We start from the raw sequence: 57671 nt of genomic DNA, 5'->3' as shown, positions 1-57671 counted from the left end.
TTCGATAATATTCGCACCATGCACACCGAAGAACCAGAAGAATACTGGTACTAATGCGATAATAACACCTGCACTCCAAGAGTTCGTTAAACTTTGAAATGGTGCTTGTACTGTTGCATAAAATGAAGAAATAATATCTGGCATATCAGCTGTATTTGAAATAACTGTACGCACTAAAGCAAAAAGACCAATTGTTATAATGGCTGGAAACAAAGCTGCAAATGATTTAGATACTGCAGGTGGTACTGAATCTGGCATTTTAATAAGCATTCTAGGATTCCCTAATAATCGCGTGAATATTTCCGTCGAAATTAGCGCGATGATAATGGCTATGAAAATACCACCAGTTCCTGATGTAAGACCAGATATACCGCCTTCACCAAAGGTACCAAATGTCATGTAAGCTGCCAATGAAATAACACCAGCACCTAAAGGATCTTTATCGTAACTTTTCGCTAAATTATAAGCAATTGTAATAGCTAGGAAAATGGACATCATCCCAAATGTCGCATTCCACATATTACCTCCCCATTGCGTCCACGTTTCATGCTTCCAAATACTATCCATGAACGTTTGGTAAAACTTAATCGGTAAATTATTAAACAGTACTGCTAAAGAACCAACGATTGTTAATGGCATCAATGCTAAGAAACCATCGCGTACTGCAACCAGATGTCGCTGGTTACCAATTCGTGCAGCTACAGGCACGAATTTTTCTTCAAAAAACTTGAACATTGTCAACACTCCCCTTTGTCTAAATAAGTGCTACTTCGAAAAATCAACCAATATTTCGAACATTCAAACTATTTATTTTGCATCAATGCGACTATACAGCTCGATAACTTCTTTCGCTAAATCTCTAAATGTGATAGCGTTCATCAAGTGATCTTGTGCATGTATTAACATTAATGTTGGTTGTACGTTCTCACCACGAGCTTCGCTTGTCAATAATGACGTTTGAGCGTGATGCGCTTCGATTAATGCTTCATTTGCAGCATCAATCTTGTCTTGTGCTTCTTGAAGTTCCCCAATTTTTGCATGACCTATTGCAATCATACATTCACTTTTTGCATTCCCCGCATGGATAATTAATCCCATGACTGCTTGCATTAATTGTTCATCTTCCACAAAATTACCTCCTTATTTCGCTAAAGCCAATGCTTGCTTCAAAACGTTCTCGCCATTCATCATGCCATAATCTGACATATTGATAACATCGATTGGGAAATCGCTATTCGCATATTTTTTATCAAAAGAAGATTTTAAATATCTTACTTGTGGACCTAGTAATAATACATCGATATTTTTTGATGCTAGAGTACGATCCACTTCATTTTCTGCAATTGCGAAAATATCAGCATCGACATTTTGACTTTGAGCCGCCTTCTGCATTTTTGTTACGAGTAAACTCGTGCTCATTCCTGCCACACAAACTAACATAATCGTCTTCATAGTTGATCTCTCCTTTAGAATGTAATCGTTTTCTAACTAAAATATAGCATCTATTGGTATATACCACAATAGATTTTTTGTTTTTTTATCCCTATTCTTTTCTATTTTATCTGCGGTATATAATAGAAAACCGTTGAACTATAGTTATTCTTTGAAGTGGTATAGTGCAATTTTTTTAAATTTTTTTAAAAATATTCATTAAAAAAACTGGCTTGTGTTGGAAACGCTTTATCCCACTGATTCGCTGTCTCATCAGTCATTTGAAGTAAATCATAATAACGTAACTGTTGCACACTAGCATAACCACTAACTAGTAATGCGACTGTATTAATCGTTAATTCAACAATTGGTTGTTCTTTTAATGTGGCTTCATCTACAATTGTCACGCCATTTGATGTGACGTGGAAAATACCATTATTCCACTGTGCAAATGGATCGCTAACTGACATATACAATGATAGATCATCTTGCTGCCATAAAAAATCAGTGAAAAATGCCGCTACATCGACAATTCTCAACATTGTTTCCTGTTTAATCTGTTGGGTAAATTGTGGTTCTGGGAGTGTTATACCCACCTTCATAGTAGCATGACAAATACCTGTTATACGATTAATACTAGCTTCATGAGCGACTACAAAACGCCATATAGCTGCTTCTGCTGCGTAATTTGTTGCATAAAAATCTTCAATCGTAAATGTCAATCCAATAATTTCATATCGAATATAGCCAATAACTTCCTGTTCATCATTAAAGACTGCTGCAAAATGAGCATATGGTTGACGTGCTTCAATACGATTCCACCATGCGTGATCACGTATCATAGCTCCAGGATTTTTTGCGACAACCTCATTGTGATAGTTTTTAATGTCTTCAAATAGTTGTACATCTTTATGTTTAAAACTAGTTCTTTTTATCCTATCTACTTTTTTACCCAATCGAGGGAAATTCGCTGGTGATATATCAAAACGAAGCACATCATTAAATAATGACCAGCCAAAATAATGATAAAAAGATACAGAGTAAGGTGCAAGTACTGAGATATTTTGTTTATTTTCACGCATTGTCTCCAAAGCATAGATCATCAGCTTTTTCATAATCCCTTGATTGCGATATTCTGGATAGGTAGCCACAAATCCAATACCACCCATATTAAAATTTTGCCCTCGCATCGTTAGATTCAGAGGTAAAACAAGAATTTGCCCTACTAATTTCCCATCAACGAAACTGCCTAATGTTGCACTATGCTGCATCCAATATTGAAAATCCTTCAATTTTTCAGCGTTATACACACTACTAAAACTATACTCTCTTAACTGTTCTACTTCTTCATATTCCGTTGCTACGACCTGTCTAATATCCATATTGCTTCCCCCTTATATTCGTAAAAAAAGCCTCTCTAAACAACGGTAAATGGATGTGAAAAACAGTCGATGTTTTCAACACGCAATTATTCGTTGTATAGGGAGGACTTATTTATTTATTAAAAATTTTCAGCGACATAGGCTTCTACTTCAGCAGCCGTTGATAAGCTGAGAATGCTATCTGTGTGCTGTGCTAATGCACTTTGAGATAGTTGTGCTAGTTGTGCTCTGGCTGGAAGAATAGAAGAGGCACTCATAGAGAATTCATCTAATCCAAAGGCGTGTAGTATTGGAATCGCAACTGCATCACCCGCCATTTCACCACACATACCTACCCAACGTCCATTTGCGTGACCTGCATCAACAACCATTTTGATAAGACGTAAAACGGCTGGGTGGTAGGGTTGATATAAATAAGAAACTTTCTCATTCATACGATCTGCAGCTAAAGTATATTGAATTAAATCATTCGTGCCAATCGATAAGAAATCAGCTTCTTTGGCAAATAAGTCTGCAATAACCGCTGCTGACGGTATCTCTACCATCATTCCCACTTCAATATGCTCCGCTACTGCTTGCCCTTCTGATAATAACTGCTCTTTTACTTCTAATAAGAAGGCTTTCGCTTCTCGGAATTCATCCAATGTCGCAATCATAGGAAACATTACTTTCAAATTACCAAACACACTCGCACGAAGTAATGCTCTCATTTGAACGCGGAATAATTCTTTATCATCAAGGCAAAGTCGAATTGCTCGATAGCCTAAAAATGGATTCATTTCCTCAGGAAGTTTTAAATAACTTAATTCCTTATCACCGCCGATATCAAGCGTGCGTACGACAGTCGGTTTGTCTCCCATTTTTTCTAAGACCGTTTTATACGATTCATATTGTTCTTCTTCCGTTGGGAAGCTATTTCGGTCCATATACAAAAACTCCGTACGAAATAGCCCAACACCATCTGCTCCATTTGCTACGACAAGCTCCACATCTTCAGGACGACCAATATTACCAGCCAACTCTACATGATGCCCTTCCGCATCGATGCTTTCCTTATCAACGAAAGGTCGTAACGCTTGTTGATGCGCCTCAAATTCAAGCTGTAGCGCCTCATATTTTGCTATTTCTTCTGCGGTTGGAGAAATAATAACAATTCCTTTAGCACCATCCAAAATGACTAGGTCATCCTTGTGAGCCTGTTCTGTAGCGGTCGACGTACCGACAACTGCAGGAATTTGTATATTACGAGCTAATATGGCTGAATGCGATGTACGTCCGCCAATATTCGTCACAAAGCCCTGGACGAATTCCTTATTAAGCTGTGCAGTCATTGAAGGCGTCAAATCATGCGCTACAATAATAACATTCGTATCAATCGTTGTTAAATCCATTGTTTCAACATGTAACAATTTCTCTAAAATGCGTTGAGAAACATCGCGTATATCAGATGCACGCTCTTTCATATAATCATTATCCATCGCTTCAAAAATAGCGACGAAATTGGAAGATATTTCTTCTAATGCTGCCTCTGCATTTACACCTTCATCTATTTTTGCTTCAATAGATGCAGACATTTCTGGATCTTGTAATACAAGTAAATGGGCTTCGAAAATCGCTGAGTGTTCGGCACCAAATTTTTCAGTAGCACGATCTCGAACAATTTCTAAGTCGCCTTTTGCTGATGTTATTGCTGCACGAAAACGTTCTTTCTCTGCAGCAGTATCTGAAATTTGAATTTTTTCAAACGATAAATCTGGTTCCACTAAGCGGTAGGCTGGTGCGATAGCTATACCATTTGAAACGCCAATCCCTCTGATTTCCACCATATTAAGCCTCTTCGCCGATATTTTCGTTTGAAATAACACTCGCTGCTTTTTCAATTGCTGCTTCTGCATCAGCACCTTCTGCAGAAATAGTGATATTTGCACCTGTTGGAATACCAAGAGCCATTACACCCATAATAGATTTTAAGTTGACTGCTCTGTCATTATAAGAAATTTTTACATCTGATGAAAATGGTGTTACTGCCGCTACAAGTAATGTACATGGTCTTGCATGTAGTCCCTCTGGGCTTGTAATTTTGAATTGTTTTTCCATGAATAAAACCTCCGATTAGTTAAAATTAATGCGATGCTTGTATTTTTCTATAAACACTTCATTGGAAGTGCTACTGTTTTCAACATTGCTGCTGCTAAAAACAGGAGTAGAAGAATTTGTTTGTTGCATAAGTGTCACAACGCGTACTAACACTTCATTTAAGATGGCGGCTCCTGCAATAGTAGATACGGGGCCATATTGTAAATTATGCTGTTCAATCAAACCATCACCAACTGGTGCATGTGTGTTCAAGACAAGGTCTACAACTTCCTCTAAACGTTTATTGGAAGCATGCTTAGATGGCTGGTCAATATATTTTAATGATTGAATTGCTATAACTGGTATACCCTGTTTTTTTGCTAATAAAGCAATATCCACAGGTACAGTGTTTCTACCACTAGTAGAAATAACGATTAAGACATCATTTTTTTCCAACTGAATATGTTGAAGATTCGCCTGAATAATCGTTGGATCTTTTTCATTTTTTGAAGAGGTTAATGCCCCTTTATGTAGCATGAGTGCCTCAATAGAAATGGGTTTTGCTGGTACGAGACCACCTGCTCGATAGTAGGCTTCTTGTGCCAATAGCTGCGAATGACCACTGCCAAATAGCTGCAATATACCACCCGCTTCTATGTTATTAAAAATCATATTGGCGGCGGCTGCAATCGCATTTTCTTCTTGTTGTTCAATCGTTGCTAAAATTTCTTGTACCTTACTCAAATACGACATATAATCACCTCTGAATTTCACTAATAAATTTATAACGATCTGCTCGATAAGCGGAACGCACTAATTCAAATGGTTTCCCATCGGATAAAAAACTAGTCCGTTTAATAATGAGGACAACAGCTGTTGGTTCCAACAACAAATATTTGCTATCTTCCTTCGCAACATGGGATGCTTCCATTTGTTGAATCGCATTACCTATTGTCAAACCATATTGTTCTTCAACTAACCGATACAATGATCCACTCAAAAGCTTGGCATTTAAATCCGGGAAAACAGCTACTGGTATGTATGTTCTTTCGATCGCCATTGGCTTATTATCTGCGTTGCGAATACGCACCATAAAATAAACTTTTTCGCCTTCTTCCATCATAAGCTCTCTCGCGACATCAAATGGTGGTATTTGTATTTCAAATTTGATGATTTTACTACTTGGTGTCATGCCACGTGCACGCATATCTTCTGTAAAACTTGTCAAACCATTCAAAGGCTGTTCAAGCTTTGGCGTTGAAACAAAAGTTCCACGCCCTTTCTCTCTAAAAAGCATACCATTCGACACCAGATTCGTGATTGCCTGTCTAACCGTCATTCTACTTACGTTAAAACGGTTAGATAAATCACGCTCCGATGGAATTGCTTCGCCAACCTGGTACTCACCGAGAAAAATACTCTGCTTTAGTGCTTCTTCAATTTGAATATAAATTGGCACATGTGAGTTTTTATTGACCAATTGAATTCACCTATCCTTTTTTTACTCGTTACTATAAATTACTTTACCTTTTTTTATCGTCATTTGTATAGTCAAATCTTGGGACAATATTAGCATATCTGCATCCGCATTCGTTTCTATACGTCCTTTTGATGACATTTTCAACTGATTAGCAGCGTTTGTAGATGACATAGCTACTAAATTTTCCAATGTACACCCTGTCGCTTTTTGCATATTACGCACAGCCAGATCCATCGTTAAAACACTACCAGCTAAGGCACCGTTTGGCAAATGAGCACCCGATTGTGTAACATGAACCATTTGTCCACCTAAATCATAATCCCCAAAAGGTACACCTTTTGCTCGCATCGCATCTGTTATTAAAATAATATTTTCTGGCCCCTTACATTTAAAAGCCAATGCCACTGATTTTTCATGACTATGAATGAAATCGACAATCATTTCAGTTTTAATATCATCCAATACGAGTGAAGCTCCAACAACTCCAGGCTCTCTATGATGAAAAGGACGCATTTGATTGTAAAGATGTGTACCTTGAGACGCACCCAAAATCACTGCTTTTTCAACTTCTTCAAAAGTTGCATCCGAATGGCCAATGGAAACCACTATCCCTGCATCTGCTGCCATTTTTACAAATTCAAATCCATTTTCCACTTCCGGTGCTACTGTAATTTCTTTCAATAAATGACCACTTAATTGCTGCCATCTGCTTAATAATTCACCTGTTGGTGCAATAATATAATCTAATGGCTGTGCACCGGCCCTGTTTTTCGAGATAAATGGACCTTCGACATGTACGCCAACTAATTGTGCTTCATCCTCATTATTTTCAAAGTTAGCAATCGTTTCTAGCGTCGCTTCAATCGCTTCGATTTTCTGTGTCATTGTCGTTGCTAAAAAAGATGTTACGCCCTCTTTCACTAAAGATTTCGACATTTTATGCAGTGCTTCTTGCGTTGCATCCATCACATCTACACCCGCAGAACCATGAATATGCATATCAATAAATCCAGGAAACAGGAGTTGGTTTGTACCATCAATTACTCGATCCGCTTGTTGGTGTATAGTTGGTGCAATGGCAGTGATCTTACCATCTTGTACCATCACATCATGATTTAATAAGCGATTTCTTGCATTAATAATTGTTATATTGTGTATTTTTATTGAATTAGCCATCATCAAACGCCTCCAAAGATGTAAATGATTTAACTGGACGGGCGACTGCTCGCCCAGCAATCATTTAAACAATCATTATTTTACATCAATAATATTTGCAGTACCGGCCTCTTGGTGACCAGTTTTCAATAAAGTAACCTCTTTGCCTTGAGAATTAGTTAATATGATCGGTGTAACTAATGATGGTACATTTGCTGAAACATAGTCCAAGTCAACTTTTATTAATACGTCTCCACGTTGTACAAGTTGATCCGTTTCGACTACTGTTTCAAATCCTTGCCCATCTAATTTTACCGTATCTAAACCGATATGAATTAATACTTCTAAACCACTATCAGAAACTAGCCCAATCGCATGTTTCGAAGGGAAAATCATCACTACTTTACCATCTATTGGTGATGTAATGACACCATCTTCAATTTGAATACCAAAACCGGGACCCATCATTCCTTCAGAGAAGGCTTTATCTGGCACATCTGTTAAAGGAATAATTTCTCCTGTTACTGGCATCGTAAAGTCCGCTGGTATAAATGCACCTGATAATACATCGTCTTCACTTTTAATGTCCTCTGCAGAAACATCTGATTTCAACGGTGGATTGCCATTATCCAGTCGTACTTTCATCGCTTCTGCTAAAAATTCAACAGATGTTCCGATGATTACTTGTGCATTCGTTTTCGAAATTTTCATGACACCACGTGCACCATATTTTTTTAATTTCTTTTCATCAATAATTGTGGAATCTTTAACATCTAAACGCAATCTCGTTGTACAGTAATCAATACGCTTAATATTTTCCTTGCCACCTAAACCTTCAATTATATGATACGCTTTTGCATCTAATACCTCATCTGTTGAACCAGTTAAAGGTGTAGAACCATCCTCATCTTCATCATCATCTTCTCGACCAGGTGTTTTAAGATCGAATTTAATAATCATGAAGTAAAAGATCGCAAAGTAAATTGCACCTACGACTAAACCTAATGGTATGAGCAGTAATGGTTTTGTAGCTATACCAAAATTCAGTACATAATCAATCAAACCTGCCGAGAAGCCAAAGCCGTCATGGATACCAAGCCAATTAGCAGCCATCAACGACAATCCAGTCAATACAGCATGCACGAAAAATAACACCGGAGATAAGAACATAAATGAAAATTCAATTGGTTCTGTTACCCCTGTGATAAACGCTGTTAAAGCGATTGATACAAACATACCACCAACCAACGCTTTTTTCTCTTTTTTAGCAGTCATATACATCGCTAAACATGCTGCCGGAAGACCAAACATCATAATTGGGAAGAAACCTGATAAAAAGGGACCAGCTGTTGGGTCGCCTTTTAAGAAACGGTTAATCTCGCCTTTTACGACTGTGCCATCTGACGTAGTAAATGAACCGAAATCAAACCACACAACGGTATTAATTACATGGTGTAGTCCCACAGGAATGAGTAGTCTATTTAAGAAACCATAAACCCCCACTCCAATTGAGCCATGATCAATCGCCCAGTTACCAGCGTCGTTAATCCAACCCTGAACTGGCGGCCATGCGTAACCAAAGAGCCAACCTACTAACATCATAACGACTGCAGTTATGATTGGCACAAATCGCCTTCCACCAAAGAAAGATAACCATTCTGGAAATTTCACATTGTAAAATTTATTGTATAAGAGTCCAGCAATTACACCGGCGATTACACCGCCAAATACATTCATCTTGATATCCTTATCAATACTTAAAAGAACACCTGTCAAAACAATATGTGCCACTGCACCAGCCAAGGCAGCACCACCGCCACTATCAAAAGCAAATCCCATTGCAATACCAATTGCAAAGATCAATGGTAGATTGCCTAAAATCACATCACCAGCGGCGGCCATTACAGGCCAGTTGAAAAAATCTTCAGCACCCAGGCGCACTAATAAAGCTGCGGCAGGTAAAGTTGCAATTGGAAACATTAATGATTTCCCAATTTTTTGAAGAAAAGCTAACATTCTATCACTCCCTTTCAATACTTTTTGGTATAGTTGTCTATACCAATTATAAAGGGTTCTTTAATTTTTGAAAACCCTTTATTTTAAAACAAATTTCCCTTTTTTTACTATATTAAACAAAAAAACAGATTAATAGCGATTTAACAACATTCGCTACTAACCTGTCTATCTAAAAAAATATTATTTTTTGTCTTTTAATAGCGGAAAAAGGACAAAATGGACAAATTTTGCTTCTCCCGGATCTCCTTTAACACATGTTTTATGTGTCGGATAATCATAGGGTGCGATATCCAACTCCATGTATTTTTGAACAAATGGATTACAGTTTACCGCATCACTATGCAATTGCTCTTCATTGATGTGTTTTTTCATCTTGGCCATAATCCACTTCAACCATGCCATCATGCCATCTTCAACATATTTATTATCAATTATGGATAGCAAATTATCATCAATTTCTTCAAAATAAATACATAATGTCATATAAAAATAGTGTAATTCTTTTGATTGTTGCCTTTTTGTTACAGGTATTTCCTGTAGCAATTGCCATGCACTATCATACTTTTGCTGTGTAAAAAATAATTGTAGCAGCAGTACAATTTTCCGATTTTCCAAGTGACTTACCGATTGATTTCTCACTAACATTTCTAGTAATACATCCAGACGTTGATTTTTTGGTAACACTTCACTTTGGATGATGCATGCATCTTTATTTAAACTGTCAAAGTTGATAGCGAGTTGCGCTAATCGTTGGCGATCATCATCGGCATCAGCTATATAAGCCTCGAAAGCATACTTTTGTGCATTATCTTTATTTGTAATCGGTTTAAATGGTATTCCTTCTAACTTTTTTTCCATCCGTTTACGATCAACATCATTTGTAAAAATCATTTTTTCAAAGTGTTTTTGTAACTGCCATTCCTTGTAATCGTCCATATTCGCATCCGTACCGATTTGATAACTAGGTTGACGCAGTTTTTCAAACACATTATCGTCGAAATCCTGTTCAAAATAGTAAGCGATTTTATTGCTGTATCTTCTAACAGAACTTGTCGAAACATTCATCATTTCAGCCAGTTTTCTTTGCGTAATAATTCTAGGTAAAAAATCGTAACGAATGCCAAAATCGATAATTGCAGCTAATAATCCTTCTTTTTTTCGTAACCGTTGCGAAAGACCATTATCCATTAGATAATTGAAAAAAACAAAAGCTAAACGATCATTTTTTACATCTAAATCTATGAGTAATTCATCCAAACTAACAATGAGATACAACGCTCCGAGATCAAGGTCTCTTACTTCGCTATTGGAAATCGTTTTTAAACCCACTAAATCTGAAAAACAATCTAAAATATGCTCTTTGAAAAATAAGGAGTGTTGTTCAAAGTTTGCTTCTTCAAAGCGTTGTCGCCATTTCGCTATTACTTGACCATGATTTTTTTCTAAAATAATGGCGCTGCTTAACAAATAGTAATAACGTTGATGAATCCCCGGTACGATGTGACAGATAATAAAATCTTCAATAATATCATCCTCTATTTCAACATCTACAATGATGATAACTTCCTTCGTATAATAGTGCTCCGCGATTACAAAACCATCTATAATTTCTAAAACTTTACCGACAAAGAAAAGGGGTTGTTGCCAACTTGATAGAATCTGATGTGTTTTTGGTTGGATGATTTCTTTCATATTCTGGATTAGGAAATAACCCCATTCTTTCGTATGATTTGTAAAGAAGTAGGCGTCTGTCAATAAATGTTGCACAGTGATCGCATCCATGCCTTCTTCAAATTCAGCCAATCTAGAAGTGCCAACCCATTGTTGGAGACTGACCACTTCTTCATCAGTTGGATGCTCAGCAATGAAATTTTGGACAAGTCGTGCTTTTATACTCGCCCAATGATTTTCTTTTGTTACTTTATTTTTTGCGAAGCAGCAATCAAATGCTTTTTTACCACTCATACATGGGCAGGGACGGTCAAATCTTTTCAAGAACCCACACTCCTTTCTATAAAATATAAAAAAACCTCTGATTCAATAAAATCAGAGGTTGGATTATTCAATCATTAACACAAATCCCAATCATGCCGTCATACTTTTAGCGTCAACTAAACCCGCGCTCAGCAGGTGGGTATCCGCACATTTATAAATATCTTCCTTCACGAGGCGTCAAATTCATAAATAAATATTGGATTCCCTATTAAAAAGTGTTCGGTTTAAAAAGACGACTACATAACGAACATATCAGGATTTGTATTACATGAATAATAACATAATGATTTTAATAATTTCAAATATTATGCGGTTTTAATTAAAGTATTTTTTTAAACCTATTTTCAAAACTTTTTTTCAGACTATTTATTGTATTAATATGACATTTTACTAGCTCAAGTGTAACATCATCTTTTATTTTTTAAAAGTGAAACACCCCTTTCTTAACCATCATAAAAAAATATAAAAAAAAGATGCAAAGCACCCTAAATCATGTGCTTTACATCTTCAATATGTCAGATTAGTCTTCGTCAGCCATTGTTTTTACACGGATATGAAGATCATCTAATTGAGCAGTTGTTACTTCGCTTGGTGCTTGTGATAATAGGTCGCTTGCAGACGCTGTTTTAGGGAATGCAATTGTGTCGCGTAAGTTATCGCGACCTGCTAAAATCATGATTAAGCGGTCAAGGCCTAATGCTAAACCACCATGTGGAGGTACGCCAAACTCAAAAGCATCCATCAGGAAACCGAATTGTTCTTGCGCTTCCTCTTTTGTAAAACCAAGAGCCTCAAACATTTTTTCTTGTAAATCTTTTTCATAAATACGCAGTGAACCGCCGCCTAACTCATAACCATTTAATACTAAGTCATATGCTTGTGCGCGTACTTTAGTTGGTTCTGTATCCATTAAAGCAATATCTTCTTCGAAAGGACGTGTGAATGGGTGATGTGCTGCTTTATAGCTATCATTTTCTTCGTCGTATTCGAATAATGGCCAATCAGTAATCCATAAGTAAGCAAATCGTGCTTCATCTATTAGGCCTAAATCTTTTCCTAATTTTTTACGTAATGCGCCAAGTGCATCGGCTACTACTGCTGGTTTATCAGCTACGAATACTAATACGTCGCCTACTTCAGCGCCCATGCGTTCTTGTAATTTAGCACCAAATTCATCTTGGAAGAACTTGCCGATTGGACCAGTAAGACCTTCTTCCGTTACTTTAATCCAAGCTAAGCCTTTCGCACCGTAACGACCTACAAATTTAGTTAATTCATCAAGGTCTTTACGTGAATATTTATCGCTAGCCCCTTTAATATTTAAACCTTTAACTTGTTTGCCATCTGCAACAGTTTGAGCGAATACTTTAAAGTTACAGCCTTCCACAACATCTGAAAGTTCGATTAACTCTAAATCAAAACGGATATCTGGTTTATCTGACCCAAAACGAGCCATCGCTTCTTGGTATTTCATTTGTTGGAATGGACGTGGTATGTCAATTCCTTTTACTTCTTTCATAACGGAGACAATCAAACGCTCATTCAAATCAATAATTTGTTCCTGCGTTAAGAAACTCATCTCCATATCAATTTGAGTGAATTCTGGTTGACGGTCAGCGCGTAAATCCTCATCACGGAAACAACGTGCAATTTGGAAGTATTTTTCGAAGCCAGAAACCATTAACAATTGTTTGAACAACTGTGGTGACTGTGGAAGTGCATAAAATTCACCGTCATGAACACGAGATGGTACTAAATAATCACGTGCACCTTCAGGAGTTGATTTTGTTAAGATTGGTGTTTCTACTTCCAGGAATCCTTCATCTTGTAAGAAGTTGCGGATTACTTTAGTTACATCAGAACGTAATTTGAACGTGTTATACATCGTTGGACGACGTAAATCTAAGTAGCGATATTTCAAACGTAAATCTTCATTTACTTGAATACGATCTTCAATTTGGAATGGTGGTGTTTTTGCTTTATTGATCAAGGTAACTTGGTCAACATAAACTTCAACCATACCCGTGTCTAAATTTGGATTGACCATTTCTGGTGTACGAGCGCGTACTTCTCCCTCGATTTCGATAACAAATTCACTGCGGAATGAGTCAGCTAGATCTAATGCTTGTTGCGAATTTTCTGGTGTGAATACGATTTGTGTTAATCCAGTACGGTCACGTAAATCGATAAAAATTAATCCTCCGAAATCACGACGATATTGTACCCAACCTTTTAATACAACGCGTTCTCCAACGTTTTCTGCACGTAGGATACCACATTCATGTGTTCTTGTAGCCATTTGTAATTCCTCCAATTATTTATGTGATAGTAGATAGTTTACTAAGTCGTGGAAAGGTACTTTTTCTTGCTCGCCAGTTGCCATAAATTTGACATTCGCTGCATCTTCTTGCAATTCAGTGTCACCTAGAACGATTACATATTTAGCATTTAAACGGTCAGCAGCCTTCATTTGGCCTTTCATTTTACGCCCAGCATAATCGATATCTGCTGCGATTCCCTTCGCTCTAAACGAACTGATTAATTCTACCGCTTTCAACTTAGCTGAATCGTCCATTGCTACGATATAAAGATCCAATTCATTATGAATATCTAGCTCAACTTCCTCTGCTTCAAGCGCTAACAAAAGACGTTCAATACTCATTGCGAAGCCGATTCCTGGTGATTCAGGTCCACCGATTTCTTCAACTAATCCATTGTAGCGTCCTCCGCCACAAAGTGTCGTAATGGCCCCAAACCCCTCAGCAGTACTCATAATTTCGAATGTTGTATGGTTATAATAATCTAAGCCCCGCACAAGATTAGCATCTACTACATAATCGACACCTAACACATCTAGATACGCTTTAACTTGTGCAAAATAACTTGCAGATTCTTCATTTAAATAAGCTGTTAACTTCGGAGCTGTCGCAATTAGTTGATTTTCCGCATCTACTTTACAATCTAAAATACGTAATGGATTTTGTTCAAGACGTTTTTGACAATCTCCACAAAATTCAGCAATATGCGGTTGGAAATGCTCAATTAATGCTTCACGGTGAGCATCTCGCACTTCTTTATCACCTAATGAATTGATTACTAATTTCAAGTTTTTCAATCCTGCTTCTTGATAGACACGCATTGCTAATTCAATTACTTCAGCATCAACTGCTGGATCCTTCGAACCAATGGCCTCAACACCAAATTGTACGAATTGACGGAAACGACCTTTTTGTGAACGTTCATAACGGAACATTGGTCCAATATAAGACATTTTCACTGGTTGATCCGGATGTCCAAACATTTTATGTTCAACATATGAACGTGCGATTGAAGCTGTTCCTTCTGGACGTAAAGTTAATGAACGCCCACCTCGATCTTCAAATGTGTACATTTCTTTTTGAACGACATCCGTTGAATCACCCACACCACGTTTGAATAATTCTGTCGATTCGAAAATTGGTGTACGAATTTCAGGGTAACGGTATACATTACATAAGCGGCGCATGATTTCTTCAATCTTTTGCCATTTTTCAGATTGTCCAGGTACAATATCCTGTGTTCCTCTAGGTACTTTGAAGCTCATATAATAAAAACTCCCTTCATTTATCGTTTACTGAATTAATCGGACATACAAAAAAGCCCTCGTCTCCTGCAATAATTGCAAGGGACGAGAGCTGTATTAGCTTCCGCGGTTCCACCCTAGTTGGTTGACATAAAAATAGGTCAACCCTCTCGTGATCGGATAACGGCCGATTCCGTTTCTACCTACTATGCCCGTAGCATTTCGATAGAAAACCTCTCAAGTGTTATTCATATATTCGTTCTACTTAAAAAAGCTTTCAGCCATGGCTTTTTTTCTCTAATGTGTAGACAATAGAATATATTACTTGCTTGGTCAAAGGTGATAAATTAATAATTTCAGATTATCTAATATAATAGTGATTTCCTTGCAATATGTCAACACTTTCTGAAAATCCTAGCTTTTTAGTACTTAAAACATATACAATATAGTAAAGGAGGAGAATCATGGCAAAACTAATTAATTATTCCTACAAATTTTTAATCATCTCAGTATTAGTTTTATCGACTATTTTTACTACTGGCATGACCGGCAAAGCAGCTACAACTACTCAATACAAAACAACAGCTGATCTAAACGTACGTACAGGTGCTTCCACTTCGTATAAAGTAGTGTTCACACTCAAGAAAAATACGGTGGTAACAAAGACTGGTACTAAAGGTACTTGGTTCAAAATTAAATCTGGTTCTAAAACAGGTTACGCTTCATCTAAGTATTTAGCAGCAGTCAAGAAACCAGCTACAACGACTACAACTGCTTCTACAACAGTACCAAGCAAAACAACCTATTTCTATGTAACTGAACCTACGGGGCTTACACTACGCTCTGGCGCAGGTGTAACCTACAAGTCACTTGGTCTTTCTATACCATTTGAAGCAAAATTAAAAATCTTAAAAGAACATAAAAACAAATGGATCCAAGTAAAATACGCAAATAAAACAGGCTGGATTAATGCCAATAGCCTATATGGCTTTAAATCAACTACTAGTTTTAGCACAGCTTCTACTGTAAATAAATCGACAACTTACTTAGTGTTAAACGATAATTATCTTAATGTACGTAAGTTACCAAATGTTGCAGCACCATCTATCGGTAAAGCCGTAAAAGGATATACTGCAAAAATTTTACGTACGTCTAAAAATAATTGGGTAGAAGTTCAATTCTCAGCAACTGAAAAAGGCTGGATTTCTGCAAATACCACAAACACTACAATTGTTAATAAAATCGACCAAGTTGGCAATAATACAAAAGGCACTTTAGTAGGTCTAAAATTTGTCGTTGATGCAGGTCATGGTAACAGTGATTCTGGCGCCGGTGGTTATGATCTTAAAGGGAATAAAGTGTATGAAAAAACATTAAACCTTAAAGCAGCGCAAGCAATCAAATTCGCAATTGAAAATTTAGGTGGCACAGTCTTAATGACACGTAACACCGACACTTTCTTAACATTACCTCAACGTGCAGCTTACGCTAAAAACAATGGGGGTAATGCATTTATCAGCGTGCATCATAACTCAGCAGGCAGCTCTGCCGCTCAAGGTTATGAAACTTACTACTCTGATAAAACAAATAGTAAAGAATTCGCAGAATCAATTCACAATAATGTAATTGATGCCATCCAAGAAGAATATCCAGAAATCAATGATCGTAAACTTAAAGCGACTGATTTCTACGTAATTCGCTATAATTCTGTTTTTGCTACATTATTAGAACTTGGTTTTGTATCGAATCCAACTGAACTATCACGCTTAAACTCAACAAAATTCCGCACAGCTGTTGCGGATGGTGTTGTCAACGGCCTACTAGAATATTACGGTCGTTAATGCACTATTTACACGTGTCAGAAATCAATTGATTTCTGACACGTTTTTTGATTTAATGACTCACTTGTATATGACTGAATTCTTCTTTTTCATGTGATGTATCGATGCACTCTATGGTATATGTATAATTTAAAAGTGACATTTTCATGTTTACAGGTGTTACTTACCGGTTAGCCTCTTTTACTTACCGGTTAGCCCCTTTTACTTACCGGTTAGCCTCTTTTACTTACCGGTTAGCCCCTTTTACTTACCGGTTAGCCTCTTTTACTTACTAGTTAGCCTCTTTTACTTACCGGAGTGCTTACTCCCTCTGTTTGCGGCTGAATTCTTCATTTTCATGTGATGCATTAGCGCATTATGGCGTACACATGATTTTAAAGTAGACAAATATTACTTATCATTTGAGCAATAAGCATGCATATAAAAAGGTTACGCCACAAGGCGTAACCTTTTTATGCTTCTAGTTGGATTGTCGTTGGTCCAATATTGGTAAATTGAACGTCCATCATTGCGCCGAAGATACCTGTTTCAACTTGAAGACCGCATTCAGTTAGACAGTTATTGAAGTACTGCCAAAGCGGCTCAGCAAGATCGGGGTGGGCTGCGTCGGTAAAACTTGGACGGTTCCCTTTTTTCGTATTGGCATAGAGTGTGAATTGTGACACAGAGAGAATGCTACCCGCATGTTCGACAATGGAGTCATTCATTTTGCCTGCTTCATCTTCCCAAATACGCATTTTCACGATTTTATTGGCTAAATTTTTTGCCATTTCTTCTGTATCACCATGTGTAATACCAACAAGTAGTACATAACCTTTATCGATTGAACCGACTACTTTTCCGTCGACTGTTACCGAGGCTGTTTTTGCTTTTTGTAAAACGATTTTCACAGTAAAACACTCCTAATTAATTGTTGACACGTTGAACAGAATATACATCAGGTATAGATTTTATACGATCGACTACTTTTAACATATGAGGAATATCACGAATTTGAAGCGTCAATAATATCGTTGCTAGTTTATCACGATTAGCACGTGCATTTACAGCGTTAATTGAAGTTTTTGTCTCAGCTATAACTGCCATAACTTCCGCGATTAAACCAGAGCGATCATAACCGGTTACTTCAATATCAACAGAATATAGTTTTGTATTCTGTTCCAGATTTTGGCTCCATTCAACATCGATTAAACGTTCTTTTTCCTCGGATGTACTCACATTTGGGCAATCTGCTCTATGAACTGACACGCCTCTTCCTTTCGTAATAAAACCGACGATTTCATCACCTGGAACAGGACGACAGCATCTAGACAAGCGGATTAATAAATTATCAAGTCCTTTTACGACAACGCCTGTTTCCGTTGGTTTTGTATCCGTTGGTGTACTCATTTCTTTCGTGATTTTTTCAAGTTGTTCTTCATGGTCACGCTGTTTGCGAATTTTCTCAGCAAGTCGATTGACAACTTGTAGAGCGGTCATGCCATTAAAACCAACCGCAGCAACTAGATCCTCTTCATTAGCATAATTGAGTTTTTCACAAACGCGTTTGAAATTTTCCGCAGTCAGTACTTCCTTAGCATCAAAGCCCTGTGCTTTAATTTCCTCTTCTATTAAACGGCGACCTTTATCTTCATTATCTTCACGTGATTGTTTTTTGAAAAACTGTTTAATCTTATGTTTTGCTTGTGAAGACTGCGCGATTTTAAGCCAATCATGCGAAGGACCAAAGGATTGTTTGGATGTCATAATTTCCACGATATCACCGGTATTTAATGGCGTATCAAGCGGCACCATTTTCCCATTAACCTTCGCACCAATTGTTTTGTTACCAATTTCCGAATGGACGCGATAGGCAAAATCGATTGGTACGGAGCCAGCGGGAAGTTCTAGGACATCTCCTTTTGGTGAAAATACGTAGACCATATCGGAAAATAAGTCGAATTTTAATGATTCCATGAATTCTTCAGCATCTGAAGATTCATTCTGAAACTCTAAAATCTCTCTGAACCACGAGAGTTTGCTGTCGACATCCGTCGATTCTTTTTGAATGGTTTTGCCTTCTTTATATGCCCAATGTGCCGCGACACCATACTCTGCTATATTGTGCATCTCCATTGTGCGGATTTGAATCTCTAGTGGATCGCCATACGGTCCAATAACTGTAGTATGTAGCGACTGATAAAGATTCTGTTTTGGCATAGCGATATAGTCTTTGAATCTTCCTGGCATCGGTTTCCATAATGTATGGACAATACCAAGCGCAGCATAACAATCTTTAATACTATCAACAATGATTCGTACTGCCAATAAATCATAAATTTCATTAAATTGTTTATTTTGCATTTCCATTTTGCGGTAAATACTATAAATATGCTTGGGTCTGCCATTTAATTCGGCATCGATATGGATATCATCTAGCTGATGATTGATCTCCACCATGACCGAATTTAAATAAGCCTCACGCTCAACTCTTTTCCGCTTCATAAGATTCACGATTCGATAGTATTGTTGCGGATTTAAATAGCGTAACGCTGTATCTTCAAGCTCCCATTTTATCGCTGAAATACCTAGGCGATGGGCTAATGGTGCAAATATTTCTAATGTTTCTTTGGAAATACGTCTTTGTTTTTCGATAGGTAGATGTTTTAATGTACGCATATTATGCAATCTATCCGCTAGTTTAATGAGGATAACACGTATATCTTGAGCCATTGCTACGAACATTTTACGGTGATTTTCCGCCTGTTGCTCTTTTTTTGATTTATATTTAATTTTACCAAGCTTAGTCACGCCATCAACGAGCATCGCCACTTCTTCTCCAAAGTGGTCTACGAGATCTTCACGTGTATAGTCTGTATCTTCTACTACATCATGTAAAAAACCCGCAGAAACAGTTTCAGGGTCCATTTGAAGCTCTGCTAAAATGCCCGCCACTTGAATCGGATGCAAAATATATGGCTCACCAGAACTACGGAATTGTTCCTTATGTGCTTCTTCAGCTAAATCATATGCTCTTTTTACAAATTCCACATGTTCTTTGTTCATATATGAAGCAAGCGTTTCGAAAACTTCTTCAACTGTCATCACTCGATCTTTCGCCATGTTAAGCTCACCCTATTTCATAAATTTACCGATTAGATATAAGAGTAATTGTATAATTCTATGACCCTACTTGTAAAGGTTTACAGCTTTTTTTTCCATTATATCTCACGAAATTTATATAAAAGTTCATAATCAGCCAAATATTTATGACAAAATACACATAAAAAAACTGCAACTAGCAACACATATAACGTGTTTATTAGCTGCAGCACCGTATATAGTTAGACGGATTATGAAAAAATCATCCTTATTAATAATTCATTAATGTAAAGATGTCGTAGCCAGCGATTTTTTCGCGACCTTTTAAATCATCAAGTTCGATTAAGAATGCACAGCCAACCACTTCGCCGCCTAATTCTTCAATCAATTTAATCGATGCTTCAACCGTACCACCTGTAGCAAGTAAATCATCAACGATTAACACTTTTTGACCTGCTTTAACAGCGTCTTTATGCATAGTTAATGTATTTGTACCATACTCAAGTGCATACTCCTGAGAAATAACCTCGCGAGGTAATTTTCCTGGTTTACGAACTGGCGCAAAGCCGACTTCTAAGGCATAGGCAACTGGGCAACCTGTAATAAAACCGCGTGCTTCAGGTCCAACAATCAATTCTGCTCCAACCTGTTTAGCATATTGTACGATTTGATCTGTTGCATATTTGTATGCAGGGCCATTATCCATAATAGTCGTAATATCTTTAAATGAAATACCTTTTTTTGGCCAGTCTTCTACGATTGTTACATATTGTTTTAAATCCATTTCTATAGTTCCTCCTCAGAAACTGTTTGAGGTTGCAAGCACTCCTCAAACCACCGTCTTAAATCTGTATATTTGGCATACAATAGTTTTTGTTCTAAAGCCACTTGTTCCGTGCGTTCTATATAAATCTCAGCCGAAGTAATTTCACGCTTTTGTGGATTTTCTACTATTTTTGCAAGTCCGTTCTCTATTGTAACAAACTTCAGTTCAAAAAACACCTGTGTCATAAAAATCAGCATTGCACGACTCCAACCTTTATGTTTTGCTAAATCATTTAAATGGTGACGTAAATGAAATTCTTTGCGTTGTTTTAAGAAACTATAATACCAAATAAACTGTTCTCGCGTAGGTAAACCATCAAAAAGATGCGAGTTGGCAACGAAGAAATGGGCATAAATACGACTTGGTTCAACAAGTGCCAACATCGTTTGGAGTTGCTCCGCGCTTTGTGGTAAATCAAGTAATACAACAAATGAAAAATAATCATCTTTTGAAGCTTTTTCATCATATAGTTGAATTTCCTTCGGGATTAATGAAGAAAAATAATCGACTGTTTCTTTTTTGAAAGCGACGAATGTGGTTGAATCCATTGGAATTTTTTGTAGCCATTTTGAAATTTTATTGCCCCCACGAATATCAAAAAGTTGCCATTGCTCTGTTTTGACATCATTTATTAAAAGTTGTGGTTTTCGATTACCATTCCATTCATTAATTTGTAGATCACCTGTAAAAGAGACGTCGATACCCTGTGTCAATTCATCGGCCATAAATCCTTTGTGGAAACCGATTGCATCCAGCGTATTACCACCATTGCTCAATTCCATTTTCACATGATCTTCATTAGCACCGATTTTACGCATCGACTTGATTTGCGTATTTAAAATGCCATATTGTGGCTTGGCAAACTGACTGCCGAATGGTGCAAGTTTACGAATATCATCAATTGCATCAACATTGATTTCATCAACGGTAATAGGGAGATCAATCTTCACCACCGGTATTAAATCTTCCGGTGATAAACTAAGCAATGATTGCGCATGTAATCGATTGCGTAATTCATCGACATTTTCCATCTCTAATGTCATACCTGCTGCCATTGGATGACCACCAAATGCTATCATCACATCGCGGCAAGTATCCAATTCCTTATACATATTAAAACCTTCAATACTGCGTGCTGAACCTTTAGCAATTCCCTTTTCAATATCTATACCTAAAACGATTGTCGGTTTGTAATATTTTTCAACTAGGCGTGAAGCCACGATACCAACGACACCTGCATTCCATCCCTCTTCAGCAACGACCAATACCTGTGCATCACGAATTTCAGCGATATTTTCTACCATGTCAATTGCTTGTTGTGTAAGGTCCGCAACAATTTTTTGGCGCTCTTTATTTTTGTCGTTAAGCATTGTTGCCATTGCTGCTGCTTCTTCTATATGATCGTTGAGCATAAAATCAACTGCTGGTGCAGCATCCCCTAATCGACCAAGTGCATTGAGTCGTGGACCAAACGAAAAACCTACCGTCTCTTCTGTAATGTCCGATAGTTCCGTTCCAGCTATTTTCGCCAATGCTTGCAACGCAATATTCGTTGTAGTTGTTAAACGTTTTAAACCAGCTTTTACTAAATAACGATTTTCATCAACAAGCGGTACTAAATCTGCAATTGTTCCTATGGCAACAAACTCCAATAAATGCTCTGGAAATTTACCTAATAGAGCTTGCGCTAACTTAAAAGCAACTCCGACACCTGCTAATTCTCCGAATGGATAATTGCCTTCAGGATGACGTGGATGAATAATAATATCCGCATTTGGCAACTCAGCACCCGCTTCATGATGATCTGTGACGATCACGTCTACACCTAGAGCCTTCGCTACGTCAATCGGTCCATTGCCGGCGATGCCGTTATCAACGGTAATGATTAGATGATAACCTTCTTCTGCAAACTCTTTAAATAAGCGCTCTGAGGGACCGTAGCCATCAATAAAACGATTCGGTATTACATGGTGCACATCCGCTCCTAAATCGATTAACGCTGATTTTAAAACTGTTGAACTTGTAATCCCATCGGCATCATAATCACCATAAACGACGATTTTTTCTTTTTCAGCAACTGCTCTATGAATCCGCTCAACAGCTGCCTCCATTCCATACATCAAAAAAGGATCATGAAGGGCATTTTCATCTATATGTAAAAATGCTTTAGCTAATTCTGGCGTATCAAGCCCTCTTGCTACTAATATTTTTGCAGCAATTTGTGAAATGGCAAGAGCTTGTTGTACTGCTTGCACCTTTGTTTCATCTGGATTGGTTATTTCCCATCTTTTAGTCGTCAAATCAGTCACTTCCTTATAGCTTATAGTATAACTAATCTGAAGTCTTTTTGCTTAGTTTTCCACCTGATAATAGACGATAAAAAGCCCGCAGATGACTAGAGTCTGCGAGCTAGTATGTTACTGTTCCTCCGATGGCTTCTCTTTTAAAGGTTTCATCGGTTCAGTCGTTTGTTCAGCGAATTTCTGTTGCAAGACATGTAATTCTTTTTTCACTTGTTTGAGTTCAAGACTTTTGCTCAGTATTTTATACGTTGCAAAGGAAATACTTAACAAGGCACCCAGTAAAGCTGCACCAATGATCACGAGTACAAGTGGCCATTGTGCCTCACCAAAAACGTAATTAACGGGTACTTTCTTGTCATTCACGACTGCAAATATTGCGACGATAATAGCAAATATAAGTCCAATTAGTAACCACCACTGCGCTTTCATCATATCCCTCCTAGTCCATTTACTGTCTTTATTAGATGTACCCTATGCTTGAAAAAATATAACCATTATAGTAATAATCGCAAATATAGATTAAAGAGCTCGGAACCATAAAAATAGCTGAGTAAACTACCGACTGCAATGGATGGAGCAAATGGAAGAGGTTGTCCTTTTTTAGTGCGTGTTACAATTGCGACGAATAAACCAATAAACGCTGCCAATATGATTGATATGAACGTTAATTTAAAACCGAGAACGAGCCCAATAATCAAATACAATTTAATATCGCCACCACCCATACCACCTTTTGACATAATAGCGATGAGTAAAAATAAACCAAAACCAAATAGACCACCAACTAGCATATCCCACCAGGGCTCAAGCGGTGTAAGAACGCGTAAGAATGTCAGTGGAATCCCAAATGCTACTAAAATTTTATCTTGGATAATCATATAGCAAATATCTGATACTACAATAATAGTAAATAATGAAATGAATAACCAAGCAATCAGCAGTTCAGTCGAAAAATCAAAACATAAATAAGCTATGACAAATAACACCGCTGTTAACAATTCCATGATGGGATGGAATACACCATATTTTCTTTTGCACTTACGGCATGCACCGCATAAGAAAATATAGCTAATTACCGGTATCAACTCCCACGCACTCAACTGATGATGACAATTTTCACAATGCGAAGGCGGCGACATAATCGATTCACCTTTAGGCAGGCGACTGCCAACTACATTGTAAAAAGAACCAAGCACTAAACCAAAGGAAAATATAAATATACTAAAGATTATCGTCAATTTTTTCCCTACTTTTTATTTTTTATGTAAAAGGACATCATTGCATTCGGTGTCTTGACAGATGCAAAATCCATCTTAACAAGCGAGATATTGCCAAGTATGTCCATAATGCTACTATAGATCAGCAAGAAGCAGATACCGATTGGTAGTAAAATAAAAATCCCCTATAAGAAGAATATGAGTTTTATCCAAATTCCCTACTTATAGAAGATTATTTCAGCCAATTTAATAGCCATATTTTTTTCTGTATGTTTTGATCGTTGTTTTTTGTGATGTACTGAGGGCATTGTATACTTTTTGTAATGGTTTGTATTCTTTTGTATAATTAACTTTTTTCCCTGCCCGCATTTTACTAATAACAATTGTGATTTCCTTTTTATTTTTTGTTATATATGCTTTGTCTTTAGCCATTTTTTCCAGGCTGGTGAAATTCCCAGCTTGTGGGTAATGGATGATGCCCATATTCTTCGCATACGTTGAATTTGGTGCTTTAATAGGCAATGTCATAAGCTTTAAACGTTTCGTTAGTTGAGCATTGCTATCCTTTGGAAACTGCTCTTTTAAAATAGCAAGCATCCCTACTACATGTGGTGTAGCAAAAGAAGTACCTGAACCTCCAATAATTTTACCCGTATAACTATAAGATTTAATATTTTCTCCTGGCGCTAATACCGTTACCTCAGGTCCCATATTGGAGAAGTAAGAGATGGTTTTATTTGCTTCTACCGCCCCTACTGCAATTACATCTTTGAAGGCAGCTGGATAATCTACTCCATAACCATAGTTACCGCTCGCTGCTACGACAAGAATACCCGCCTTTTGTGCTTTTTTTATCGCAATAGCCAATGGATTTTTTGTAATTGTTTCATTGGCACCGAGTAAATCTTCTTTACTAATACCAATCGATAAATTAATAATTGCTAATTTTTTCTTAATAGCGTAATTTATGCCAGCAATTACATTATTTAAATCTGCGCCTCGATCATTTATGACACTAATACTATATAATTTTGCTGCTGGAGCAATGCCGCTAATACTTTTCTTTGCTGTTGTTTGTGCATTAATAATACTCGCTATAAAAGTCCCATGTGCTGTTGCTTTCGCAGGATATGTTTTTGATATAAAGAATTTTTCTGCACTAAGCTTAATACCTGGAATGGCTGCAATCGGTGTATCAATAATACCAATTTTAATATTTTTACCTGTATACCCTTGTTTCCATGCTTCTTGAACATTGATCATTTTATTGTTCCAAGCTGGTTTTACAGCTACTAAATCTGACATATTAGTTGTGGCATTCGACATTTTCAGTGTATAACCACCTGTATGAACGACTGCAATATCTTTTGATGCTTTTAATTTTTTTATAGCGGATTGTGAAAAATCGCCAATAAAACTGTCGATTTCTACCAATTGTTGTTTAATATCACTTGCTTCTGCCTGTGCTAATTTTTTCCCATTTTCATTACTGTACATAATTGTCGCTTGTTGGGCACTGGCTGATTGCTGATTTATGAATAAAAATATAAATAGTAGCATACAGCTGTAAAGTATTTTTTTGTAATTCATAAGTCATTACCCACCTTCGATAAATAATTATATATACCCATTTCATGAACATGTCGTTATACCTATTTATTGTAAAGTATGTTTTAAAAAAACACAAGCTCAAATTGAATAAGATCATTTGAGCTTGTCAGGTTATTTCACAGTGTATTTAATTACATAGGGTTTTACCGCTTTATTTTTTGTAGTCCGGAACTTTGCAGTATCAATATAAATAACATAAGAACCCTTCACTAATTTTTTCTTTGTTTTCATTTTCACACTTTTCCCATTTTTTGATGGTTCAAATGAAAAATCCATTGATTGTTTCCCTACATGATTTGCAGTAAAGTTACTTTTTTTAATCGAAGATGCTTTGATTGCTGTTGAAAAGGTGATTGTTGATGTTTTTTTCGACTGAATGGATGTTAAGTTCGTTGCTTTTATTCTCGCAGATTTAGTTGTAGAAGAAATGACTGTCACACCATGATTTTTTCGGTACTTTTGAATAGTTGCTTGTTGTTTTGTTGTCAACTCTTTATAAACCGTATAAAGCGGCGCAAATTCTGTATTAAATTTCACAGTTTTCTTAGCATTCATTTTTTTTATAATAGCCGTGATTTTTGTTTTATTGTTCTTAACAAATTTTTCAGCAGGACTCAATTTTCGCACTGGAACAGATGGTTTAATGACAGGCGGCTTTGGTTCAACCTCTATTACATCTGGTTTGGATTGCGGATTTTCTATTAGTTGCGATTCAAATTGACCACCTTTCGGATAATAAATCAATCCATTGCCAAAGAAAAATGAGTCACCTAATGAGTGCGTCATTTTTTTTAATCGCTGCTGAAGTTGCAGACTGTTCTCTAATGGGAATTGTTCTTTGAGGATTGCTAACATACCTACTACATGTGGCGTAGAAAATGATGTACCCGAATTGGTTTTAAAGCCACCTAAATAATTCAGTGATTCAATCGAACGACCTGGTGCTACTACCGCGTCTTTTAAACCATAATTTGAAAATGCAGATAAACTTTTATCTTCATCCACCGAACCAACGGCAATTACACCATCATAAGCTGCTGGTAAATCTACTAATTTACTGCCATTATTCCCTGTTGCCGCTACAATTGTAATACCTGCTTCCTGTGCTTTTTTTATCGCGATTGTTAATGGATTATTTTCTAAAGAACTACCATCTTCCAATAGGTCTTTTTCCGTAATACCTAAAGATATATTCAAAACATCTAATTTTTGTTCAATTGCATAATTTAAAGCTGCCACAATATACTCAATGCTTGCTCCATCTGTTTCTAAGACGCTTAAACTGTAGAGTTCTGCACTAGGTGCAATCCCCATAACATTGGAATTTGATGCCGGTTTGGCATTAATAATACCTGCCACAAAAGTGCCATGATCGGCATAATCTTTCACACCATCGCTTGAAATAAATGATTTCCCACCTACAATTTTCAATTCTGAACGTGCAGAAATTTCAGAATCGATAATGCCAATTTTCACATTTTTCCCTGTATAACCCTGTTTCCATGCTTCTTGTACATTAATCATTTTTATGTTCCATAAAGGTACTTTCGACAGGAGTGCCGGAAAGGGATTGAGCGTGCTCATTGCGTGAAGTTTTGCCTTACCTTGATACACGACATCAATATTTTTTGATGCTTTCAGACGTTCGAGTGCTACTGTTGAATAGTTACTTGCTACAGCATCTAGTTGTGCTAGGTTTTTTACACTAGACTGCGCTTGTGAAGTAGCTAATTTTTTTCCTACTTCATTTTTATAAAAAACTATAACATCTTTATCAGCCTTTGCTGCTTCAACCGTAAATGATGTGCTCGCTACTATAACCATTGATAGAACTACCGCCATACCCCATTTTCTATATCCCATTTACCTGTTCCTTCTTTCGATTACTAATTAAATTTACCTATATATTATCATATCATTTTACCTACTAAATATTATTTTATTTAGATGTCGATTTGAAGTCAAATTTGATACAAAATAATGACATATAACAAAAAAACCAATCTAACATAAAGTTAGATTGGTTTAGTATTACCTATTGTGAATGATGTTAAACCATTGGTTCATCTGAACCCCATTCACGTTTTTTCTTCTCAACATTTACTTTACCGCCTTTTTTCTTCATTTGGCGTACTTTAAGTACATACCAAATTTGTGCAGCGATATAGATAGAAGAATACATACCTGTAATTAAACCGATGAGCAGTGCAATTGAGAAGTTCGTAATAGATGGTGCACCAAATAATAATAATGCCACTACAACTACGATTACTGTCAGAACTGTATTCACCGATCGACCTAGTGTTTGTCTTAATGATTTATTGACAATATGAGCTAATTCTTCAGCTGTATTAATAATTTTGACACGATGCAAGTTTTCTCGTATCCGGTCAAAAGTCACGATGGTATCATTAATAGAGTAACCGACAACTGTCAGAACAGCTGCTATAAAGGTCATATCCACTTCTAAACGGAATAAGCTAAATAACGCAACCATAAAGAATACATCATGTAATAGCGACACGATAGCCCCTACACCCATTCTCCATTCAAAACGAATCGCTACATAGATAATAATACCAAGTGCTGCTATCGCTAATGCCATAACTGCATTCTTCGCAATTTCTTTCCCTACTGCTGGAGATACAGAACTGATCGATGCCTTATGACCAAATTCTTTTTCAGCCGCATTATTGATAATTTTCACATCATCCTTATTGAAATCTTTATCGTAGCGAATAACAGCATGATCAGATTTATCACCACCGATTACGATATCTGTTGCTGGATAATCAATTGTCTCTAAAAATTCGCTTACTTTTTCGGTCGTTAATTTTTGTTCAGATTGAATTTGAACACGAGATCCACTTGAGAAATCAATTCCTAAATTCAATTTAAAAACACCTAAAACAACCATACCCGCAAGGATGAAAATTGCTGATGCTGCGAAAAAGCGTTTACGTGTGTGTACAAAATCAAAACGGTCAAATTTCGTTTTCAAATCAAGCGTTTGAATGCCTTCACTACTATCATGGATACGATCTTTTTTCACACCAAACCATGTTTTCTTATTATCTAAATAGCCACTGTTTACTAACAACCCTAGAAGCACACGAGCACCCCATACAGCTGTTAAGAAACTGACTAAAATACTAATAATTAATGTGGTTGCAAAACCTTTTACTGAGCTGACACCAAAGACGAATAATACAGCCGCTGCTAATAATGTGGTAATATTAGCATCAAAAATAGCTGAGAATGAGTTTTTAGAACCTTCAACAAAAGCTTGTTTCACTGTCTTACCAACGCGTATTTCTTCTTTCATCCGCTCGTACATGAGAATATTGGCATCTACTGCCATACCAATACCAAGTACAAGTGCCGCAATCCCTGGCAATGTAAGAATGGCATTAATCATCTCAAAAATCCACAGTGTAATGAATGTGAACACTGTTAATGTAATGATTGCTACTACACCTGGTAGGCGATAGACAAGTAACATGAAGACGAAGATTGCAAGCACACCGATAATCGCTGCAAATACGGTTGAAGATAATGCTTCTTGACCAAACTGTGCGCCAACTGAAGTAGAATACACTTCTTTCAATTTAACAGGTAGCGATCCAGCATTTAAAATACCTGCTAAATCCTTTGTTTCTTTTACTGTGAAGTTACCAGAAATTTCTACACCTGTAGAAGTGATTGGTTGATTGACCGTTGCTGCTGACATATATTTTGGCTTGCCACCAGCTTGTTCAATCGCGGCTTCTTTTTTATATGAGTCACCTTTTTTGTAATCCAACCAAATAACTAACATATTGTTTGGATAGCCTTTGTCAGCTAATTCTTTTGTAATCTTACCGAATTTTTGAGCATCCTTCATCGTTAACGTAACGATTGGAGAACCATTTTCTGAATTGAAGGCATCTTTTGCGCCGCCCTGTTTTAAATCAGAACCATCAAGTAAGACCTTATCGTTTACATCACGGAATGTTAAATTCGCTTGTGTCGATAACAATTCACGTGCAGACTCTTGATCCTTCACGCCGGCAAGTTGAACGCGAACACGCCCACCATTTTCAATTTGGATACTTGGCTCACTTACGCCGAGTACATTTACACGCTCTTGAATAGCCGTTACAGTTGCCTGTAAATCTTTTTCTGTAGGTGTTTTACCATCCAATGTTTTTACTTCGTAAAGAACTTCAAATCCACCTTGTAAATCTAAACCAAGATTGATGTCCTTCACTACGCTTTTCGATTGCGTACCAATGATTGTAAGCAAGACTGCTACTACAATGAAAAACGCAATAATACGACTTTTTAATTTCATGAATAAATCCTCCCTGACCAATTAACACGCTCTAGCATTTTACATGCTGATTAAATACGGTAAAACAACCATTTACCTATTATAATATTACTATAATTGATAATGTCGTATTTGTCATTGACATTCTATATCAGACTTATTATGAGACACTGTAAGAATACTGTCAAATGAACGCCTATGAAATACTTGTAAAATTTGTTAAATCTCTTCTTTTATCAGTAAACTAACTACTTTTTAATGTTCTAATGCGACTAACATTGTCATAGCTTTATCTTTTTGTTGTTTTTTATATAAGATAAATTGTTCAGGTGTTAACGAAAAAAGATCGCTGACAATCTGATACACATGTAAATCTTCAGTTTGTACATACTGCCATTTCTTCTCGATGAAATATTGCCAAATATCCGCTTCTCTTACTTGCTTCACACCTTGGTTGATCAAATCCTGTTTTTTCATAACGATGACATCGAATACTTCCCTATACAATGATTCGAACTGTATCATTTGAACTCCTCCTACATAGGAAATTATAGAAATACATTTATTACCCATACAATCATACCAATCGTTAAAATGGCCATTATAAAATAACCAAAACCTCTCATCCATAAATCTTTTTTAGGAATTTTTCTTCTCGGTTGACTATCCGCCATTTTTTGGGGTCTTTCAGTTGGTTGCTTTTTTCTTTCTGCCATCTTCTATCTCCCCCTTAAAATACTACTAGTTCTATTATTCCATAATTTTGCATGAAAAGCGATTTCTCTATTATAAAATACTGGAGTGATGGTAGGCGTAATTAAAAATATGTACTGCTTTTTATTTCCAAGAAGTCGCTTATTTAGCATTGATATTTCATTCACAAATTCGCCATTTTTTAAAAATTCTATTTTTAAAATATAATTTCTATTTGTTTTTATCTATTTTATAAGGCTCTATTACGCATTTTAAGCGCTAAACCTCTTTTTAAAAATTCTTCTTAAATCTGTTTTTTTATAGAAAAAAAGCTGCACAAAAAGTAAGTGAAACAACTTTTTGTAGCAGCTTTTATTTACATTTCTTTTTCAGAATCTTCTAATACGCGACCAATTGCTTGGCGTTCAAAACGCATTTTTGTACCATCTTCAAGCACAACAACAGCCGTTTTATCGTCGATTGCGTCAATAGTGGCGTGCAATCCACCGATTGTAACGATTTTGTTGCCACGTGAAAGAGCACTTTGCATTGATGCTGTTTTTTTACGTTGTTTCGACGCTGGTCGAATCAACATAAAGTACATTAATGCGATGATTACAATCATTGGTAAAAAACCAGTAATACTATCTAAGTTCATTTGGAAATCCCCCCTTCTATCTCTACTATATTATTATACAAGAATCAGAAATTTTTTGCATTCGGTTTATTGAATCCATATGCTTCAAAAAACTCTTCTTTGAAATCTAATAAACGATCTTCGCGAATTGCTTGGCGAACATTGCGCATTAAATCTTGTAAGAAATGTAAATTATGAATGGAAGTTAAACGAATACCAAATGTTTCGTCTGCTTTAATTAAGTGGCGAATATAGGCGCGTGAATAGTTCTTACATGTGTAACAACCACATTTTGGATCTAATGGTCCAAAATCACGTGCAAACTTAGCATTTTTAATAACGACGCGACCTTCACTCGTCATACATGTACCATTACGTGCGATACGTGTAGGTAATACGCAGTCAAACATATCGATTCCACGAATTGAACCATCAATTAATGAATCGGGTGAACCTACGCCCATTAGGTAACGTGGTTTGTCAGCAGGCATTAATGGTGTTGTATATTCCAACATGCGGTTCATAATTGGTTTTGGTTCACCTACTGATAGGCCACCAATTGCATATCCAGGGAAATCTAAAGAGACTAAATCTCGTGCGGATTGCTTGCGTAATTCCTCGAATTCGCCGCCTTGAATAATCCCAAATAATCCTTGATCTTGAGGACGCGCATGCGCTTCTAGGCAACGTTCTGCCCAACGAGAAGTACGCTCTACTGATGCCTTCATATAGTCAAATGTTGCAGGGAATGGTGGACATTCATCAAATGCCATCATAATATCTGAACCTAGATCATTTTGAATTTCCATTGCTTTTTCAGGACTAAGGAACATTTTACTACCATTTAAATGGTTGCGGAAATGTACACCTTCTTCTGTAATTTTGCGCATATCACTTAAAGAGAACACTTGGAAGCCACCTGAGTCGGTTAAAATTGCGCGATCCCAGTTCATAAATTTATGAAGACCACCTGCTTCTTTAATAATATCATTCCCCGGACGCAACCATAGATGATACGTATTACTTAATAGTATGCCGGCACCCATCTCTTTGATTTCTTCAGGTGCTACAGTCTTGACGGTTGCCTGAGTACCTACTGGCATAAATGCTGGCGTTTCAAATGAACCATGGGGTGTATGCACAATCCCCAGACGTGCTCCTGTTTGTTTATCTTGTTTAATTAATTCATAACGAATTGCTTCTTGAGACATGTATTAATTTCCTTTCTGAGCTTTCGGACGAATGAACATTGCATCGCCGAAGCTGAAAAATCGATATTTTTCTTGTACTGCAATTTTATAAGCATTTAAAATCATATCACGTGATGCTAACGCTGAAATCATCATGACTAAAGTCGATTTAGGTAGGTGGAAATTTGTCACCATACCATCGATTGCTTTATATTCGAATCCTGGATAAATGAAAATTGAAGTCCAACCTGAATCTGCTACAATCTTACCGTTATGACGTTCTGCAATTGTTTCCAATGTACGTGTCGATGTCGTCCCGACTGAAATTACATTGCCACCAGATGCTTGTGTATCACGAATAATTTGCGCTGTTTCTTCAGATAGATGATAGAATTCAGCATGCATATCATGCTCTTCAATATTTTCGACATTTACCGGACGGAATGTACCAATTCCTACATGTAATGTTAAAAAAGCTACTTTTACACCTTTCGCACGAATCGCATCCAATAGTTCCTCTGTGAAATGAAGGCCTGCTGTCGGTGCAGCTGCCGAACCAAGTTCTTTAGAGTAAACTGTTTGGTAGCGCTCTTGATCCTCCAGTTTTTCATGAATATATGGAGGCAATGGCATCGTGCCTAATTGCTCTAAAATCTCGATGAAAATACCTTCATAATCAAATTTGAATATACGACCACCATGGTCAAGTACACCTGTACAAACAGCTTTTAATAAGCCATCTCCAAATGTTAATTCCGTACCAACTTTGACGCGCTTAGCGGGTTTGACTAATGTTTCCCACTCATCGGTAGTCGTTTGTTTTAATAATAATACTTCTGCATGGCCACCTGTTGCTTTTTTCTCACCGATTAATCGTGCTGGTAAGACGCGTGTATTGTTTAAAATCAAACAATCCCCCGCTTTAAATTCGCCTAATATATCACGGAAATGGTTATGTGAAACCTCTCCAGTTTCGCGATCTAAAACCATCAATCTACTTGATGTGCGGTCTTCTAAAGGTATTTGTGCAATTAATTCTTCTGGTAATTCATAATCAAAATCTTCTAATTTCATGACTTTACTTCCTTTGTATTAAGTTTCTGATGGGTATGCATAGCCAAAATGCTCATAAGCAAGCGCCGTAACCATTCTACCTCTTGGCGTACGTTGAATGAAACCAATTTGCATTAAATAGGGTTCATAGACATCTTCGATTGTCATCGATTCTTCACCGATGCTCGCTGATATCGTGTCTAAGCCCACAGGACCACCTCTAAAGCGTTCAATCATATTCTCGACTAATTTACGGTCAATATGATCCAAACCTAAAGGGTCAACCTGTAGTAACTCTAAAGCCGTTTGACACAATGGTAGCGTAATATGACCATCTCCGATTACTTGCGCATAGTCACGCACGCGCTTTAATAGACGATTGGCAATACGAGGTGTACCACGAGAGCGTCTTGCAAGTTCAATCGCACCCTGTTGATGAATGGCCACTTGAAATAATTCTGCACTGCGTTCAACAATTTCTGCTAATGCTTCTTCATCATAATAGTCCAATCTTAATAATACACCAAAACGGTCGCGAAGTGGTGCTGATAATGCACCCGATCTCGTTGTTGCACCAACTAATGTAAAAGGTGGTAAATCCAAGCGTATTGAACGTGCTGTCGGTCCTTTTCCTACGACAATATCCAAGCAATAATCCTCCATTGCTGGGTAGAGTACCTCTTCAATTGCCCGTGGTAGTCGATGAATTTCATCGATGAATAAAACATCTCCTGGCTCCAATGAACTTAAAATAGCAGCCAAATCACCAGGTCGTTCGATTGCTGGTCCACTTGTCATTTTAATATGAACAGCCATCTCATTCGCAATGACGGTAGCTAACGTCGTTTTACCTAATCCTGGCGGGCCATATAACAATACATGGTCTAAGGATTCTTCACGCATTTTAGCTGCTTCGATAAAGATTTTCAGATTATCCTTTACCTTATTTTGCCCGATGTACGTATCCAAGGTTTGTGGTCTAAGTGAAAGTTCTATTTGCTCATCGAAGTCCGTCGATTCACTCGATACTACACGATCCTCCATAAGACACACCTCCTATTGTTGTTTTAATAATATTTTTAACGCTTCTTTCATATAGGCCTCTGTGCTAGTCAGCTGATCATTGTCAGCCAATTGCTTTTTAACCTTGATGAGTTCTCGTTCAGAATAACCAAGCGCTTGTAACGCCAAAATAGCTTCTTCCAGCTCATGTTTATGCGGATTAACACCAAATAGTGGCAATTCATCCTCCGCACTTGGCAAGTCCATATTTTCCATAAGCATATCCAATTTCCCTTTTAAATCTAATATCATCTGACGCGCTGTTTTCTTCCCAACACCTGGAAATTTCACGAGGAATAGTTCATCTTCTTGCTCAATTGCCGCAATGACATGACTTGGATTACCACTTGCTAAAATGGCTAAAGCACCCTTAGGTCCAATGCCCGATACCTGTATTAATTTTCTGAAAAGCTCGCGTTGTTCCAACGATTTGAAGGCAACAAGATTCTGTGCATCTTCACGTACATTAAGATGAGTAAAGACTTGAACATCTTCTGAACCAATCGAAAAAACATATGGATTTGGCGTATTCAATTGCCAACCAATACCTTGAACTTCGATGACAATATACTCTGGTGTAATACGCGTAATGGGTCCTTTTATGTAATCGTACATATACATTTCTCCTTTTATAACAGCTTTGTGATTATATCATATTTTAAGAATACCCTAAAAACAAACACATATTCCCATATCCTTTTTATCATACCATAATCGCCTATTTATTTTGAGCTAAATGTTTCTTCAGCTATGTATTTTCCTACGGTTTATGAATTTTCATGGTAAAATGGAGTAAGTGTCTATCAAGGTTTTACGTAGAGGTGGAAAATGAAAAAATTATTAGGTGATGAACGCCGCAATTATATTTTAGAATTATTGCGACAAGAAGGCAAAGCAATAACTGGCACAGAATTAGCCAAACGGTCCAATGTATCGAGACAGGTCATCGTCAACGATATGGCTTTGTTAAAAGCGAAAAACGAGCCAATTATTGCAACGAGTCAAGGCTACTTATATCTATCATCAAATGCGGATACAACAATATTTGAACGTGAAATTGCTAGTTATCACACGACTGCTCAGGCAGAGGATGAACTCAATATATTAGTAGATGCAGGTGTAACGGTTAAAAACGTTACGATTGTCCACCCTGTTTATGGCTATTTAACAGCTTCAATCATGGTATCAAGTCGCTATGATGTCCAGCAATTTATCCAAAAAATTAAAGAGACAGACTCTAATTTCCTCATGGATTTAACGGAAGGTGCGCATTTGCATGTCATTTCGGCAGACTCAGAGGAAAAGCTCGATCAAGCCGTTGAACAATTGAGCAAAAAAGGCTATCTATTGTCTATAAACGAATAATATTCACTTTAAAAGAACGATTTCTATCGTGTAAGCTGAGCTAACATAATTCATGCTTAATTTATTGTTGTCATAGACTGTTATGCTAAAAGGAAAATCATGAAAAATGTTCATGTATGTTGGGGCTACCCCTTTAGGTTAAACAAAACAAAAAAGCATCTTCAAAGAATTTGGATATAGATACCGACTATTCTTTGGAGGTGCTTTTTTATGCCTTTCTTTTGCCTACTCATCGTGAATGAGATAGCGCGAACTCCTACCAAAAAACAAGTGGAAATAAATAGTGCGCTACCTGTGGCGGAAAGCAATCGCTATTTCTAAAAGTCTAAAACATGAATTTTTTTTAAAACCTCAACCTATATAATAGAACCTACAATCTATCATTTGCCTCAAATAGCGAAAAAAATATCTATAGATTATATACTCTTTACTAAGAGCATTCTCTATAGATATTTTTCGATTTAGTGTGCAGTTTTTTGCTTATACGTAAAATAACTACCTAAAGATTTGACAGAACAGCCTAGAGCACGAAGCTCCTCCATTGCGCCCTGCATCAATGGTGCATTCTCGTCTTCTAATAAATCAACAATGAAAAAATAATCGCCAAGTCCAGTTTTTAACGGCCTTGATTCTATTTTACTCATATTAATTTGGCGCCAAGCAAAAACGGATAACACTTGATGTAAAGAACCAGAACGATCGCTTGGCAATTTAATCATTAAAGTCGTTTTTAAGCTATCTAGATGATCTTCTCTTTCGATACGATCATTGCGTTTTGATAGGACGAAGAAACGCGTATGATTAAAGTGAAAATCATGAATATTATCTTCTACAATTTTCAAATCATACTGCGCTGCGGCTGCGGTATTAGCAATCGCTGCAATTTTTTCCTCAGGGTGCTCTGACACAAATTGTGCGGCAGCTGCCGTTGAAGTTGTTTGATTTAATGGTACAGATTTAAAGCGGTAATGTAAAAATTTATGGCATTGCGCTAATGCATGAGGGTGCGAATAGATATTATTAATCTCTTCCCATTGCTCCACATGGTCTTTATGCACCATTAAATGCTGCTCAATTGGTGAAAGAACTTCAGCCAAAATATAGAGATTTGACTCGTGAAACAAGTAATCAATTGTTAGTGGTACAGAGCCCTCTAACGCATTTTCTACCGGTACGACAGCTATATCTACCTGCCCCGAATTAACTGCTTCTATACATTCTGGTATCGTTCTATATGGAATTACCCAATCGTTTGGGAATAATTCCTTTGTCGCCAATTCAGTGAATGTCCCTTTTGGACCTAAAAAGGCCACACGATTTTCCCACTCTTTAGTCAATTCAAAAAGCCCCCTAAAGCGCTCCTGAACTAATAACCTCAGCTGATTCAACAAAATCAAGTTTTTTTAGACTATGAATAAGATCTTCAAGATCTACATCCATCGCCGTGACATCTAAAGAAAGTGTTACGTTAGCTCTACCTTGAATAGGGATGGTTTGATGAATTGTCAACACATTACAATGAGTATCTGTAACAGTTGATAACAATCTCGCCAAAGTTCCTTTACGATCCTCCAATTGTAAGAACACAGTTAAGATACGTTCTTGAACAATTGAATGAAAGGGGAAAACAGCATCGCGATACTTATAAAACGCACTCCTAGATAAATCAACCTGTTTCACAGCATCCCAAATTGAAGAAACTGTGCCTGATTGTAGCAGTTGCTTTGCCTCAAGTGTTTTATGCATAGCATCTGTTAAAACATCTTCGCGAACTAAGTAATACCGTTGATCTGCTATTTTTTTCATCTTTTTCCCCCCTGAATCGTTACTCTACAAATTCAAATTCGAATTTAAGTAAACGAACTGTGTCTCCGTTTTCAGCACCATTTTCTCTAAGTGCTTCATCAACGCCCATACCACGCATTTGACGTGCGAAACGACGAATTGATTCTTCACGACTAAAGTCAGTCATTTTGAATAGACGTTCGATCGTATCACCGCTCAATACGAATGCACCATCTTCATCGCGTGTAACGATGAAATCTGCGCCCTTGATTTCATGTTTGTACATGACAGTCGCATCAGATGCATCTTCTTCATCATCATTTAATAAGAATTCTGGCGTAACATCTAATAAATCGACGATTGAATAAAGTAACTCTTGTAAACCTTGACGAGAAACAGCAGAAGTCGAGAAGATTTTCACATCGTCATCGAAGTGTTTTTTAAACTCAATCAAGTTTTCTTCAGACTCAGGCATATCCATTTTATTCGCAACAATTAGCTGTGGTCGCTCAGTTAAACGCATATTATATTGTTCTAATTCTTTGTTAATTGTTACATAGTCATCATAAGGTTTACGGCCTTCACTTGCAGACATGTCTACAATATGAACGATTACACGCGTTCTTTCGATATGTCGTAAGAACTGATGACCTAAGCCAACACCTTCTGATGCCCCTTCAATTAATCCTGGTAAATCAGCCATAGCAAATGATTGCCCTTCGCCTACTTGAACCATTCCTAAATTAGGAACAATTGTCGTAAAGTGATAGGCACCAATTTTTGGTTTTGCAGAAGATACTACCGATAATAAAGTCGACTTACCAACACTCGGGAAGCCTACTAAACCAACGTCTGCTAATACCTTTAACTCTAATATAACATTAAGTTCTTGTCCTGGCTCGCCTTTTTCAGATAATTCTGGCGCTGGGTTTGATGGTGTAGCAAATTTGATATTACCACGACCACCACGACCACCACGAGCAACAACTGCTTCTTGACCATGTTCAACTAGATCAGCAATTACGCGACCCGTTTCTTCATCTGTAACAACAGTACCTGGTGGCACTGACACGACTGATGGCTTAGAACCACGACCATGAGCACCTTTACTCATACCATTTTCACCCGGGATAGCTTTAAAATGACGTTTGAAACGGAAATCCATTAATGTACGTAGACCTTCATCTACTTTAAAAATTAGATCTCCACCATTACCACCATCACCACCGGCTGGTCCACCATTTGGTACAAATTTCTCACGACGGAAGGCCACCATACCATCTCCACCGTCTCCACCTTTTACATAAATCTTAACGTGATCGACAAACATTAATAAATTACCTCCTTACTTCCTAAGACACTATAGCGCCAAAGAGAATGGCTGTAGCTTTCAACTTCTGCTACAAGCTCATTTGAATCGATGGGGATTTGCTTATAATCGGCAGTCCATCGACCTTTTATTTCAACATTCAGCTCAAAATAATCCTTTGTTGAAATGATATTAATTTGACAGTTTTGTTCTACTATTGCATCAATATAGTTCGCAATATGTTGTAACGTTGTTTCTAAATAATCCCGAATGACATGATCCCATTTAGCTGGCAGTGCATCTGTAATTGCACAGTCAATCGTCATATTTATCGCAGGAAATCGCCACTCACATGTATGCAGCCATTCAACAAGTCTTTCGGCATGTAAACTATTGATTACGAAAAATCTATTGCAGTTTTGAGCTATATTCATTAAAACTTCATTTGCACGCTCTACATTCTCTAAAGCTAAGTTCATCTTTATCAATTGTAGGTGGTTCAAGAAGTCATGGTTCATATGTCTTAAAACCTCATTCACTGTTAGTGGCTGATCTGTCACAAGTACACACTCCTTTGACGAAATGTTCTTGTAGCTAGTATACCAATTTTTCTGCTAAAATTCTCGTAATTAGAAAAAAAATTCGGTATTTGCTAACAGGAGCAAATACCGATTTTTAACGCGAAAAAAGGACTGCAAAGCTGCAGTCCTTAATTTGTAAAATTAAGCTTCTTTTGCTACAGGGTACACGCTAACTTTCTTTTTATCGCGACCGAAGCGTTCGAATTTAACTACGCCGTCTACTTTAGCGAAAAGAGTATCATCGCCACCGCGACCAACGTTTTCACCTGGGTAAATTTTAGTACCGCGTTGACGGTATAAAATTGAACCACCTGAAACGTATTGACCATCAGCACGTTTAGCTCCTAAACGTTTTGACTCAGAGTCACGTCCGTTTTTAGTAGAACCAACACCCTTTTTAGAAGAGAAGAATTGTAAGTCTAATTTTAATAACATATGTTGCACCTCCTAGACCATTTTATATTTTAATTCGATAAAATCTCCATAACTAGCTACCATCGTATAAAACTGGGTAGTCATAGTGCGAAGGATTATTTGCAGTTTTACGTTTTGATCAGAACTTACATCGGTAGGGTCAATAATGACAGATAAAAATCCGCCTTCTTCCCCCTGCTCGATACCTGGAATGATTTTTGCTACTTCACCGATTGCATTTACAGCACCAAAGGCAATTGCAGATGCACCAGCGCAAACTAAATCATGACCATGCTCACCTGAATAGGCGTGTCCTGAGATCTCAAAACCATATGACTCACGAGCATCATTACTATGAATTTCGATTGTAATCATAATTTTTCACCTCATAGTTATTAAGCGTTGATCGCTTCAACAACAAGTTTAGTGTATGGTTGTCTGTGACCTTGTTTACGACGATAGTTCTTTTTAGCTTTAAGTTTGAAAACTACGATTTTTTTAGCGCGACCGTGTTTTTCAACTTTAGCTGTAACTGTTGCTCCAGCTACTAAAGGAGCTCCAACTTTAACGTTTTCGCCACCAACAAATAGAACTTTATCAAAAGTTACCACTTCACCGTCTTCAGCGTTGATTTTTTCAACGTAGATTTCTTGGCCTGCTTCAACTTTGATTTGTTTACCACCAGTTTCAATAATTGCGTACATAACTGCACCTCCTTATAAACTCAGACTCGCCTTCATAGGTGATTTACATTGCTGTAAATTCTTTATGTACCTCGTTAAGAGCGGTTGTAGCACGGGTGCTACATAACATATGAAATAATACCATATAGAAAATCATCAGTCAATAGCTATTACTATATTAGAAAAAAATTGCTATGCTCTTCAACTTTTTTAATGATTTTATCTACTAGCTATCCATTTCCCTTTGCATCAGAAAGATGACTCCCCTAGAACAAACCTACGCTTGCCAGCTAGCGTGATGATAATACCATTCTTTAATAAGTTGATCGTTACATGCCACCTTAACACTAGCACCATGTATCAAGGCTTACAAGGCCAACAGACTGTCTTTTGAGGTATACAAAAAAAGTGATGATGTGAAATGACAGGCATTTCGAATCATCACTTTCAATATAAACAATTAATTATTTAGCAAACAATGCTTTAAATTTAGCAAATACGCCCTGTTTCTCTCTATCTAGAGACATTAAAGGAACAGATTCACCCATGACGCGGCGAACAATATTACGATACGCTTTGGCAGCCTGTGTATCTGGCTCCATAACGATTGGTTCGCCTTTATTTGACGACGTAATGACACGATCATCATCTGGAATAATTCCGATTAAATCAAGCGATAAATGTGTTGTGATTTCGTTAACATCCATCGTTTCTCCACGAGACATAAGATGTGGGCGTATACGGTTAATAATGAGCTTAGGTGCTTCCATCTCTTCTTGCTCCAATAAACCGATAATACGATCCGCATCACGTACTGCTGATATTTCAGGAGTCGTAACGACGATGGCACGGTCTGCTCCAGCTACCGCATTGCGATATCCTTGCTCAATACCCGCTGGACAATCAATTAACACATAATCAAATTGTTGTTTTAATCCCGTAACAAGCTCTTTCATTTGTTGCGGATTAACCGCGTGTTTATCCGCTGTTTGTGCCGCCGGCAAAAGGAATAACAAATCTTCAAAACGCTTGTCTTTTACAAGCGCTTGATGAACTTTGCAACGCCCTTCTACCGTGTCAACTAAATCGTATATAATACGATTTTCTAAACCTAAAATAACATCTAAATTTCTTAATCCAATATCCGTATCGATTAAACATACTCTTTTTCCCTGTAACGCCAATGCAGTACCTAGATTGGCGGTAGTAGTTGTTTTGCCAACTCCACCTTTACCGGAAGTAATTACAATAGCTTCTCCCACATTAGCTTCCTCCCTTAAACGTCGACAAATTCGGTCGTATTACGCGTAATTCCTGAAGTCGTTTAATCGCAATATTACCATCTGCCAGAAGATATGCACATTCCATCTCAGGTGTTTCCGATAATTCCTTCTTTTCATTCGTCATGATTTCCATAACGTCAGCAATCATTAGATGGGTCGCTTCTAACCACGACGCCCCAATTACTGTATCTCGGTTACCGTTTACACCTGCATGAGCTATGCCTTTTAATCGTCCCAACACAAAAATACTGCCACCCGCTTCAACTCTCGCGTTAGGATTCACATCACCAATAACGACAAGGTCACCTTCTGATTTTATTTTTTGACCAGAACGAACGATGCCAACATATGTAGAAGACTGACTTTCCAATATACGTTGATTTGATTCTTCAATTGTAATAACATCACTCTTCACTTTAGAAACTCTTACGTGAAGTGATTCTTGCACAACATTCAGTAGTTCTTTCATCTGTTCACCATCACAGAAACGATTTCCTGTTGAAATCTGCACTTCTATTTGCTCATCAAAACGGTCTTCCATGAGCTTCCCTTTTAATGCACTAACCAGTTCTGAATAGCCACACTGATCGTCTAACATTAGAACAAGACCTTCTTTAGTTCCTTTCATGTAGACAAGCTGCTTCGTCGTCAAAAAAACCACCTCACATTTCCTCTATAGTATGGACTGATTTGCCTTTTCTAAAACTCTTGCCTCTAAAAGATACTTAAACGTCCAACCGAGCATAATCAAATAAATTGAATTTGCAATCATAGTAGGGACTAAGCGTTGATTCAAGAATTCTGCAAAACCAATGTCAGTATAGCCGATGAGAAAGAAAAATTGGTGTAAAAGAATTTCCAAAAGAGCCACTAGTAGTAAAGACAAAGTAGTCGTTACAACAAGATGTTGATGTATATATTTTACTGTAGAACCAGCAATAAAACAAATAAAGGGATATAAGAATGTATAAAGACCGATAATGTCAATATACACAATATCATTTAACACACCAAATGCTAGTCCATACCACATGGCTTTCTTACGATCATAATAGATTGAAAGAAATATCAAATATAAAATAAGAAAGCGTGGTACAAGGTAATAATTTTCACCTGAAAATTCAATCGGAGAAAATAAAGAAAACTCGGTTTCTAGAAAGAAGAGCGCAATTGCAACAGCTGGAATAAGAAGTCTAGCCATTACTTGTCATCTCCTTGATTCGATAAATCTTTATTCGTTGAATCTCCATCAGAACCATCCACTTGGACAGCTTGACGCTTCGCAATTACGACGTGATCAAGCATTTGGAATGAAGCTGCCGGTTTAATATACGCTAATTTTGTTAGTCCAAAATCATCTGTCGTTACTTTAGTGACCTCACCAATTAACACACCTTTAGGGAATATACCCCCTAAACCGGAAGTAGTAACCTTATCTCCTTTTTTGACCTTTAATTTCGAATCAATTCTTTTCAGCATCAATTCTCCACGTTTAGCATCATAACCTTCGATAAGTCCTCGCGCTTGCTTCCCTTTGCTTGAAATCGTCGCCGATACTCGGTAGTTTGTATTGTTGGTTGATAGTAACTCGACTTCTGATGTATATGGCGTCGCTTGAATAACTTTACCTACAAGCCCCTCAGTCGTTAATACAGCCATATTCACTTTAACGCCAGCTTTAGAGCCTACATTTAAAATAAGCTTTTCTTCCCATTGATCTGGGTTTCGAGCGATAACATCTGCTTGTATAGGGTCATATGAACGTAAATCAGATTTTTTATCCAAAAGTTTTTGAAGGTCTTTATTCTCTGAATCCAACTCATAAACCTGTGCTTGTAATGTACCGAACTCTTCTAAACGTGATTTCAAACGTTTGTTTTCTTCATACGTGTTGATCAATTCGTCCACATTATTTATAAGCCCTGTAACATAACCAGCCGGCTTCGCGACAAATGATTGTCCTAGGCCGACTGTATCTTTTATGATTTGTTCAGGGAATGATACCTTTTTACGATCGCTTAAGGTATAACTGATCAATGCCACTAACAAAATGACGCCGACAAGAAGCATTAATAATCGTTTATTCGACAGAAAATGTGGCATTGTTTAATTCCCTCCTTAGATTGTTTGATGACGTCTAATTGTCTCCAGGTTATCAAGAGCCATACCCGTTCCAATAGCTACGCAATCTAAAGGTGATTCTGCAATAAATACTGGCATATTCGTTTCGTTGCTAATGACTTTATCTAAGTTTTTCAGCAATGCTCCGCCACCAGTTAATACGATTCCACGCTCCATAACATCTGCCGATAGTTCTGGCGGTGTTTTTTCCAACGTTTTTTTCACGCCGTCAATAATTGCCGCGATGGATTCTTTTAATGCATCCGCAATTTCAATTGAAGAAATTTCAATTGTTTTTGGTAAACCTGTCACTAAATCACGACCACGGATTTCCATTTTTTCTTCTTCGCTTTCAGAGCTACTTGCAGAGCCAATCTCCATTTTAATCGCTTCAGCAGTACGCTCACCGATTGTAAGGTTATAGATTTTGCGGATGTATGCTGTAATCGCTTGGTCCATTGCATCACCTGCAACACGCACTGATTCACTTGTTACGATTCCGCCAAGCGAAATAACTGCTACTTCAGTTGTACCACCACCGATATCGACTACCATGCTGCCTGTTGGTTCCCAAACGGGTAAGTTCGAGCCAATAGCTGCTGCAAAAGGTTCTTCAATAGTGAATGCTTCTCGAGCGCCTGCTTGTTTAGCCGCGTCAATAACTGCACGTTGTTCAACCGAAGTAATACCGTATGGCACACAAATCATAACATTAGGTTTTTTGAAAGAACCACCTGCTGATTTTAATGCATTTTGTAAATAATGTTTAATCATCGTTGTTGTAATATCGAAATCAGCGATTACGCCATCTTTCATTGGACGAATAGCCACGATTGAACCTGGTGTACGACCAATCATATTCTTCGCTTCATTACCTACTGCCACAGTCATATTCGTTTGTGTATTTTTAGCTACTACCGATGGTTCACGTAAAACAATACCCTTACCTTTAATAAATACCAATGTATTTGCTGTGCCGAGGTCAATACCGACATCTTTCCCACCTAATCCAAACACTATAACTTCTTCCTTTCTTTAGCCGTTTGCTCAACAAGCTGTCATTAAATCATACCTTTTATTATACTAGATAAAGTTGAAAAATCACAGTCCTAGAAGAACCCTTTCGCTTTCATGCTTAAATAGGTATAATCACCGATGATTAAATGGTCCAACAAGTCGATGCCTATTATCATTCCGGCTTCCGCTATTCTCTTTGTTACCGCTATATCTTCCGGGCTTGGCGTTGGATTACCCGAAGGATGATTATGTGCACATATTATTGACGCAGCTGATCTTTTAACTGCTTCACGAAAAATTTCGCGAGGATGAACGATGCTAACATTTAAGCTGCCGATAAAAATGGTTTGTTTATGAATAATTTCATTTTTAACATTTAAAAACACGACAACAAAATGTTCCTGCATGAGTGATGACATATGCGGCATTAAAAAATCTGCTGCATCCGTCGGGTACTTAACAACGACCTTGTCTAAGCTGTTTGGCAAGTGCAGGCGTTTACCTAGCTCAAAAATCGCTAGCAGTGTAGTCGCTTTTACCTTACCAATCCCTTTTATAAACTGTAGTTCCTCACTTGTCGCTTGTTTCAAATTATCGAGCGTATCAAAGTGCTGTAAAAGTTTCATCGATATATCCAATACCGACTCTTCCTTTGTACCTGACCCTAAAATAATAGCTAATAATTCTTGATTGGACAAAGATACGGCACCAAATTGCTGCAGCCTTTCTCGTGGTCGATCCCTCTTAGCGACATTTCGCACATCTCGCATCGAATTCATCTTCATATTAAATTTGTCTCGTTTAAACTATAGAACTTATCATAGTCATTTTGCAAATCATCTATTGAATCAATTAAACTCGCTTTTTCTCTATGCCAATAATCAACCGCTTCGTCTACGAATACTTGACCTTCCCCTATTATATTATAACTAACATTCACTGGAAAAGGTTCCTTAGTTTCAAGAAAATTTTCAATGTTTTTCATGTGTTTCGCTCGAATATACATAATTGTTTCTGAAACACTCATTTCTATGTAATGAATGATCTTATTAAACAAATAAGTTATAGGTCTTCCATATTTCCCAGGCAATAAGGTCACACTGTTTTTTTGTGTCCTATTGAATAGAAAAATTTTATTTGTCATTTTTAAAACCTCCTTTGTCTACAGTGTAAAGTATTTTCAATTTTATTTTTTTTGGTAAATAATCAATTATTTGAAAACAAGCTATCAGACACGTCCATTCTCCGATTTCTGATCTAAATTGAATACCATTTTCTAAAGACCTGCCATTTTCTCCATACTAAAAAGCCCACGCAATTCGCATGGACTTTTAGTTACTCATTTATTCTTTAATTGGCTGTTTCTTTTTTATTATCAGCCTTGACTTTTTGTGAAGCAAAACTGGTCATTTGAATCGTTGCTGTCACAACACCATCATCCGTGCTTGGTGCGCTATACTGCACTTCATCTATCACATAAATACGTTTTTGATTGAGCATCGATTTAATAAAGCTATTCACTTCGCTCGCTTCATAACCACTAACTGTCAATTCAAAGGTAATTAGCTGGAGTTTTTTAGGTAAATGCTTTGCAGCTATTGCAGAAACTGGTACAATATTCGCCTGCGTTTCAAGCAATTCTTTTTCAGTAATTGCCCCTACTTTTTTCGATGTTGTAACCAATTCATCTTGTTGTTCGTAATTATTAATATGAAGATCCGTTACAACGGTCGAACTTGCCGATTCAGCACTTGCTATATTGTCCAGCAGACCCTGTAGATCGTTGTTAAATGGAATTTGAGCCTCCATCTCTGCAAGAGGTTGTGCTTTTTTCGCATCATTTTGCTCTTTCTTTAACTGATCTTCCAACATTTCAACATATTCAGTTTGGAAATTATATTTATCATGTAATGAATCTCGATAGTCCATTTCCGGTTTTAATAAATAAATATATAAAGCGACCGCAACAGCTAAAATTAAAATTATTAATAATGTAAAAATCAATGGTTTATTTTGTGCTTTTTTCGCTCTCATTATTTACCACCTCCAGATTGGAGTTTTTTCTTATCAAGCGTGACGGCAATAACTGCTTTATAACGTGATGTGCCTTCTAAATCCTGCTCTTTGTCAACATTATCAATCGTTATATCAGTGAAGGCAGAAGCGCTTGTCAATGTTACTGTTTTAAATAATTCATTTCCAGATAGTTTTTTAATATAGGCAGTTGCATCATTTAATGCATCGAAATAAACGATGAATTCTGCCCTATTATTTTTGTAAGAAATCCCTGCAAATTCTGCTGAACCAGCCGTATTTTTCATAGCGACATCAATGACTTTTGACAAATCAATTTTTTCAGTAAGCGCAAAATTGATTGAATTCCCAAGTACGCCCTGTGGTGTATTGTTAATCGCGGCAATGTCCTTTTGTAAGTCTGCAATTTGCGTTGATAGTACATCTGTTTTACGTTCTTCTTCACGTACATCACGATTTACTAAAAAGTAATTGATACCATAAAAAACAATAATCGCTAAAATTAGTAAATAGACAATTAATTTACCAAGATTCTTTTTCTTTGTATCCTGCTCTTTTGGAAGAAGGTTAATATTCGGTAGCATTATTTTGTAACCTCCTTAATAGCAAGCCCTAAAAGCGTTGCATATTTCGGGTCATAATTTGGATATTTTTTGGCTATGTCAGACTGTGTTAATTCGTTGACAGGAATCGTGAGTTCTTTTTTTAGATTCGTTGTAATCTGTGTTAATAGTGGATGATCTCCCGTATTTACAATACGCTGAATTTCCTTGCTACCACGATTTAATGAAAATTGATAAAAATGCATTGCCTTTTTAATCTCCTCGTACGCTATTTCTAATTCTCGTCGATAAGCGTCTTGTTGCATATCCAACAATTCAAACTTCAGTTGTTCGTCTGGTTCTTTTTGCATTTCCCAATTTTTAAAGAGCGTATTTATTTTATGATGCTTGATATATTCCACATTGCCTTGTTGGACAATGGCAAGCATTAAATTTGTTTTTGACCAATCAATAACTAAGTATGTGCCTAACATAAATTCTGGCATTACTTGCTCTAACAAGCGTAAGTCTGCCAATATTTCAATATCGACTGCTTCCGGGAAATGACCCAAGTCTTCAAAAATTGACTGCCATTTAGTTATTTCATCTTTTTCAGCTGCAAATATCGAAATCTCTCCTTGCGCTGAATGGTCATCATGTAAATCAAAGACAGGATAATCAAATGGTAATTGAATCGTATCGCCTATCTTCTCTTCTACGATATCTTTTATTGATTTATCAGGTTCTGTTTGACCCGATACCATAATTTTCTTCATAAACACCAGATTATTCGGTGCCAAGAATCGAATCGCATATTTTTTTAATTTTAACTTTTTAAAAGCTTCTCTAAGTATAGTAAATAACGTATCTTCGTCTTCGATAAGACCCTGTACAATAACCCCATCTTCGAGAGGAATTTGATACGTGATTCCTTGCTCTACATTATCTTTTTGAACTGCTAACACTGTAATGCTAAAGTCATCGTAGACGATGGACAACTGTTTATCTTTATTACTTAACATTAGGTTCGTACCTCCTCTTCTTTACATAAAAATTTCTCACCTTAAACCAATATACCCTTAAACTGTAAATTTAATTATATTATGCTAACTTTTTTTAAAATACTATGTAAATTATAGTCCCTCTTTTATGGAAAATATACAATGAATTTGAATAATTTCATTTCTTTCGCATTGCACGTACTTTTTGAAAAAGGGATTATAGTTTATAATGAATAAACTATTTACCTAAAAATTTTACTTTTATCACTAGGAGCTATTTGGGCAGTAATACAGCGTTTTTAGTACATTTTTATGCATATAACAGATAAAAGATTTCCATAAAATGCTTTATTCGCTACTAATACGGGTATAATTATAATACTATATCCTTTATTATTATAGTTAAAAATAAACAGTTTATTTTTTACAGAAAAAATAGTAGTAGTAACTCCCTATTTACCTGTAAAAAAAATTTGTCGTTGAGGTGACCAAATATGCGAAAAGCTCAAATTAAGAAAAAAAACAGACGGTCCGCATTCATGATACCACTTGTATTAGTCTTTGCGATTTTAGTCGTCGCAACAACCGTTCTTTTCAAAATCCAAAGTCCTGCAAAGGAACTTACGAAACAACCTAAAGAACAGCAAAGTGCCATGATTGCTGAAGCTGGCTTACAAACGATGGCCGCACAGATCACTACATATGCAGATGTCGTCTACAAAGAATTATTGGCACGTTATAATCAGCTCACACCAACCGATAAAGCTAATTTTGATGTTCAAAAAATGGCCGAAGCACAGGTGATAGAGCGACTTCAAAAATTAAAAAACAAATCCATTGTCATTGATGATTACGATAAAGTAACCACACAACAACCAACTTCTACAACGATGGTACTGTCCACTGAGCAGGCAAATCGCTTTACGCTCCTCGCGATTGGAAAAGTCGGTTCAGAAAAAACGACACTAAAACAAAGTTTCAATGTTAACTTCAATATTGCATCAACGACGATTGCTAGTAAATATGAGGTATTATATGCCATACATACAGCCAATAAAACAATCGTACAAAACGCTTCTAATATTTTGGGTTTACTAGCAGCAGCTAATACATCACGTATTTACATTGACGGTTCTTCCTGTCAGCATGCTTTTACAGGCAGTACTTATTTAAATAAATGTGTGAATGATGGCAATACAAATGCCTCTGATTTAAAAATACAAAATACTCAAAACTTTGATCAATCATTGCCGAATTTCCCAAAAAAAGAAATTAAAACTTTAGATGAAACAAACTATAATAATGAACAATTATTTTATAAGAAAAAACGACCAAAAAAAGATCCCAACGATGAAAAAGAAAAGAAAAAATACGAAAAAATATTTTTCTTACAAGATGGTGTAATGACAATTGACAGCACAACAGAGAAAAAATTTACGCAAGAAAAACCTTTCAGTTTCACATCTTCTGAAGAACGTTTACAGTCGCTCAATATTGATCAAATCAATGCCTATATTAATATAGGTGATGGTGTCCAAACATTACGTATTGATAATGTTACTTTAAGCAATGATGCCAAACTCCATATTATCGGAAACGGTCAATTAAAATTATTCATCAAAAATATTCGATCATCCGATGGTCAAATTATTGCTCGCGACAGTAAAGTGTCGACCTATATCGATGGCACGGAACCCATATTATTTTCACCGACATTTAAAAGTGCTGGATTCCTATATAACAATCGTGCAGATTTAACGATGAATCTCCATAATTATGATGGCAATATATTATCTGGCGGTAAAAAAGTTGCCATAACAGGTGGTTCTTCTCCTATCAAACAACTATTATTAGCACCAAAAGCAACTGTTGAATTGACAAATCGTACGAACTTTATCGGTGCCATCATTAGCCGATCAGCTGTTATTACGCAATCTTCTGTCACGTTTGCTCAACCAAAAACAGCTGTCAATTTCCCTCTCTCATACAAGGAATATGGCTTAGTGCGTAGCATGATTCAATTTGACACAATTGAAAAATAGAATATAATCCACCACCCTATGAACTGTATCCTGTGTATTAGAGCGATCTAATATATAGGGTTACAGTTTTTTTGCACGCCTATTTTCTACGCTTTCAAACTAGACCTCACCTGATATCACTTTAAAGTGCGTACATAAAGAAGACCAAAAAATTCTCAATTAAAAAGGAGCTTGGGATACACCCGAACTCCTTTACTCACATATAATTTAGACCTAACTTTCTACAACTTTTCACTATTCAGTAAAGTACAATCTATTTTAGCTGCTCTAAAAGGGACTTACGCCAAGTAGCTAGCAAATATAATGAGCCTGTTACAATAACGATGCAATCATCACGCATGCGATTCACTACTTCAACGACATTTTGTGCTGTTGATTTTTGTCTAGCCTGGCTTATTTTTAATAGCTGTTCAATAGGCATTTGACGTGTCTGTTGTTGTTCGATTGCTACAAAGACAAACTGTTCAGACACTTGTTCTAATTCACGAAGTACCCCATTAACATCTTTATCTTTTAACATACCGACAATAAAACAAATTTTCGCTTGTGGAAATTGTTCTTCAATCGTCTGACGCAGTTTTTTAGCACTAGCGGGATTATGTGCACCATCCATATAGACGTGTCGAGCAATTTTTTCAAAACGACCAGCCAAAAAAGAAGTTGCTACAGCATGGCGGATTTTTTGCTCTTCGGGCTGAATTTGCAAAGTCGTTGCCATCGCATGAAATGCACGTATCGCTAAAGCCATATTAGCTCCTTGGTGAGCGCCAAGCATACTCCGCTTTAACTGTGTATAGCATAGTTGACCATCTTCAAAATAGCCTTCTCCATTCACATGGAAATCCTTTGTCATCTCTAGGAGTTGCGCCTGTTTTTTTGCCGCCTCTACTACGATTACCTTATGCGCTTCTTCTGGGACTGTGCCAATAAGTGCCACACTATTTTGTTTGATAATACCCGCTTTATGGAAAGCAATACTTGCTAATGTGTTACCTAAGTAATTCGTATGCTCCAAGGCGATACTTGGAATAATTGACACAAGCGGTTCTACACTATTTGTACTGTCAAAACGACCACCCATACCACTTTCTATTATCGCCAAGTCGACATTCGCTTCTCTTATGATGGTAAAAGCAATTACTGTCAATAATTCAAAATCAGTTAACAAACCGCTAATTCCCGCTTTTTTCACCTCTAGAAAAGCCAAATCCATTTGCTCTGTTGTAATGGGATGACCATTGATTTTTATTTGATCATGAACATCTTCTATACAAGGTGACATAAACGTCGCCGTTGTCAGCTGATGCTCCTGACAAATACGTTCGAGCATTGTAATTGTAGACCCCTTACCATTTGTACCTGCTACATGACATACAAATTGCGCTAAATGTGGATTATTTAGCATTCTTAAAGCACGATTTACTGCCTCTAAACCAGGCTTAATCATATCTGAACTAACTACTTCATGCTTATTTTTATAGTAATCAAACATTGGTATCATCTCAAATTCACCCTATCTATTCATTTTACATGCTTTTCATGCTACTATTTACTATGATTGTTTTCTATTATAGCACTGTCTACGGAGGTTTTATTCTATGAAAAAATGTTGGATTATTTATAACGGTAGCTTAATTTCCGATAAATTTTTAGATCAAGCACGATTGATGGCGGAAGCCTGTGAAAAAGCAGATGTCACGCCTATTATTTATAAAAATTATGCTATCAAAATGAACTTAGCTCACCCTTTAGAGAACCGTCCAGATTTCGTTATTTTCTTAGATAAAGATATTTTGCTCGCAACTTATTTAAAAAATCAAGGAATTGCGATTTTTAATGATCCTGAAGTGATTGAAACTTGCGATAATAAAGCGAAACAGTACCTCGCCTTAGCACAAGCAAATATTCGCATTCCGACGACGATCATCGCCCCAAAAGTGTATCCTAAATTCACCATTCGTCACAGTGGTTATTTTGAAGAGGTACTCGCAACAATTGGTCTCCCAATGGTCATTAAAGAAGGTCATGGTTCCTTTGGAATGAAGGTCTATTTAATACATACAGAAGATGAATTTTATGTTAAAGTGGATGAACTTAGAGGAATTGATTTTGTCTTCCAACAATATATATCCTCAAGCTTTGGTCGCGATATTCGTGTCAATACAATTGGTACAGAGGTCGTCGCAGCCATGTACCGTCATTCTGATAATGATTTTAGAGCAAATATTACCAATGGTGGTACAGCATCTACGATTGAATTAACTCCGGCTCAACGTTCATTAGCTATTGCTGCTGCACAGGCAGTGGGCGCTGATTTTGCAGGTGTTGACCTGCTATTTGATGACAACGATGAGCCAATCGTCTGTGAAGTGAATGCTGCTTCTCATATTCGTAATATTTATAATGTTACAGGTATTAATGTAGGTGAAGCATTTGTACACTATATTTTGAAAAAGTTAGGATGAATCGTTTGAAGAAAGCTTATATAATCTACGATGAGGTAGATGCGAGAAAGAATAATATTTTTATCGACCAACTCATCGAAGCAGCTACACAGCAACAGATTGAACTGACATTACTCCTGACAAATGATTTTTCAGTCACAGAGCTTGTTAGACGCTGTCAAGATGCTGTATTTGTCTTTTATCGCGCACGGAACTGCGACTATGTCACATCATTAGAACAGGCGAATATAGCCGTACTAAACAGCAGTCATGTTAATGCATTGGCCAATAATAAATATATGACCTTACAATTTGCCAGAACGCTAGGTATTCCTACTGTGCCGCTTTTTAGAGATGCACAACATTATGAATTTCCACTCGTTTTGAAAACAATCGATGGTCATGGTGGCAATGAAGTATTGCTCTGTCAAAATGAAGAAGAATTATACAATGGTAAAAAAGTATTCGAAAATCGACTAACACTTATACAACCCTATATCGAATCGAATGCTACAGATGTTCGTGTATGGGTTCTAGATGATGTGATTTTAGGGGCTGTTAAACGTACTGGCTCAAAAGATTTCCGATCAAACTATACTTTGGGCGGCACTATTGAAAAATACAACTTGAATAACCTCCAAATTGATCATGTTTTGGCGATGCAAAAAGCGATAAAAAGCGACTATATCGGTATGGACTTTCTTTTACTTGAAGATGGGACTTGGCTCTTAAATGAAATAGAAGATCCTGTTGGGGCAAGAGCCTATTACGATCTATTTGAAAACTACTTACCGGTTCAATTAATGGATTATTTTGTGAGTAAATTTATACGATAATCAGCTACAAAAAACCTCCTCACAAATTGTGAGGAGGTTTTTTAATATAGATCACGTATTATAATGTTTGTAATTCTTTTATACGTTTGATAACAGTTGCTTGTTTTTCAAGATAATCAGCTTCTTTTTCACGCTCTGCTGCAACGACTGCTTCTGGCGCACTTCCAACGAATTTTTCATTGCCTAATTTACCTTGTACACGTTTTACTTCCTTAGTCCACTTGTCTAGCTCTTTTTCTAAACGAGTTATTTCTTCGTCTACATTAATTAAACCCTCAAGTGGTAAGAATAGTTCTGCACCAGATACTACTGCTGACATTGTTTTCATCGTTGGTTCTACTTGTAAACCAAGGGTAATTGTTTCTGGGTTACAGAATTTTTCAATATACGCTTTATTTTCTTCAAGTACAGCCAGTTCATGTTCTCCTTTAGCAGATATAAAGAGTGGTACTTTTTTACTCATTGGCGAATTTACTTCTGCACGGATATTACGTACAGCATGAATAATATCTGTTAATAATTGCATGTTTTTTGCTTCTTCAGGGAAATCTAGCTCTTTATTCACCGTCGGCCAAGGAGCTATCGTAATCGATTCTCCTTCGTGAGGTAAGTGCTGCCAAATTTCTTCTGTAATGAATGGCATTAATGGATGTAATAGACGCATTGTTTGATCTAATACATGCGCTAAAACTGAACGCGTTGTCATTTTCGCTGTTTCATCTTCACCATATAATGGTAATTTAGCCATTTCAATATACCATGAACAGAAATCATCCCAGATAAAGTTATATAATTCGCGACCTACTTCACCGAATTCATATTTATCTGATAGTATTGTTACACGCTCAATTGTTTCATTTAGACGTGTTAGAATCCATTGATCCGCTACTGATTTTTTACCAGTTAGATCGATTTGTTCATACGTCATACCATCCATATTCATTAATGCAAAACGAGATGCATTCCAAATCTTATTGGCAAAGTTCCAAATAGATTCTACTTTTTCAGTTGTATAACGTAAATCTTGGCCAGGTGAAGAACCTGTTGCTAAGAAATAACGTAATGCATCTGCACCATAGTCGGCAATAACATCCATTGGATCTACGCCATTACCAAGTGATTTACTCATTTTGCGTCCTTCTCCATCCCGTACAAGACCGTGAATTAACACATCTTTAAATGGACGTTCGCCAGTAAATTCAATACCTTGGAAAATCATGCGTGATACCCAGAAGAAGATAATGTCATAACCTGTAACAAGCGTACCTGTTGGATAATAACGTTTAAATTCTTCTGACTCTGTATCAGGCCAACCCATTGTCGAAAACGGCCATAGTGCACTTGAGAACCAAGTATCTAAAACATCCTCATCTTGATGCCAGTTTTCAACATCTGCAGGTGCTTCTTTACCTACATATACTTCACCAGTCTCGTTATGATACCAAGCCGGAATACGATGTCCCCACCAAAGTTGGCGAGAAATACACCAGTCATGTACATTTTCCATCCAACGTGTAAATGTATTTTCAAAACGATTTGGTACGAAGTTTACCTTTTCATCTTCTTTTTCTTGAAGATTTAATGATGCGCCAGCAAGAGGTGCCATTTTCACGAACCATTGTTTAGAAAGATATGGTTCAACTACTGCACCTGTACGTTCCGAATGACCGACATTATGCATATGTTCTTCTATTTTAATGAGAACGCCTGATTCTTTTAAATCAGCTACGAGTTGCTTACGACATTCAAAGCGGTCCATACCTGCATATTTACCAGCTTTTTCGTTCATCGTACCATCTTCATTCATTACTAAAATACGTTCTAAGTTATGACGATTACCAACTTCAAAGTCATTAGGGTCATGGGCCGGAGTCATCTTAACAACACCTGTACCAAAATCCATTTCAACATAGTCATCTGCTACGATTGGCAGCTCACGACCGATAATTGGCAAGATGGCTGTTTTACCTACTAAATGTGTATAGCGTTCATCGTTTGGATTTACTGCGATACCAGAGTCACCCAACATTGTTTCGGGACGAGTTGTAGCAATTTCAAGAACACCCGAACCATCTGCTAGTGGATATTCCATATGGTAAAAAGCACCTTGAATATCTTTGTAAATTACTTCAATATCGGATAATGCCGTTTGCGCTTGAGGATCCCAGTTGATAATACGTTCACCACGATAGATTAAATCTTTGTTATATAGTTTAATAAAAACTTCATTCACTGCTTCTGATAGTCCATCATCCAATGTGAAACGTTCACGTGAGTAGTCTAAGCCTAAACCTAGTTTAGCCCACTGTTGACGAATATGTCCGGCATATTCATCCTTCCATTCCCATGTTTTTTCTAGGAATTTTTCACGGCCGAGCTCATGACGAGAAATACCATCTTCACGCATTTTAGCTTCAACTTTTGCTTGTGTTGCAATCCCTGCATGATCCATACCCGGTAACCATAAGGCATCGTACCCTTGCATACGTTTCATACGTGTTAAAATATCTTGCAAAGTAGTATCCCAGGCATGACCTAAATGTAGTTTACCTGTTACATTTGGTGGCGGTATAACAATTGAATATGGCTCTTTACCACTCGTTGGTTGCGCTTCGAAGAATTTACCTTTTAACCACCAGTCATAGCGGCCTTCTTCTACAGCTTTTGGATCATATTTTGTTGGCATTGATAGATCTTGTTCTGTCATATTATTTCCTCCTCATGTCGTCAAATCACCCAATTTTAGGCATAAAAAAAACCCTCATCATCCTTATATAAGAAAAGGACGAGAGAACTCCGCGGTACCACCTTTTTTCCAGCATAAATACGACTGGCAACTTCATTGGATAACGGTCTCTAAACCGAATTTCGTTACTATTCATTCACGAAATTTGCTCATGGACTACCTTCAGACATGTACTTGAGGAACTTTTCAGCTAGCGTTCCCTCTCTTAACAAGTGGCATGTCTTACTCCTCCCAATCACAGCAATTGTTTATTTGAATAATATAATTGTAGCGGAATTTAAAGTACTTGGCAAGTACCACTCTCCATTTCAAAAACCCTTTATTTTTTCTGTCACATTCAATTCCAAATTAATGTATGAGATTATGTTTAATCAAAGGACTGTGCATCACTTGAAAAAATGAAGAGTGGGTATTAATGAGGGCACTGAAAAAGTCCACTTATGCACAGATAAGCGAGGACAGGAACGAATTTCGTTCCTGTCCTCGCTTTTCCTCGTAGCCGTTGATTCCGTTCCGGCGGACGCTTTTCGCGGGCACGGCTCCAG

Annotated in this window: 53 protein-coding genes, 1 other RNA gene and 3 other annotated features (1 of these 57 running past the window's edge); of the genes, 5 read left to right on the top strand and 49 right to left on the bottom strand. The window is 37.1% G+C overall.

Translation table 11 applies throughout. The features are described from left to right. The 14 genes from DEX24_RS14145 to hisS all read right to left on the bottom strand — a co-directional run. Positions 1-735 carry the 5' portion of a PTS sugar transporter subunit IIC gene (locus DEX24_RS14145; RefSeq protein ID WP_109307069.1) on the bottom strand. 561 nt of this gene lie to the left of the window's left edge, so only the first 735 of its 1296 coding nucleotides appear in the window; the start codon lies at positions 733-735; its stop codon lies beyond the left edge, outside the window. Positions 736-807: 72 nt separating this feature from the next. After that, a complete protein-coding gene (locus DEX24_RS14140) occupies positions 808-1110 on the bottom strand; it encodes a PTS lactose/cellobiose transporter subunit IIA (RefSeq protein WP_346215229.1) in 303 nt (100 codons plus the stop codon). Between the two features lie 30 nt (positions 1111-1140). Continuing rightward, positions 1141-1452, bottom strand: coding sequence for a PTS sugar transporter subunit IIB (locus tag DEX24_RS14135; RefSeq protein ID WP_109307067.1), 312 nt, complete (start codon positions 1450-1452; stop codon positions 1141-1143). 185 nt (positions 1453-1637) lie between these two features. Continuing rightward, the gene (locus DEX24_RS14130; RefSeq protein WP_109307066.1) at positions 1638-2813 is read right to left on the bottom strand and encodes a GNAT family N-acetyltransferase; all 1176 of its coding nucleotides are present in this window, start codon (positions 2811-2813) and stop codon (positions 1638-1640) included. Between the two features lie 119 nt (positions 2814-2932). Then, a complete protein-coding gene (ptsP, locus tag DEX24_RS14125) occupies positions 2933-4639 on the bottom strand; it encodes a phosphoenolpyruvate--protein phosphotransferase (RefSeq protein ID WP_109307065.1) in 1707 nt (568 codons plus the stop codon). Position 4640: 1 nt separating this feature from the next. Beyond that, the gene (locus DEX24_RS14120) at positions 4641-4910 is read right to left on the bottom strand and encodes a phosphocarrier protein HPr (protein WP_109307064.1); all 270 of its coding nucleotides are present in this window, start codon (positions 4908-4910) and stop codon (positions 4641-4643) included. A gap of 15 nt (positions 4911-4925) precedes the next feature. Next, the gene (locus DEX24_RS14115) at positions 4926-5642 is read right to left on the bottom strand and encodes a sugar isomerase domain-containing protein (RefSeq protein WP_109307063.1); all 717 of its coding nucleotides are present in this window, start codon (positions 5640-5642) and stop codon (positions 4926-4928) included. A gap of 4 nt (positions 5643-5646) precedes the next feature. Next, the gene (locus tag DEX24_RS14110) at positions 5647-6369 is read right to left on the bottom strand and encodes a GntR family transcriptional regulator (RefSeq protein WP_109307062.1); all 723 of its coding nucleotides are present in this window, start codon (positions 6367-6369) and stop codon (positions 5647-5649) included. A 21-nt stretch (positions 6370-6390) separates the two neighbouring features. After that, complete coding sequence (gene nagA, locus DEX24_RS14105; protein ID WP_109307071.1) at positions 6391-7545, bottom strand: N-acetylglucosamine-6-phosphate deacetylase; 1155 nt, start codon at positions 7543-7545, stop codon at positions 6391-6393. A 75-nt stretch (positions 7546-7620) separates the two neighbouring features. Continuing rightward, positions 7621-9540, bottom strand: coding sequence for an N-acetylglucosamine-specific PTS transporter subunit IIBC (nagE, locus tag DEX24_RS14100; protein ID WP_109307061.1), 1920 nt, complete (start codon positions 9538-9540; stop codon positions 7621-7623). Positions 9541-9720: 180 nt separating this feature from the next. Continuing rightward, the gene (locus DEX24_RS14095) at positions 9721-11535 is read right to left on the bottom strand and encodes a hypothetical protein (RefSeq protein WP_109307060.1); all 1815 of its coding nucleotides are present in this window, start codon (positions 11533-11535) and stop codon (positions 9721-9723) included. 79 nt (positions 11536-11614) lie between these two features. Continuing rightward, positions 11615-11797: non-coding RNA, 6S RNA (gene ssrS, locus DEX24_RS14090), on the bottom strand. 258 nt (positions 11798-12055) lie between these two features. Further along, positions 12056-13834 carry an aspartate--tRNA ligase gene (gene aspS, locus DEX24_RS14085; RefSeq protein ID WP_109307059.1) on the bottom strand — a complete coding sequence of 593 codons (1779 nt, stop codon included), beginning with the start codon at positions 13832-13834 and terminating at the stop codon, positions 12056-12058. Positions 13835-13849: 15 nt separating this feature from the next. Then, the gene (hisS, locus tag DEX24_RS14080; protein WP_109307058.1) at positions 13850-15118 is read right to left on the bottom strand and encodes a histidine--tRNA ligase; all 1269 of its coding nucleotides are present in this window, start codon (positions 15116-15118) and stop codon (positions 13850-13852) included. A 77-nt stretch (positions 15119-15195) separates the two neighbouring features. Next, positions 15196-15443 (bottom strand) — a binding site (T-box leader). A gap of 118 nt (positions 15444-15561) precedes the next feature. Here hisS and DEX24_RS14075 point away from each other — a divergent pair. Further along, on the top strand, positions 15562-16938 hold the full coding sequence (locus DEX24_RS14075) for an N-acetylmuramoyl-L-alanine amidase family protein (protein ID WP_109307057.1): 1377 nt from the start codon (positions 15562-15564) through the stop codon (positions 16936-16938). 452 nt (positions 16939-17390) lie between these two features. Here DEX24_RS14075 and dtd read toward each other — a convergent pair whose 3' ends face one another. From dtd to ruvA, 16 genes are all read right to left on the bottom strand, one after another. Next, positions 17391-17828 (bottom strand): D-aminoacyl-tRNA deacylase, encoded by a 438-nt coding sequence (gene dtd, locus DEX24_RS14070; protein ID WP_109307056.1) that lies wholly within the window; start codon positions 17826-17828, stop codon positions 17391-17393. A gap of 16 nt (positions 17829-17844) precedes the next feature. Further along, positions 17845-20040: a RelA/SpoT family protein gene (locus tag DEX24_RS14065; RefSeq protein WP_109307055.1), complete on the bottom strand. Its 2196-nt coding sequence runs from the start codon at positions 20038-20040 to the stop codon at positions 17845-17847. 250 nt (positions 20041-20290) lie between these two features. Continuing rightward, on the bottom strand, positions 20291-20803 hold the full coding sequence (locus tag DEX24_RS14060) for an adenine phosphoribosyltransferase (protein WP_109307054.1): 513 nt from the start codon (positions 20801-20803) through the stop codon (positions 20291-20293). Positions 20804-20805: 2 nt separating this feature from the next. Then, positions 20806-23145: a single-stranded-DNA-specific exonuclease RecJ gene (gene recJ / locus DEX24_RS14055; protein ID WP_109307053.1), complete on the bottom strand. Its 2340-nt coding sequence runs from the start codon at positions 23143-23145 to the stop codon at positions 20806-20808. Between the two features lie 117 nt (positions 23146-23262). Beyond that, positions 23263-23577 carry a LapA family protein gene (locus DEX24_RS14050; RefSeq protein WP_109307052.1) on the bottom strand — a complete coding sequence of 105 codons (315 nt, stop codon included), beginning with the start codon at positions 23575-23577 and terminating at the stop codon, positions 23263-23265. Positions 23578-23642: 65 nt separating this feature from the next. Then, positions 23643-24386: a prepilin peptidase gene (locus DEX24_RS14045; RefSeq protein WP_109307051.1), complete on the bottom strand. Its 744-nt coding sequence runs from the start codon at positions 24384-24386 to the stop codon at positions 23643-23645. 225 nt (positions 24387-24611) lie between these two features. Further along, positions 24612-25955 carry a S8 family peptidase gene (locus DEX24_RS14040; protein WP_109307050.1) on the bottom strand — a complete coding sequence of 448 codons (1344 nt, stop codon included), beginning with the start codon at positions 25953-25955 and terminating at the stop codon, positions 24612-24614. Positions 25956-26087: 132 nt separating this feature from the next. Next, positions 26088-27839, bottom strand: coding sequence for a S8 family peptidase (locus DEX24_RS14035; RefSeq protein WP_109307049.1), 1752 nt, complete (start codon positions 27837-27839; stop codon positions 26088-26090). Positions 27840-28026: 187 nt separating this feature from the next. Beyond that, positions 28027-30309, bottom strand: coding sequence for a protein translocase subunit SecDF (secDF, locus tag DEX24_RS14030; protein ID WP_109307048.1), 2283 nt, complete (start codon positions 30307-30309; stop codon positions 28027-28029). A 234-nt stretch (positions 30310-30543) separates the two neighbouring features. Beyond that, positions 30544-30813, bottom strand: a complete 270-nt coding sequence (locus DEX24_RS14025; protein ID WP_170112959.1) for a post-transcriptional regulator — start codon at positions 30811-30813, stop codon at positions 30544-30546. Between the two features lie 23 nt (positions 30814-30836). Further along, on the bottom strand, positions 30837-31004 hold the full coding sequence (locus DEX24_RS17265) for a hypothetical protein (protein WP_170112958.1): 168 nt from the start codon (positions 31002-31004) through the stop codon (positions 30837-30839). A 353-nt stretch (positions 31005-31357) separates the two neighbouring features. Next, complete coding sequence (gene yajC / locus DEX24_RS14020; protein ID WP_109307046.1) at positions 31358-31639, bottom strand: preprotein translocase subunit YajC; 282 nt, start codon at positions 31637-31639, stop codon at positions 31358-31360. A gap of 44 nt (positions 31640-31683) precedes the next feature. Next, positions 31684-32829 carry a tRNA guanosine(34) transglycosylase Tgt gene (tgt, locus tag DEX24_RS14015; protein WP_109307045.1) on the bottom strand — a complete coding sequence of 382 codons (1146 nt, stop codon included), beginning with the start codon at positions 32827-32829 and terminating at the stop codon, positions 31684-31686. A 3-nt stretch (positions 32830-32832) separates the two neighbouring features. Beyond that, positions 32833-33882, bottom strand: coding sequence for a tRNA preQ1(34) S-adenosylmethionine ribosyltransferase-isomerase QueA (queA, locus tag DEX24_RS14010; RefSeq protein ID WP_109307044.1), 1050 nt, complete (start codon positions 33880-33882; stop codon positions 32833-32835). A gap of 18 nt (positions 33883-33900) precedes the next feature. Then, the gene (gene ruvB / locus DEX24_RS14005) at positions 33901-34905 is read right to left on the bottom strand and encodes a Holliday junction branch migration DNA helicase RuvB (protein WP_109307043.1); all 1005 of its coding nucleotides are present in this window, start codon (positions 34903-34905) and stop codon (positions 33901-33903) included. A 12-nt stretch (positions 34906-34917) separates the two neighbouring features. Beyond that, the gene (ruvA, locus tag DEX24_RS14000) at positions 34918-35538 is read right to left on the bottom strand and encodes a Holliday junction branch migration protein RuvA (RefSeq protein ID WP_109307042.1); all 621 of its coding nucleotides are present in this window, start codon (positions 35536-35538) and stop codon (positions 34918-34920) included. Positions 35539-35751: 213 nt separating this feature from the next. Between ruvA and DEX24_RS13995 the strand changes: the two genes are divergently transcribed. After that, positions 35752-36288, top strand: coding sequence for a transcription repressor NadR (locus DEX24_RS13995; protein WP_109307041.1), 537 nt, complete (start codon positions 35752-35754; stop codon positions 36286-36288). A 461-nt stretch (positions 36289-36749) separates the two neighbouring features. On the opposite strand, the gene pheA is transcribed toward DEX24_RS13995, so the two are convergent. The 17 genes from pheA to pilM form a co-directional block, all read right to left on the bottom strand. Beyond that, a complete protein-coding gene (pheA, locus tag DEX24_RS13990; protein ID WP_109307040.1) occupies positions 36750-37625 on the bottom strand; it encodes a prephenate dehydratase in 876 nt (291 codons plus the stop codon). A gap of 13 nt (positions 37626-37638) precedes the next feature. Continuing rightward, on the bottom strand, positions 37639-38094 hold the full coding sequence (locus tag DEX24_RS13985) for an ACT domain-containing protein (protein WP_109307039.1): 456 nt from the start codon (positions 38092-38094) through the stop codon (positions 37639-37641). A 19-nt stretch (positions 38095-38113) separates the two neighbouring features. Further along, entirely contained in the window at positions 38114-39403 is a 1290-nt protein-coding gene (obgE, locus tag DEX24_RS13980) for a GTPase ObgE (protein WP_109307038.1), read from the bottom strand. Next, positions 39403-39942, bottom strand: a complete 540-nt coding sequence (locus tag DEX24_RS13975; RefSeq protein ID WP_109307037.1) for a Spo0B domain-containing protein — start codon at positions 39940-39942, stop codon at positions 39403-39405. The genes obgE and DEX24_RS13975 overlap by 1 nt, the downstream gene beginning before the upstream one ends. Before the next feature lie 162 nt (positions 39943-40104). Next, positions 40105-40398 (bottom strand): 50S ribosomal protein L27, encoded by a 294-nt coding sequence (gene rpmA / locus DEX24_RS13970; RefSeq protein ID WP_109307036.1) that lies wholly within the window; start codon positions 40396-40398, stop codon positions 40105-40107. Positions 40399-40410: 12 nt separating this feature from the next. Beyond that, positions 40411-40752, bottom strand: a complete 342-nt coding sequence (locus DEX24_RS13965) for a ribosomal-processing cysteine protease Prp (protein WP_109307035.1) — start codon at positions 40750-40752, stop codon at positions 40411-40413. A gap of 20 nt (positions 40753-40772) precedes the next feature. Beyond that, entirely contained in the window at positions 40773-41081 is a 309-nt protein-coding gene (gene rplU, locus DEX24_RS13960) for a 50S ribosomal protein L21 (RefSeq protein WP_109307034.1), read from the bottom strand. A 12-nt stretch (positions 41082-41093) separates the two neighbouring features. Then, positions 41094-41177, bottom strand: a sequence feature (ribosomal protein L21 leader region). A 347-nt stretch (positions 41178-41524) separates the two neighbouring features. Beyond that, complete coding sequence (gene minD / locus DEX24_RS13955; protein WP_109307033.1) at positions 41525-42322, bottom strand: septum site-determining protein MinD; 798 nt, start codon at positions 42320-42322, stop codon at positions 41525-41527. Position 42323: 1 nt separating this feature from the next. Next, on the bottom strand, positions 42324-42995 hold the full coding sequence (locus DEX24_RS13950) for a septum site-determining protein MinC (RefSeq protein WP_109307032.1): 672 nt from the start codon (positions 42993-42995) through the stop codon (positions 42324-42326). Positions 42996-43016: 21 nt separating this feature from the next. Further along, positions 43017-43544 carry a rod shape-determining protein MreD gene (mreD, locus tag DEX24_RS13945; RefSeq protein WP_109307031.1) on the bottom strand — a complete coding sequence of 176 codons (528 nt, stop codon included), beginning with the start codon at positions 43542-43544 and terminating at the stop codon, positions 43017-43019. After that, complete coding sequence (mreC, locus tag DEX24_RS13940) at positions 43544-44446, bottom strand: rod shape-determining protein MreC (RefSeq protein ID WP_109307030.1); 903 nt, start codon at positions 44444-44446, stop codon at positions 43544-43546. Before mreC ends, mreD begins: the two co-directional genes overlap by 1 nt. A gap of 15 nt (positions 44447-44461) precedes the next feature. Further along, complete coding sequence (locus DEX24_RS13935; RefSeq protein ID WP_109307029.1) at positions 44462-45481, bottom strand: rod shape-determining protein; 1020 nt, start codon at positions 45479-45481, stop codon at positions 44462-44464. Between the two features lie 92 nt (positions 45482-45573). After that, positions 45574-46266 carry a RadC family protein gene (gene radC / locus DEX24_RS13930; RefSeq protein ID WP_109307028.1) on the bottom strand — a complete coding sequence of 231 codons (693 nt, stop codon included), beginning with the start codon at positions 46264-46266 and terminating at the stop codon, positions 45574-45576. Beyond that, positions 46263-46625: a hypothetical protein gene (locus DEX24_RS13925; RefSeq protein WP_109307027.1), complete on the bottom strand. Its 363-nt coding sequence runs from the start codon at positions 46623-46625 to the stop codon at positions 46263-46265. Before DEX24_RS13925 ends, radC begins: the two co-directional genes overlap by 4 nt. Positions 46626-46831: 206 nt before the next feature. Then, positions 46832-47515 carry a hypothetical protein gene (locus tag DEX24_RS13920; protein WP_109307026.1) on the bottom strand — a complete coding sequence of 228 codons (684 nt, stop codon included), beginning with the start codon at positions 47513-47515 and terminating at the stop codon, positions 46832-46834. Next, positions 47515-48099, bottom strand: a complete 585-nt coding sequence (locus DEX24_RS13915) for a hypothetical protein (RefSeq protein WP_109307025.1) — start codon at positions 48097-48099, stop codon at positions 47515-47517. Before DEX24_RS13915 ends, DEX24_RS13920 begins: the two co-directional genes overlap by 1 nt. Beyond that, a complete protein-coding gene (gene pilM / locus DEX24_RS13910) occupies positions 48099-49079 on the bottom strand; it encodes a type IV pilus biogenesis protein PilM (protein WP_109307024.1) in 981 nt (326 codons plus the stop codon). Before pilM ends, DEX24_RS13915 begins: the two co-directional genes overlap by 1 nt. A 473-nt stretch (positions 49080-49552) precedes the next feature. On the opposite strand from pilM, the gene DEX24_RS13905 reads away from it, so the two are divergent. After that, positions 49553-51100, top strand: coding sequence for a hypothetical protein (locus DEX24_RS13905; protein WP_109307023.1), 1548 nt, complete (start codon positions 49553-49555; stop codon positions 51098-51100). Between the two features lie 253 nt (positions 51101-51353). Here the strand turns inward: DEX24_RS13905 and DEX24_RS13900 are convergent, their stop codons facing one another. Further along, positions 51354-52601: a bifunctional folylpolyglutamate synthase/dihydrofolate synthase gene (locus DEX24_RS13900; protein ID WP_109307022.1), complete on the bottom strand. Its 1248-nt coding sequence runs from the start codon at positions 52599-52601 to the stop codon at positions 51354-51356. 97 nt (positions 52602-52698) lie between these two features. Here DEX24_RS13900 and DEX24_RS13895 point away from each other — a divergent pair, with 97 nt between their 5' ends. Then, entirely contained in the window at positions 52699-53565 is an 867-nt protein-coding gene (locus DEX24_RS13895; protein WP_109307021.1) for an ATP-grasp domain-containing protein, read from the top strand. Between the two features lie 5 nt (positions 53566-53570). After that, on the top strand, positions 53571-54380 hold the full coding sequence (locus DEX24_RS13890) for an ATP-grasp domain-containing protein (RefSeq protein WP_170112957.1): 810 nt from the start codon (positions 53571-53573) through the stop codon (positions 54378-54380). A 58-nt stretch (positions 54381-54438) separates the two neighbouring features. Here DEX24_RS13890 and DEX24_RS13885 read toward each other — a convergent pair whose 3' ends face one another. After that, the gene (locus DEX24_RS13885; RefSeq protein WP_109307019.1) at positions 54439-57087 is read right to left on the bottom strand and encodes a valine--tRNA ligase; all 2649 of its coding nucleotides are present in this window, start codon (positions 57085-57087) and stop codon (positions 54439-54441) included. A gap of 71 nt (positions 57088-57158) precedes the next feature. Then, positions 57159-57374 (bottom strand) — a binding site (T-box leader). Positions 57375-57671: the final 297 nt, after the last annotated feature.

Source organism: Kurthia sibirica (genome assembly GCF_003143975.1).
Taxonomy (GTDB): Bacteria; Bacillota; Bacilli; order Bacillales_A; family Planococcaceae; genus Kurthia; species Kurthia sibirica.
This window is presented reverse-complemented; position numbering and strand designations above follow the sequence as displayed.

Excerpts from the sequence above, each read along its gene's own strand:
- DEX24_RS13965 (WP_109307035.1), bottom strand. The coding sequence starts at position 40,752 with ATGATTACAATCGAAATTCATAGTAATGATGCTCGTGAGTCATATGGT.
- DEX24_RS14040 (WP_109307050.1), bottom strand. The coding sequence starts at position 25,955 with ATGAATTACAAAAAAATACTTTACAGCTGTATGCTACTATTTATATTT.
- DEX24_RS17265 (WP_170112958.1), bottom strand. The coding sequence starts at position 31,004 with ATGGCAGAAAGAAAAAAGCAACCAACTGAAAGACCCCAAAAAATGGCG.
- DEX24_RS13995 (WP_109307041.1), top strand. The coding sequence starts at position 35,752 with ATGAAAAAATTATTAGGTGATGAACGCCGCAATTATATTTTAGAATTA.
- rpmA (WP_109307036.1), bottom strand. The coding sequence starts at position 40,398 with ATGTTATTAAAATTAGACTTACAATTCTTCTCTTCTAAAAAGGGTGTT.
- DEX24_RS14065 (WP_109307055.1), bottom strand. The coding sequence starts at position 20,040 with ATGGCGAAAGATCGAGTGATGACAGTTGAAGAAGTTTTCGAAACGCTT.
- DEX24_RS13905 (WP_109307023.1), top strand. The coding sequence starts at position 49,553 with ATGCGAAAAGCTCAAATTAAGAAAAAAAACAGACGGTCCGCATTCATG.
- DEX24_RS13895 (WP_109307021.1), top strand. The coding sequence starts at position 52,699 with ATGAAAAAATGTTGGATTATTTATAACGGTAGCTTAATTTCCGATAAA.
- DEX24_RS14140 (WP_346215229.1), bottom strand. The coding sequence starts at position 1,110 with ATGCAAGCAGTCATGGGATTAATTATCCATGCGGGGAATGCAAAAAGT.
- tgt (WP_109307045.1), bottom strand. The coding sequence starts at position 32,829 with ATGTCTCAAGAAGCAATTCGTTATGAATTAATTAAACAAGATAAACAA.
- radC (WP_109307028.1), bottom strand. The coding sequence starts at position 46,266 with ATGAAGATGAATTCGATGCGAGATGTGCGAAATGTCGCTAAGAGGGAT.
- yajC (WP_109307046.1), bottom strand. The coding sequence starts at position 31,639 with ATGAACTTAGATAGTATTACTGGTTTTTTACCAATGATTGTAATCATC.
- obgE (WP_109307038.1), bottom strand. The coding sequence starts at position 39,403 with ATGTTTGTCGATCACGTTAAGATTTATGTAAAAGGTGGAGACGGTGGA.
- DEX24_RS14130 (WP_109307066.1), bottom strand. The coding sequence starts at position 2,813 with ATGGATATTAGACAGGTCGTAGCAACGGAATATGAAGAAGTAGAACAG.
- DEX24_RS13925 (WP_109307027.1), bottom strand. The coding sequence starts at position 46,625 with ATGACAAATAAAATTTTTCTATTCAATAGGACACAAAAAAACAGTGTG.
- rplU (WP_109307034.1), bottom strand. The coding sequence starts at position 41,081 with ATGTACGCAATTATTGAAACTGGTGGTAAACAAATCAAAGTTGAAGCA.
- DEX24_RS14025 (WP_170112959.1), bottom strand. The coding sequence starts at position 30,813 with ATGATACAGTTCGAATCATTGTATAGGGAAGTATTCGATGTCATCGTT.
- aspS (WP_109307059.1), bottom strand. The coding sequence starts at position 13,834 with ATGGCTACAAGAACACATGAATGTGGTATCCTACGTGCAGAAAACGTT.
- mreC (WP_109307030.1), bottom strand. The coding sequence starts at position 44,446 with ATGCCACATTTTCTGTCGAATAAACGATTATTAATGCTTCTTGTCGGC.
- hisS (WP_109307058.1), bottom strand. The coding sequence starts at position 15,118 with ATGAGCTTCAAAGTACCTAGAGGAACACAGGATATTGTACCTGGACAA.
- secDF (WP_109307048.1), bottom strand. The coding sequence starts at position 30,309 with ATGAAATTAAAAAGTCGTATTATTGCGTTTTTCATTGTAGTAGCAGTC.
- DEX24_RS14115 (WP_109307063.1), bottom strand. The coding sequence starts at position 5,642 with ATGTCGTATTTGAGTAAGGTACAAGAAATTTTAGCAACGATTGAACAA.
- DEX24_RS13900 (WP_109307022.1), bottom strand. The coding sequence starts at position 52,601 with ATGATACCAATGTTTGATTACTATAAAAATAAGCATGAAGTAGTTAGT.
- ruvB (WP_109307043.1), bottom strand. The coding sequence starts at position 34,905 with ATGGAGGATCGTGTAGTATCGAGTGAATCGACGGACTTCGATGAGCAA.
- mreD (WP_109307031.1), bottom strand. The coding sequence starts at position 43,544 with ATGGCTAGACTTCTTATTCCAGCTGTTGCAATTGCGCTCTTCTTTCTA.
- nagA (WP_109307071.1), bottom strand. The coding sequence starts at position 7,545 with ATGGCTAATTCAATAAAAATACACAATATAACAATTATTAATGCAAGA.
- nagE (WP_109307061.1), bottom strand. The coding sequence starts at position 9,540 with ATGTTAGCTTTTCTTCAAAAAATTGGGAAATCATTAATGTTTCCAATT.
- DEX24_RS14075 (WP_109307057.1), top strand. The coding sequence starts at position 15,562 with ATGGCAAAACTAATTAATTATTCCTACAAATTTTTAATCATCTCAGTA.
- DEX24_RS14050 (WP_109307052.1), bottom strand. The coding sequence starts at position 23,577 with ATGAAAGCGCAGTGGTGGTTACTAATTGGACTTATATTTGCTATTATC.
- DEX24_RS13920 (WP_109307026.1), bottom strand. The coding sequence starts at position 47,515 with ATGAGAGCGAAAAAAGCACAAAATAAACCATTGATTTTTACATTATTA.
- pilM (WP_109307024.1), bottom strand. The coding sequence starts at position 49,079 with ATGTTAAGTAATAAAGATAAACAGTTGTCCATCGTCTACGATGACTTT.
- queA (WP_109307044.1), bottom strand. The coding sequence starts at position 33,882 with ATGAAATTAGAAGATTTTGATTATGAATTACCAGAAGAATTAATTGCA.
- DEX24_RS14060 (WP_109307054.1), bottom strand. The coding sequence starts at position 20,803 with ATGGATTTAAAACAATATGTAACAATCGTAGAAGACTGGCCAAAAAAA.
- DEX24_RS13915 (WP_109307025.1), bottom strand. The coding sequence starts at position 48,099 with ATGCTACCGAATATTAACCTTCTTCCAAAAGAGCAGGATACAAAGAAA.
- ptsP (WP_109307065.1), bottom strand. The coding sequence starts at position 4,639 with ATGGTGGAAATCAGAGGGATTGGCGTTTCAAATGGTATAGCTATCGCA.
- DEX24_RS14135 (WP_109307067.1), bottom strand. The coding sequence starts at position 1,452 with ATGAAGACGATTATGTTAGTTTGTGTGGCAGGAATGAGCACGAGTTTA.
- ruvA (WP_109307042.1), bottom strand. The coding sequence starts at position 35,538 with ATGTACGATTACATAAAAGGACCCATTACGCGTATTACACCAGAGTAT.
- DEX24_RS13985 (WP_109307039.1), bottom strand. The coding sequence starts at position 38,094 with ATGAAAAAAATAGCAGATCAACGGTATTACTTAGTTCGCGAAGATGTT.
- DEX24_RS14120 (WP_109307064.1), bottom strand. The coding sequence starts at position 4,910 with ATGGAAAAACAATTCAAAATTACAAGCCCAGAGGGACTACATGCAAGA.
- DEX24_RS14035 (WP_109307049.1), bottom strand. The coding sequence starts at position 27,839 with ATGGGATATAGAAAATGGGGTATGGCGGTAGTTCTATCAATGGTTATA.
- DEX24_RS13885 (WP_109307019.1), bottom strand. The coding sequence starts at position 57,087 with ATGACAGAACAAGATCTATCAATGCCAACAAAATATGATCCAAAAGCT.